The 57,671-nt window shown below is 47.6% G+C and carries 45 protein-coding genes (2 of these 45 cut by a window edge); 16 read left to right on the forward strand and 29 right to left on the reverse strand.

Going from position 1 to position 57,671, the window contains the following annotated elements:
* Window positions 1-2,426: the 3' portion of a T9SS type B sorting domain-containing protein gene (locus HZF10_RS07575; RefSeq protein ID WP_176005597.1), read on the forward strand. It extends 772 nt beyond the left edge of the window; 2,426 of the gene's 3,198 nt are visible here — the last part of the coding sequence; its start codon lies beyond the left edge, outside the window; the stop codon is at window positions 2,424-2,426.
* Here HZF10_RS07575 and HZF10_RS07580 read toward each other — a convergent pair whose 3' ends face one another.
* From HZF10_RS07580 to HZF10_RS07600, 5 genes are all read right to left on the reverse strand, one after another.
* A complete protein-coding gene (locus HZF10_RS07580) occupies window positions 2,427-3,206 on the reverse strand; it encodes an ABC transporter ATP-binding protein (RefSeq protein WP_176005598.1) in 780 nt (259 codons plus the stop codon).
* The gene (locus HZF10_RS07585) at window positions 3,203-3,952 is read right to left on the reverse strand and encodes an MlaE family ABC transporter permease (protein WP_176005599.1); all 750 of its coding nucleotides are present in this window, start codon (window positions 3,950-3,952) and stop codon (window positions 3,203-3,205) included. The genes HZF10_RS07580 and HZF10_RS07585 overlap by 4 nt, the downstream gene beginning before the upstream one ends.
* A gap of 66 nt (window positions 3,953-4,018) precedes the next feature.
* Window positions 4,019-4,225 carry a helix-turn-helix domain-containing protein gene (locus HZF10_RS07590; RefSeq protein WP_176005600.1) on the reverse strand — a complete coding sequence of 69 codons (207 nt, stop codon included), beginning with the start codon at window positions 4,223-4,225 and terminating at the stop codon, window positions 4,019-4,021.
* Between the two features lie 2 nt (window positions 4,226-4,227).
* Window positions 4,228-4,764: a DUF2975 domain-containing protein gene (locus HZF10_RS07595; protein ID WP_176005601.1), complete on the reverse strand. Its 537-nt coding sequence runs from the start codon at window positions 4,762-4,764 to the stop codon at window positions 4,228-4,230.
* 190 nt (window positions 4,765-4,954) lie between these two features.
* On the reverse strand, window positions 4,955-5,803 hold the full coding sequence (locus tag HZF10_RS07600; RefSeq protein ID WP_176005602.1) for a glycosyltransferase family 2 protein: 849 nt from the start codon (window positions 5,801-5,803) through the stop codon (window positions 4,955-4,957).
* 106 nt (window positions 5,804-5,909) lie between these two features.
* Between HZF10_RS07600 and HZF10_RS07605 the strand changes: the two genes are divergently transcribed.
* Entirely contained in the window at window positions 5,910-6,674 is a 765-nt protein-coding gene (locus HZF10_RS07605) for an alpha/beta hydrolase (RefSeq protein ID WP_217703360.1), read from the forward strand.
* 15 nt (window positions 6,675-6,689) lie between these two features.
* On the opposite strand, the gene HZF10_RS07610 is transcribed toward HZF10_RS07605, so the two are convergent.
* From HZF10_RS07610 to gcvP, 4 genes are all read right to left on the reverse strand, one after another.
* A complete protein-coding gene (locus HZF10_RS07610; RefSeq protein ID WP_176006065.1) occupies window positions 6,690-7,220 on the reverse strand; it encodes a class I SAM-dependent methyltransferase in 531 nt (176 codons plus the stop codon).
* A 105-nt stretch (window positions 7,221-7,325) separates the two neighbouring features.
* On the reverse strand, window positions 7,326-8,387 hold the full coding sequence (locus tag HZF10_RS07615; protein ID WP_176005603.1) for a 3-oxoacyl-ACP synthase III family protein: 1,062 nt from the start codon (window positions 8,385-8,387) through the stop codon (window positions 7,326-7,328).
* 130 nt (window positions 8,388-8,517) lie between these two features.
* Window positions 8,518-8,889, reverse strand: coding sequence for a group III truncated hemoglobin (locus HZF10_RS07620; RefSeq protein ID WP_176005604.1), 372 nt, complete (start codon window positions 8,887-8,889; stop codon window positions 8,518-8,520).
* A gap of 196 nt (window positions 8,890-9,085) precedes the next feature.
* Complete coding sequence (gene gcvP / locus HZF10_RS07625) at window positions 9,086-11,935, reverse strand: aminomethyl-transferring glycine dehydrogenase (RefSeq protein WP_176005605.1); 2,850 nt, start codon at window positions 11,933-11,935, stop codon at window positions 9,086-9,088.
* 112 nt (window positions 11,936-12,047) lie between these two features.
* Here gcvP and HZF10_RS07630 point away from each other — a divergent pair, with 112 nt between their 5' ends.
* The 3 genes from HZF10_RS07630 (at window position 12,048) to HZF10_RS07640 (ending at window position 13,742) form a co-directional block, all read left to right on the forward strand.
* Window positions 12,048-12,893, forward strand: coding sequence for a UbiA prenyltransferase family protein (locus HZF10_RS07630; protein ID WP_257008557.1), 846 nt, complete (start codon window positions 12,048-12,050; stop codon window positions 12,891-12,893).
* Window positions 12,890-13,312, forward strand: coding sequence for a hypothetical protein (locus HZF10_RS07635; protein ID WP_176005607.1), 423 nt, complete (start codon window positions 12,890-12,892; stop codon window positions 13,310-13,312). Before HZF10_RS07630 ends, HZF10_RS07635 begins: the two co-directional genes overlap by 4 nt.
* Window positions 13,313-13,421: 109 nt before the next feature.
* Window positions 13,422-13,742, forward strand: coding sequence for a hypothetical protein (locus HZF10_RS07640; protein ID WP_176005608.1), 321 nt, complete (start codon window positions 13,422-13,424; stop codon window positions 13,740-13,742).
* On the opposite strand, the gene HZF10_RS07645 is transcribed toward HZF10_RS07640, so the two are convergent.
* The 6 genes from HZF10_RS07645 to HZF10_RS07670 are packed head-to-tail and all read right to left on the reverse strand — an operon-like array spanning window position 13,731 to window position 17,779.
* A complete protein-coding gene (locus HZF10_RS07645) occupies window positions 13,731-14,192 on the reverse strand; it encodes an SRPBCC family protein (RefSeq protein ID WP_176005609.1) in 462 nt (153 codons plus the stop codon). The genes HZF10_RS07640 and HZF10_RS07645 overlap by 12 nt on opposite strands.
* A complete protein-coding gene (locus HZF10_RS07650; protein WP_176005610.1) occupies window positions 14,189-14,692 on the reverse strand; it encodes a hypothetical protein in 504 nt (167 codons plus the stop codon). The genes HZF10_RS07645 and HZF10_RS07650 overlap by 4 nt, the downstream gene beginning before the upstream one ends.
* 3 nt (window positions 14,693-14,695) lie before the next feature.
* A complete protein-coding gene (locus HZF10_RS07655; RefSeq protein ID WP_176005611.1) occupies window positions 14,696-15,604 on the reverse strand; it encodes a TIGR01777 family oxidoreductase in 909 nt (302 codons plus the stop codon).
* Window positions 15,605-15,608: 4 nt separating this feature from the next.
* A complete protein-coding gene (locus HZF10_RS07660; RefSeq protein ID WP_176005612.1) occupies window positions 15,609-16,430 on the reverse strand; it encodes a thiol-disulfide oxidoreductase DCC family protein in 822 nt (273 codons plus the stop codon).
* Between the two features lie 51 nt (window positions 16,431-16,481).
* Window positions 16,482-17,234, reverse strand: a complete 753-nt coding sequence (locus tag HZF10_RS07665) for a YqjF family protein (RefSeq protein ID WP_176005613.1) — start codon at window positions 17,232-17,234, stop codon at window positions 16,482-16,484.
* Window positions 17,235-17,275: 41 nt separating this feature from the next.
* Window positions 17,276-17,779, reverse strand: coding sequence for a GbsR/MarR family transcriptional regulator (locus HZF10_RS07670; RefSeq protein WP_176005614.1), 504 nt, complete (start codon window positions 17,777-17,779; stop codon window positions 17,276-17,278).
* A 142-nt stretch (window positions 17,780-17,921) separates the two neighbouring features.
* Here HZF10_RS07670 and HZF10_RS07675 point away from each other — a divergent pair, with 142 nt between their 5' ends.
* Window positions 17,922-18,275 (forward strand): YEATS-associated helix-containing protein, encoded by a 354-nt coding sequence (locus HZF10_RS07675; protein WP_176005615.1) that lies wholly within the window; start codon window positions 17,922-17,924, stop codon window positions 18,273-18,275.
* Here HZF10_RS07675 and HZF10_RS07680 read toward each other — a convergent pair.
* Window positions 18,272-19,033 (reverse strand): LuxR C-terminal-related transcriptional regulator, encoded by a 762-nt coding sequence (locus HZF10_RS07680; RefSeq protein ID WP_176005616.1) that lies wholly within the window; start codon window positions 19,031-19,033, stop codon window positions 18,272-18,274. The two genes, HZF10_RS07675 and HZF10_RS07680, sit on opposite strands and share 4 nt — an antisense overlap.
* Window positions 19,034-19,201: 168 nt before the next feature.
* Here HZF10_RS07680 and HZF10_RS07685 point away from each other — a divergent pair, with 168 nt between their 5' ends.
* Window positions 19,202-20,659, forward strand: coding sequence for a hypothetical protein (locus tag HZF10_RS07685; protein WP_176005617.1), 1,458 nt, complete (start codon window positions 19,202-19,204; stop codon window positions 20,657-20,659).
* Here HZF10_RS07685 and HZF10_RS07690 read toward each other — a convergent pair.
* From HZF10_RS07690 to HZF10_RS07715, 6 genes are all read right to left on the reverse strand, one after another.
* Window positions 20,656-22,683 (reverse strand): M3 family metallopeptidase, encoded by a 2,028-nt coding sequence (locus tag HZF10_RS07690; protein WP_176005618.1) that lies wholly within the window; start codon window positions 22,681-22,683, stop codon window positions 20,656-20,658. The two genes, HZF10_RS07685 and HZF10_RS07690, sit on opposite strands and share 4 nt — an antisense overlap.
* A gap of 171 nt (window positions 22,684-22,854) precedes the next feature.
* Window positions 22,855-23,337, reverse strand: coding sequence for a 5-(carboxyamino)imidazole ribonucleotide mutase (purE, locus tag HZF10_RS07695; RefSeq protein WP_176005619.1), 483 nt, complete (start codon window positions 23,335-23,337; stop codon window positions 22,855-22,857).
* A 109-nt stretch (window positions 23,338-23,446) separates the two neighbouring features.
* On the reverse strand, window positions 23,447-24,601 hold the full coding sequence (locus HZF10_RS07700) for a 5-(carboxyamino)imidazole ribonucleotide synthase (RefSeq protein WP_176005620.1): 1,155 nt from the start codon (window positions 24,599-24,601) through the stop codon (window positions 23,447-23,449).
* 184 nt (window positions 24,602-24,785) lie between these two features.
* Entirely contained in the window at window positions 24,786-25,166 is a 381-nt protein-coding gene (locus HZF10_RS07705; protein ID WP_176005621.1) for a hypothetical protein, read from the reverse strand.
* Between the two features lie 9 nt (window positions 25,167-25,175).
* Window positions 25,176-25,604, reverse strand: coding sequence for a hypothetical protein (locus HZF10_RS07710; protein WP_176005622.1), 429 nt, complete (start codon window positions 25,602-25,604; stop codon window positions 25,176-25,178).
* A gap of 79 nt (window positions 25,605-25,683) precedes the next feature.
* Window positions 25,684-26,907 carry a cation:dicarboxylate symporter family transporter gene (locus HZF10_RS07715; RefSeq protein ID WP_176005623.1) on the reverse strand — a complete coding sequence of 408 codons (1,224 nt, stop codon included), beginning with the start codon at window positions 26,905-26,907 and terminating at the stop codon, window positions 25,684-25,686.
* 265 nt (window positions 26,908-27,172) lie between these two features.
* Between HZF10_RS07715 and HZF10_RS07720 the strand changes: the two genes are divergently transcribed.
* The gene (locus HZF10_RS07720) at window positions 27,173-27,595 is read left to right on the forward strand and encodes a VOC family protein (protein WP_176005624.1); all 423 of its coding nucleotides are present in this window, start codon (window positions 27,173-27,175) and stop codon (window positions 27,593-27,595) included.
* Window positions 27,595-28,104: a DinB family protein gene (locus HZF10_RS07725; RefSeq protein ID WP_176005625.1), complete on the forward strand. Its 510-nt coding sequence runs from the start codon at window positions 27,595-27,597 to the stop codon at window positions 28,102-28,104. The genes HZF10_RS07720 and HZF10_RS07725 overlap by 1 nt, the downstream gene beginning before the upstream one ends.
* Here the strand turns inward: HZF10_RS07725 and HZF10_RS07730 are convergent.
* From HZF10_RS07730 to HZF10_RS07745, 4 genes are all read right to left on the reverse strand, one after another.
* Window positions 28,087-28,629, reverse strand: a complete 543-nt coding sequence (locus tag HZF10_RS07730) for a HEAT-like fold family protein (protein WP_176005626.1) — start codon at window positions 28,627-28,629, stop codon at window positions 28,087-28,089. The two genes, HZF10_RS07725 and HZF10_RS07730, sit on opposite strands and share 18 nt — an antisense overlap.
* A gap of 74 nt (window positions 28,630-28,703) precedes the next feature.
* On the reverse strand, window positions 28,704-29,222 hold the full coding sequence (locus HZF10_RS07735; RefSeq protein WP_176005627.1) for a hypothetical protein: 519 nt from the start codon (window positions 29,220-29,222) through the stop codon (window positions 28,704-28,706).
* A 105-nt stretch (window positions 29,223-29,327) separates the two neighbouring features.
* Window positions 29,328-31,409 (reverse strand): TonB-dependent receptor, encoded by a 2,082-nt coding sequence (locus HZF10_RS07740; protein WP_176005628.1) that lies wholly within the window; start codon window positions 31,407-31,409, stop codon window positions 29,328-29,330.
* On the reverse strand, window positions 31,406-32,671 hold the full coding sequence (locus HZF10_RS07745; RefSeq protein WP_176005629.1) for a PQQ-dependent sugar dehydrogenase: 1,266 nt from the start codon (window positions 32,669-32,671) through the stop codon (window positions 31,406-31,408). The genes HZF10_RS07740 and HZF10_RS07745 overlap by 4 nt, the downstream gene beginning before the upstream one ends.
* A 167-nt stretch (window positions 32,672-32,838) precedes the next feature.
* Here HZF10_RS07745 and hpt point away from each other — a divergent pair, with 167 nt between their 5' ends.
* The 7 genes from hpt (at window position 32,839) to HZF10_RS07780 (ending at window position 40,144) form a co-directional block, all read left to right on the forward strand.
* Entirely contained in the window at window positions 32,839-33,369 is a 531-nt protein-coding gene (gene hpt, locus HZF10_RS07750; RefSeq protein ID WP_176005630.1) for a hypoxanthine phosphoribosyltransferase, read from the forward strand.
* A gap of 65 nt (window positions 33,370-33,434) precedes the next feature.
* On the forward strand, window positions 33,435-34,007 hold the full coding sequence (locus tag HZF10_RS07755) for an adenylate kinase (RefSeq protein WP_176005631.1): 573 nt from the start codon (window positions 33,435-33,437) through the stop codon (window positions 34,005-34,007).
* Between the two features lie 67 nt (window positions 34,008-34,074).
* Window positions 34,075-35,352, forward strand: a complete 1,278-nt coding sequence (locus HZF10_RS07760; protein ID WP_176005632.1) for a hemolysin family protein — start codon at window positions 34,075-34,077, stop codon at window positions 35,350-35,352.
* A 58-nt stretch (window positions 35,353-35,410) separates the two neighbouring features.
* The gene (gene obgE / locus HZF10_RS07765) at window positions 35,411-36,418 is read left to right on the forward strand and encodes a GTPase ObgE (protein WP_176005633.1); all 1,008 of its coding nucleotides are present in this window, start codon (window positions 35,411-35,413) and stop codon (window positions 36,416-36,418) included.
* A gap of 108 nt (window positions 36,419-36,526) precedes the next feature.
* Window positions 36,527-37,282 (forward strand): hypothetical protein, encoded by a 756-nt coding sequence (locus HZF10_RS07770; RefSeq protein ID WP_176005634.1) that lies wholly within the window; start codon window positions 36,527-36,529, stop codon window positions 37,280-37,282.
* Window position 37,283: 1 nt separating this feature from the next.
* Window positions 37,284-37,817: a hypothetical protein gene (locus HZF10_RS07775; protein WP_176005635.1), complete on the forward strand. Its 534-nt coding sequence runs from the start codon at window positions 37,284-37,286 to the stop codon at window positions 37,815-37,817.
* 182 nt (window positions 37,818-37,999) lie between these two features.
* Complete coding sequence (locus tag HZF10_RS07780) at window positions 38,000-40,144, forward strand: S46 family peptidase (protein WP_176005636.1); 2,145 nt, start codon at window positions 38,000-38,002, stop codon at window positions 40,142-40,144.
* A 69-nt stretch (window positions 40,145-40,213) separates the two neighbouring features.
* Here the strand turns inward: HZF10_RS07780 and HZF10_RS07785 are convergent, their stop codons facing one another.
* The 3 genes from HZF10_RS07785 to HZF10_RS07795 all read right to left on the reverse strand — a co-directional run.
* Window positions 40,214-46,606 carry an alpha-2-macroglobulin family protein gene (locus HZF10_RS07785; protein WP_176005637.1) on the reverse strand — a complete coding sequence of 2,131 codons (6,393 nt, stop codon included), beginning with the start codon at window positions 46,604-46,606 and terminating at the stop codon, window positions 40,214-40,216.
* 108 nt (window positions 46,607-46,714) lie between these two features.
* Window positions 46,715-51,301, reverse strand: a complete 4,587-nt coding sequence (locus tag HZF10_RS07790) for a RemA C-terminal-like gliding motility protein (RefSeq protein WP_176005638.1) — start codon at window positions 51,299-51,301, stop codon at window positions 46,715-46,717.
* Between the two features lie 167 nt (window positions 51,302-51,468).
* Window positions 51,469-57,671: the 3' portion of a RemA C-terminal-like gliding motility protein gene (locus HZF10_RS07795; RefSeq protein ID WP_176005639.1), read on the reverse strand. Its footprint extends 1,837 nt past the window's final position; only the last 6,203 of its 8,040 coding nucleotides appear in the window; the start codon falls outside the window, past its right edge; the stop codon is at window positions 51,469-51,471.

Genomic DNA, 57,671 nt, shown 5'->3' on the forward strand with positions numbered 1-57,671 from the left:
TTACCATAACACAAAACCTGATTGTTGGTCCAAACGAAACGTATAGTTATGTGGTTAATGTGGTGGATGCCTGCGGATTCAGCTACACAGATGAGGGAAGCGTCGAAAACGATCCTCAAATTCCGATCGTGACGCCTTCTGGAGGCGATTGCGATACAACCGATTATACGCTTTACTTTGCTACGGCGGGTACTGTCATTTCGGCGCCAGATACGTATGGATTCGATTTGCCTCACGAACTTGTGATGGGTCAGCCGAATTCATTTCCGATTCCCGATTTATTGCCAGGTACTTATACGGTGTTGGCCCTCGATTTTTGTCAGCAACCACATGAAATCGAGTTTACCGTAGAAGCGGTGGAACCACCAGGACCGACGGTGAATATACAATTAGGATGCGGGGCCGGTATGGCTTCGGTTTACATCCGTGCCGACGGCGGAATCGAAACCATAGATGTGATTTCTGCTCCGGCCGCGTATCCGTACCCACTGCCACACAACCTTAATTATGCGCTCGATGCGGGCGGTGCGTTGCGATTGGCGAATCTTCCGGCGGGTGAGTATATTTTCCATATCGTGAACGACTGCGGATTCGAATGGGATTTTCCCGTGTCGTTGAGCGGTCTTGTTTTCGAGGCCGATGTAGACGTGATCCAGCATTGCGGTTCGTTCGACCTCGATTTGTCGTATGTAGACAACAGTACCGCAGGTGTCAGTTTCTGGTTGCAGAAATACAATCCGAACACCAATACTTGGGGTCATCCGCAGACAGGTAACCCGTACCCGATCAATACGCAGCCGAACTTGGGCAATTCACGGCCTTTGGGAGACGGGTTGACGCTAAACCTTTTGTACACCGGTCATTTTCGCGTGATTTCGTACCGCGTGATGTTCTCGACAATTGAATCCGAAAGGCATTGTATCAATGTTTTGAATGAATTCGATGTGCTTCTGGCGCCCATAATCGAAGACGCCTACAGCTTCTCGTGCGACAATGCCACTTTCGATGTGATCATCGATGCCACAGGAATGGCACCGCTTCAGTACAGCATTACACAAATGAACAACAGCCCGTATGTCGTGAACAACGGGACGTCGAATATTTTCACGGGATTGACACCGGGAATCTATAATTTCCAGGTGCAGGACGTTTGCGGCAATATCGCGAACCGCCTATTCGAAATCAGCGAACCTTATTCGATGCAGATCATATCTTCGGGAACGTGCGAAGGTCAACCGTTTACGCTAAGCGTACCCAATTACGAGTTTCTCGATTACACGTGGTATCTCGACAATCCGGGCAATGTCTTGTCTAATTCTGCCACGCTCGAAATTCCTGCGATTTCGGCTGCCGATTTGGGTACGTACTATGTGCACATCTTTACCGACAATCCGGAATCCTGTATCGATATTACGCTCGAATTCAATCTCGACATGATAACGCCATTGGCTCAGGCGGGAACTGACAGCAGCGAAACGTATTGCGGCAATCCGGGTACTTTGGATCTTTCGGCTTTTCTAGGCGGGAATTTCCAAACGGGAGGCGTGTGGTCAGAAAATACGGCTTCGGGTACGTTGTCGATTTCGAGTTGGGATGCTACGTCCGTGGCTTCTGGAACTTATGTTTTCGTGTACACCAAAAGTTCGGAATGCGGACCTGACGATATTTCGGTCCACAGTTTCACGATCAATCCGGCTCCCGAAAATCCGATCGCTTTCCTCGAACAGGACGTTTGCCAACAGGGCGATTTGCATTTGTTGAGTTCGACTGTTGCCGGTGCGACTTATGTTTGGACTGGCCCGAACGGTTTTACGTCTTCCGAACAAAATCCTACGATATTGAATGCGACTTCGGCCAACAATGGCACGTATACGGTTCAGGCTTTTATAGGCGATTGTCCTTCCGAAATATCGAACTTGGAAGTCATCTTAAGCGAATTACCCGATTTTACGCTTTCTGCGGAATGTAACAACAACCGCATGTTGATTACGGCTACAAGTGCTTCGGCCGAAACGTTTACTTACGCCTGGTCCGGTCCGAACGGGTATTCGTCTTCTGTAAATCCGGCCGACATTTCGGGGAACGCTCCGGGACAATATTCGCTTACCGTTACCAATCAGGCGGGTTGTAGTGCGACTTTCTCCCAAAACGTCACGGCGACTTTGTGCCAAATCCCGAAAGGTATTTCGTTTAACGAAGACGGACTCAACGACGATTTCGACCTGAGCGGATTCGGTGACAACCTAAAAGTCAAGATTTTCAACCGTTACGGAATGGTCGTTTACGAGATGAACGATTACGTGAACCAATGGCACGGCCAATGCAAGGATGGTAATATGTTGCCGAGCGCGACGTATTATTACTACATCCAAAATGCCGAAGGACAGGAAAAAACGGGTTGGGTGTATTTGATGCGAAACGAATAATTATACAGATTCGCCTTTGTCCTCGCGCAATTGCGCCTTGCGGACTTTCTTGAACAGGTTCGACGAATACACGAAATCGACGATGGCGGCATTGTCGGTCTTGAAGATTTCTTTTTTGGTGCCTTCCCAAGCCAGTACGCCTTCTTTGAGGAAAACGATTTTCTCGCCGATTTCCATCACCGAGTTCATGTCGTGCGTATTGATCACGGTCGTAATCTTATATTCGTGGGTGATTTCCTGGATCAGGTTGTCGATGACGGTTGAGGTTTTAGGATCAAGTCCCGAGTTCGGCTCATCGCAAAAAAGATACTTCGGATTGTTCACGATGGCACGTGCGATTGCGACGCGTTTTTGCATACCGCCCGAGATTTCCGATGGTTTCTTGTGGTGCGCATCCACAAGGTTCACACGCGCGATCACTTCATCTACGCGGTCCTTGATTTCGCCTTTCGATTTGCTTGAGAACATCTGCAACGGGAAACCGACGTTTTGCGCGACGGTCATGCTGTCGAACAACGCGCTTCCTTGGAAAACCATTCCGATTTCGGTACGCAGGTCGCGTTTTTCGTCTTCGGACAAATCCCAATAAGCACGTCCGTCGTATAAGATCTTTCCCGAATCGGGTTTGTGGATTCCGAGCAGACTCTTGAGCAAAACCGTCTTTCCCGAACCTGATTGCCCGATAATGAGGTTCGTCTTCCCGGTTTCGAACGTCGTAGTGATTCCCTTAAGCACGGTTGCGTCACCAAACGATTTCACGACATCTTTTACTTCTATCATTTGCTCAGCAACAATTGGGTTAATATGTAGTTCGAAAGGATGATCATCACCGAAGTCCAGACGAAAGACGTCGTACTGGCCTTACCGACTTCGAGTGCGCCGCCTTTCATGTAAAATCCGTGAAATGAAGGTATGGTCGCAAGCAGCAATGCGAAAACGAACGTCTTGATGAACGCATATGTGATATGGAACGGGATGAATTCGGTCTGGATTCCCGATATGAATTCGGCACTCGACGTAAATCCGCCGTAAACACCGGCCATCCATCCGCCCAAAATGCCGAGGAACATCGACAGCATGATCACGAACGGATAAAAAAGCAGCGCGATGATTTTCGGGAAAACCAAATAATTGAGTGAGTTCACGCCCATCACTTCAAGCGCGTCTATCTGTTCGGTCACGCGCATCGTCCCTATACTCGAGGTGATGAACGATCCGACTTTACCCGCCATGATGATTGAAATAAACGTCGGTGCGAATTCGAGAATTACCGATTGTCGCGTCGCAAATCCGATAAGATATTTCGGAATCAACGGATTCGTAAGGTTCAACGCCGTCTGGATGGCGACAACGCCTCCGACGAAAAACGAAATGAACGATACGATACCAAGCGACCCGATGATGAGGTCGTCGATCTCTTTAAGGATGAGTCCGCGCATCACGGAAGATTTCGTAGGCTTGCGAAAAACCTCCTTAACCATCAAAAAATATTTGCCGATTTGCGTAAGCCAGCGCGATAGGATCATGGGCGTGAAATAAGGGCTAAAATACGAATTAATGGGCAATTGGATGGACTCATTTCCAATTCTAATTTACTCGTCTCGAAACTCCAGGATGTCACCCGGTTGGCAATCGAGCGCCTTGCAGATGGCGTCGAGCGTGTTGAAACGTACGGCTTTGGCTTTTCCTGTCTTCAATATTGAAAGATTCGACAAGGTGATGTCCACTTTTTCGGACAGCTCGTTGAGCGACATTTTACGCTTGGCCATCATGACGTCGAGGTTTACGATAATAGCCATGGTCAGATCGTTAATTCGCTTTCTTCCTGCATCTCGACGCCTCTTTTGAAAATCAGCGCGATTACGTATAAAGTCGCGCCCATGAACACCCAAACGTCCGATCCGGCTACTCTTAAACGTTGAAGGCTAGGCACGAAAACATTTTGCTTTTGTATTGATTCCACATATTCTGCGGTGAGAAACGCGACGAAACCAATTGCAAGCGAGAAATAGGACAACGCAAAAATAAACCTGCCGAACTCTTTATTGAAAGGCGCCTTGAAGTTCAGTTTTTTCTCGGTGAAGATCTTGATGATGCGATACATCGCCAATGCCTTGAGCACAGCGGCGACCGTGGTCAGCGTGAGCAGGAAGCAGAACACCGATTTGCCCAGAGCCAGAACGCCTTCCAAATTGAAATAGTCCGCGGCCAAGGGTTGGAATCCGACCGAATAGATCATATTGAATAAAAAGCTTCCCGCCTCAAAAAGGACACCGATGAAACAGATCCAGGCCAACACGTGCAATACGTTCAGGATTTTTTTAGTACTGGTTTTCATAAACATGATTATTTGATTTACAAGACAAAGTTATTTGTTTTTATTGATAAACAATAAATAAATTTTGATTTTGGATAAAAATGTTTTGAAAAACGAATCAGCAATAAGGCAAAGCAACGTCCGCTTCTGGCTGTGATTGATTAAAAGAAGATAAAACTTTAGAAAACAAAATTTAGTTGGAGATGGAAATTCAGAAGAGCTTTTCCTTCATTTTTTTCCAACGGTAAGCGCGCACGAATTTGGCCTGTTCGTCATTGACAAGCATGGTTTTTTTCTCGCTTTTCGCCTTTAGGAAACCGTTCACGTAATCGACGAAAAGCAGCGGTTTTTTCTTGCGCATGGCCAGTTTCGCCGACGCTATGGCCGTAATCAAAAAGCCGTAGCCCAAAGTATAGAAAGCCGCGCCTTGTTTGTAACGCGCCGCTTTGTCGTAAGTCGAACCCGTCGGTTTGAGGTGTTTTACTTTGAGTTCGGGAATCGTGACGACTTTCCAACCGTAGAATTTACACAGCAATTCGTCGGCCGTATCCCAACCCATAGCCGGTTTCAAACCGCCGATTTGCTCGAAGCAGGCTTTTCTGTAGGCTTTGAAAGCACCTCGGATGTGGTCTTTATCGGTGAGGTTTTCGAGAATCCATTCACCGTTTTTTTCGATATAGGCGAATCCGCCGACCATACCGATTTTGTCGTCCGATCGGAATTTATCCAAAATCGTCTCGAAGTAATTCTCGGGAAAAATCAAATCGGCGTCGGCTTTTACGATGATGTCGAGATTTGGTTCGACCACGGCAAAACCTTTTTCGAACGCGCGGATCACTTTGCTTCCGGGTAAATGCACCGCTTCCGAAGTCGTGTTGACGAGTTGGATCCAATCGTATTTCGAGGTAAACCCGGAAACGATTTCCGCAGTAGAATCGGTAGAATTGTCATTGACGACAATCACCTGCTTTGGCAAAATGGTTTGCGAGACGAGCGAATCCAACGTCAATGCGATGAATTTCTGTTCGTTGTAAGCCGGAATTACGATGGAATAAGTCACGAGGCAAAACTATCGTTTCCTAAGGGATTGTGCAAAAACTCAAAGCATAATCATGTCATGACAATGTCTAAATCGTTACCTTTAAGGAAGTAAAAATCCAGTTAAAATGATGAGGATTAGATTTATTGCAATATTGATTGTCGGCATAGGATGTGCATTCTTCAACATCGCTTATGCTCAAAATCCTTCTGCGATAAAAAACGTAGTCCTTGTTCATGGCGCCTTTGTCGATGGCTCCGGATGGCGCGATGTGTACCAATCACTCACGCAGAAAGGTTATAAAGTTTCGGTAACCCAACATAAATTGCAGGATTTCGACGAAGATGTTGCCGAAGTGAATCGGATAATCGATCAACAGGACGGACCGTGCATTTTGGTCGGTCATAGTTATGGAGGTGTTGTGATCACTCAGGCTGGCAATAATCCGAAAGTTGTCGGGTTGGTCTATATCGCGGCTCATGCGCCCGACGATGGTGAACTTAGGGCCGACTTGGTAAAAACGTATCCGCCCGCTAGTACATCGATTATTAAAGGAAACGACGGATTGGATTATATAACTCCCGAAAAATTTCCAGCCGATTTCGCGGCCGATCTTCCCATCGATCAAGCCAGATTCATGGCCAATTCACAAGTACCGACTGCCGATAAGGTTTTTCGTGCCGCTGTGCACAATGCCGCGTGGAAAACCAAACCGAGTTGGTACATGGTTGCGAAATCAGATCGCATCATCAATCCCGACTTGGAACGGTTTTATGCAAAAAGGGCAAAAAGCGTGACGGTCGAGGCAGAAGGCGCGAGCCATTCCGTTTTTATTTCTCAAGCTCCAAAAGTCGCGGAATTGATCATATTGGCGACCAAAACAAAAAAATGATCGTTGCCGAAAGACTTATGCGTTCTTGATTTTTTCGGCGTACACGATATAATATCGGTTCGTAAAACGCCTCAACAACGGACGGATACCCAATTTCTTTACGGGATTTGTCCATTTTTGGCGGTCTATGATTTTCCAGCCGGTTTTCTCCAAAAGCCAGTCGAGCTGCCAATCTTCGAATTCGTGGTAATGCCTGTCCCAAGGATCGGTTTTGGAACGGTACGCAGGTGAAAACCACAAACGCATCGGGATGGAAATAAACAGTTTGTCCGATTTCACGTTTTGCAAAACCGTATAAGGATTGAGGAAATGCTCGAAAATCTCGAAAGCGGTCAACACGTCGTAATCGTTGTTCTTCAACGCCGATTGGTCGTTGTCAAGATCTTCTCCTGTGGTGTTGGCCACTTCGAAACCTTCTTTTTTCATGATTTTTGAAAACGGGTTTTCGACGCCGAGATCAAGGATTTTCTCGTTGCCCGAAGTATGTTTTTTAAGGAACGCCAACGTGAGGCGGAAGCGTTTGTCTGGATACGTGTTTTCGTACATGATTTGCGAGGAGATTGAAATCGCGATGCTCTTACAAACCTCAAAGGTTTTGGAAACCTTTGAGGTTTCCAAAAAGAAACCCAATTTCAAATCAAGATTAAAAAATCAATAACGGTAAACGAAAGCGTTGATGTTCATGCCTGCGCCGACCGACGCAAATATAAGCACATCGCCCTTATGAAGCTCGTGGTCGCCGTCCAAATTTCCTTTAACGAGCGAATCGTAAAGCGTGGGCACGGTCGCGACCGAACTGTTGCCGAGCTTGTGGATCGACATCGGCATGATGTCTTTTGGAGGCGTTTGCCCGTACAATTTGTAGAAACGTTGTATGATCGCCTCGTCCATTTTCTCGTTGGCTTGGTGGATCAGGACTTTTTTGACTTCCGAAATATCGATGCCGCTTTTCTCGAGACACGATTTCATCGCAAGCGGCACTTGATTCAACGCGAATTCGTAGATTTTTCTGCCGTGCATCTTGATGTAGCGCACATCCGGATCGAGGTCTTTGTTGTACGAATTCCCGAAGTATAGATAATAAGCTTCGTCGTAAGTGAAAGTCGCCGATTCGTGTGCGATCAAACCCACGTCGTCTCCTGCGGCTTCTACGATTGTTGCGCCCGCACCATCGGAATAGATCATCGAATCGCGGTCGTGGATGTCGACTACCCGCGAAAGCGTTTCGGCTCCAATCACCAAACATCTTTTTGCCATTCCCGATTTGATGAACGCATTGGCCTGAAGCACGCCTTCGACCCAACCCGGACAACCGAAAAGAATGTCGTAAGCCACGCATTTCGGGTTTTTGATGCGCAAACGGAATTTCACGCGCGTTGCCAAACTCGGCAAAATATCCGATTGGATCGCGCCCGCTTTCACGTCTCCGAAATTGTGCGCCATGATGATGTAATCGATGGTTTCACGGTCGATTTTGGCATCCTCTATTGCTTTTTCAGCAGCGAGATAAGCGATGTCGGAAGTAAGTAAATCGTCAGAGACATAGCGTCTTTCCTCGATTCCGGTAATGTCCTTGAATTTTTTGATGACGACTTCGCCTGGGTAGTGAAGTGGCGTTCCGTCTTCGTTGAGGAATTGGTGTTGGCCGAAATCGGCGTTGCGCATCGTGACTTCAGGGATATAACTTCCTGAACCGGTTATTCTGACATTCATTTAAAGGGCAATTAGGTAATATAAAGGTAACTTTTAAAACGTTTTTGAAACCTGAAATATTAGAAAACCTCTAGGAATTGTGAGATGTTCAAAAAAAGCACGTCAAAAAAGCGGATGTCGGAATTTTAGTTTAAAAACCTTGGAGCTTGATCTGCATTATCGTGGCGATGCTAAGCGCGCGTGTTTTTGCTTTTTCGGAATTTTCTCCCAAAAAATGCGCATCGACGGTATTTTGGAAAGTTGCAAGCCAAGTTTGGAAGTTTTCTGGTGAAAGCTGTACTTTTTCGTTGAGCTCGACGTGAAGTTTCATCACGTTTTTTTTGTAATCGCCGGTTTGGAAAAGCACTTGTTCCCAAAAATCGGTTATGATGGGCAAATGTTCCTGCATGTCGATTTTGGCGACGTCGATGAAAATGTGGTGCATTTCAGGATTTTGAAGTAACGAATCGTAAAACCGCGAAAGCAGGAATTCTAAATCTTTTCTATTTTGGATGTCGTTCATACGCTTAAAAAATTAGCCACGAATCACACCAATTTCCCTAATGCTAAAATATTTGTGTCATTCGTGCCATTCGTGGCCAAAACTATTTTGTGTTCGGATCATACTTAAAAAATTAGCCACGGATTTCACGAATTTCACTAATGCTAAATTTGTGTCATTCGTGCCATTCGTGGCCAAAAACTATTTTGAATTCCGATTAAGACTCCATGTAAGCCTCGATCGGCGCACAAGAACAAATCAAATTTCGGTCTCCGTAAGCATCGTCTACACGACGAACCGAAGGCCAGAATTTGTTTTCGGCGATATAAGCCAACGGATAAGCGGCTTTCTCACGGCTGTAAGGCAAATCCCAAGCGTCCGAAGTCAGCATTGCCAATGTGTGTGGCGCGTTCTTCAATACGTTGTTCTTATCGTCGATATTGGCTTCTGCAATTTCTTTGCGGATGGAAATCATCGCGTCGCAAAAACGATCCAATTCCTCAAGATTCTCCGATTCCGTAGGCTCGATCATAAGCGTTCCCGCAACCGGGAAAGAAACCGTAGGCGCGTGGAAACCGTAATCCATAAGACGTTTGGCGATATCGGTAACCTCGATTCCATTCTCTTTGAACGGACGGCATTCGATGATCATTTCGTGGGCCGCGCGGTTCATCTCGCCTGTATAAAGCGTATCGTAATGACCAGCAAGGCGCTCTTTCATGTAATTCGCGTTCAAGATCGCGTGTTCTGTAGCCGATTTCAAGCCGTCGGCACCCAGCATCGTGATGTATCCGTACGAAATCAGACACACCAAAGCCGATCCGTAAGGCGCTGCGGAAATTGCCGAAATAGCCTGGTTTCCGCCTGTCGGAATGATTGGATTCGTAGGAAGGAAAGGCACCAAATGTTCTGCGACGCAAATCGGCCCGACTCCAGGACCGCCGCCTCCGTGAGGAATCGCGAACGTCTTGTGAAGGTTCAAGTGGCAAACATCTGCACCGATTGTTGCTGGATTGGTCAATCCGACCTGGGCGTTCATGTTCGCCCCGTCCATATAAACCTGTCCGCCGTTTTCGTGTATGATTTTGGTCACTTCGATAATCGACGCTTCGTAAACGCCGTGAGTCGACGGATACGTCACCATCAAACAAGACAGATCGTCTTTGTGTTCGATCGCTTTCGCACGCAAATCCTCAACGTCGATATTTCCGTTTTCCATGGTTTTGGTCACGACAATGTGCATGCCGGCCATTGCCGCAGACGCAGGGTTCGTTCCGTGGGCCGAAGCCGGAATCAAACACACGTTTCTGTGTCCTTCGCCGTTCGCGATATGGAAAGCGCGGATCGCCATCAATCCGGCGTATTCGCCTTGAGCTCCGGAATTTGGCTGCAACGATGTTCCCGCAAATCCGGTGATCACGTTAAGTTGCTGCTCGAGTTTTTTGAGCATGGTCAGGTAGCCTTGGGCTTGTTCGATCGGGGCAAAAGGGTGGATCGAATTCCATTGCGGCATCGAAAGCGGCAACATTTCAGAAGCTGCGTTGAGTTTCATCGTACACGAACCCAACGAAATCATCGAGTGGTTCAACGCCAAATCTTTTCTCTCGAGCATTTTGATGTAACGCATCAAGGCCGTTTCCGAATGATGGCTGTTGAAAACCTCGTGCTTCAAGAATTCCGAAGTACGCGAAAGGTTCGATGGATATTGTGTGTTTTCAGACAATTCAGCAACCGTGAATGTTTCTTTTCCGACGGCTTCGGCGAAAATCGCGATGATTTGGTTGATGTCTTGAGTCGAAGTCGTCTCGTTGAATGAAATCGAGATCGTATCGGCATCGACATAAAAGAAATTCACTTCGTTTTTCTCGGCGACCGCTTTCACTTTCGCAGCGTCGGCCTTGACCAAAATCGTGTCGAAGAAATGTGAATTCGTCTGATAGACGCCCAATTTGTTCAACGCGTCGGCAGTCGTAACCGCAGAAGCGTGGACCTTGTCGGCTATGTATTCAAGGCCTTTCGGACCGTGATAAACCGCATACATTCCGGCCATGACGGCCAAAAGAACCTGAGCCGTACAAATGTTCGAAGTCGCTTTTTCGCGTTTGATGTGCTGCTCACGAGTCTGCAACGCCATACGCAACGCGCGGTTTCCGTTCACATCGACGGTAACGCCGATGATCCGGCCCGGCATCGAACGTTTGTATTCTTCTTTGGTCGCGAAGAAACCTGCGTGAGGTCCGCCGTAACCCATCGGGATTCCGAAGCGTTGGGTTGTTCCGACAACGACATCGGCGCCCATTTCGCCCGGAGACGTCAATTTTACGAGCGACAGTATATCGGCTGCGACCGCAACTTTGATGTCTTTCGATTTGGCTTGCTGGATGAATCCGGCGTAATCGAAAACTTGCCCGAATTTGCCCGGATATTGTAGGATCGCCGCGAAGAAATCGTCACCGAAAGTGAATTCCTCATGATTTCCGATAACCAATTCGATACCGATCGGCGTCGCACGGGTTTCTAAAACCGAAAGCGTTTGTGGCAAAATTTCCTCGGAAACGAAGAACTTGTTTACGTTGTTTTTCTTCTGGTCGCGTGTTCTCACATCGAACAAAAGCGCCATCGCCTCGGCCGCGGCCGTGCCTTCGTCAAGAAGAGAAGCGTTCGCGATTTCCATGCCCGAAAGTTCGATCACGGTCGTCTGGAAGTTCAAAAGCGCTTCCAATCGGCCTTGTGCGATTTCGGCCTGGTAAGGCGTATAAGCTGTGTACCATCCCGGGTTTTCGAAGATATTGCGTTGGATTACCGCAGGAACGATCGTCGGATGGTAACCCAATCCGATATAGGTCTTGAAAACCTTGTTCTTGTTGCCAAGAGCCACGATGTGGTTGTAAAATTCGTATTCGGTAAGCGCAGGCTCAAGATCGAGCGGGGCTTTAAGACGGATGTCGTCTGGAAGAGTTTCGTAAACCAGGCGTTCGATAGATTCGACACCGATGGTTTTCAACATTTTCTGTACATCATTCTCACGAGGTCCGATGTGCCTCAATGCAAAAGCGTCTGTTCTCATATAAGGGTAAAATGCGTGTTGTTTAAAGTGCGACAAAAGTACTGAATACTTGCAAAAATTAGACTCGCTTTAACGCTGATTTTTAGGAAATTTTCAACCGATTAGCTACCTTATGAACAGAGTCCGTAATTTTAGGGCAATGAATGTGTTTCGCAAATCGATCGATTTTTTGATCCACGGCAGTGTAATCGTAGCCGCTTCGGTTTTCGCTTTGGTGCAGGCCACGACGATCCGGATGGGTTTGCCGTATGATCCGGCGGTTTCGTGGTTTGCGTTTTTCGGAACCGTCGTCGGATACAATTTCGTCAAGTACGACGCCATCGCAAGAGCCGGAAAACCGAAATTGAGTCTCAAAATGAAAGCGTTCATCGCGTTGAGTTTCCTGAGTTTTCTCGCGACCGGATTTTTCTTTTTCAGATTGGAGCGATTCACGCAAATCGTATCTGTAGCCGTTTTGGGAATTACCGCTTTGTACACGCTGCCGTTTTTTCCGAACCGCAAAACCGCGCGCGATTGGGCCGGCCTCAAGATTTATTTCGTCGCTTTGAGTTGGGTTGGCGTGACCGTCGCGCTCCCGGTATTGAATTCGGGCGCGGCTTTGACCACGGATTTTTACGTGATGTGCGTACAGCGTTTCATCCTGATCGTGGTATTGTTGTTCATTTTCGAAATCATCGATTTGGCTTGGGACGATCCGCATCTCAAAACCGTCCCGCAACAAATAGGCGTGGGGCGCACCAAATGGCTCGGCGCTTTGCTCATGGTTGTTTTGCTCGCGCTCGATTTGCTCAAGACACACAACAACGAATCGATTTTCTGGTGTAATATCGCGTTCGGGCTTTCGGTCGTGGTTTGTTTGTTCTTCGCAAATGAAACAAGGGGAAAATATTACACGATGTTGTTCGTTGAAAGCCTTACGATTTGGTGGTGGCTCGCCATGGAATGGACGATACGATGAAAAAGATGCATTTCTCTTTTTTGGGTTTCAGCTTCGAACGATCGAAGTTCGTGGTGTTGCTGCTGTTTTGGATGTTCTTCATTTGCTTCATCTGGCCGTTTGTCGCGCATTCGTATTGGTTCATTTCGGTCATGATCAGTTCGGCGATATTTTTCGCGGTATTGGGCGTTTTCCAGATTTTGCGCTGGATCATGGTGTTGCTGCATTTGGCGCGCGCGTCGTTTGTGATAACCGTGATCTATTACGTGCTCACGCTTTTGTTCGCGCTTCCCGCCACATACATTTACAGCTGGTTCGTCCCGATGAGCGTGTGGTCGTTCCTCGGTCATTACGCCGTACACATACTCACGCCGCTTATGTTGATTTCGCTCGTGCTCGGATTCAGTCGCGAGGATACGGAAGAAACGTATTCCAAGTGATTTTAAGCTGGCATACCGCCATCTCTAGTGTTAAATCTGTTAAATTAAATTCTCATATTGCGATTTGATAAGATTTTTCATAATTTGAAGTACCCTAAACTACCATTTTATGAAAACGCTTTACTTTACGCAAACCGACATTTTGTTGGCCATTATCGCTACGTCCGGTGTTCTCGCCGGAATTTTGGCTTACCTGATTATCCCTTGTCTCAAGCGCGAATCGCAGCATTGCATCAAAAGTGTCTTATTCGGCATCATGTTCGCGCTGCTGTCGAATCTTACGGTACATTTCGTTTTCGGAAATGCGGTAAAAGATGTGCCTTCCGAACTGCAGCTGCTGTTTCTGTGGTGCACGACCTTTTTTCCGGCATTCCTGCTGACGCTGGCTTACGATCTCATGGCGAGACGCTATGAGAATTTAGATTTTTGAAACAGTTTCGGCTTGCTGTTTAAGGCATTGGTTGCGCACGGAAATCAAGGTGTGAAGATGTTTGCGAAGCAATAAATGATCGAATATTCGGCCCGCAATTCCGTGTGGAGTCGCGTAGACGATGACGTCGGTCATCACGGTACGTCCGTTTTCGTATTTAAAACCGTGTTCGTGCCGGAACGACTTGAATCGGCCTTCAACCATTTCATCTACGAAATGTAGAGGTTCGGTCATTTGTGAGATCACGCTTTTATGTGTGAGCAAAAAACCGAAATGCCGGGCCTGCCAAGTCACGGTTTCTCCCAATTCGAGCAGTCCCGATGTGCGTCCGGCAACGGCTTTTTCATCGGTTTGCTTTGTGGATTCCAAATGGGCATCCACACTGCGCGCCAAATCGAAAACGGTTTGGGCCGGAGCGTTTATTTCGGTGATGAAATGCAAGGTCGTCATGGTTTTTCGTCTTCTTCGTACAATCCCGTTTTCAGTCCTTTTTTGTAAATGCGGTAACCGAACCAAACGCCGTGGATGCCGACGGGAATAAAGCTGTACAGGATCACGAGCAAAGTAACCCCTAAAGTGTAGAACAAAAGGTCGTCCGCTTCGGTAAATCCGCGCATAAAATCGATCGGGAATGCCGTGAGGCCAGTCAGTAAGCAAGTGGCAGCCAATGTGATCATGGCGCAAATCGGTCCTTGAAAAATCCAGTTCCAGCTTTTTCCGATGATGCCCAACGCAAACTTCTTCCCGAAAAATTGTCCTAAAAAAATCATAAAAATTGCGGCCAAAGGGAATTTCCACACGTAGCCATGGTCGATGAGCCATTGGTAATCGTTGTCCAAATACCACCAAGTGATGACGCAAAGGTCGATAGCTAAAGCGATTCCAACGGCCAAATAGGCTTCCTGTGAACCGATTTTCTTTATTTTTTGAATGCGTTCGAAATTTTCCATGACTTATCGTGTTAGGTTGTGTAATGCTTTTTCGAGCGTGCCGTAAACGAAACGGAAACCGTTTTCCTGCAGTCGTTTCGGAATTACGTTTCTACTTTTTAATACGAGTTCGGTTTCGGTCCCGATGATTTTAGCGCCGAATTCCAGCAGTCTTTTCCCGATCGGAATACCAGCAGGAATACCCATCGCTTTTCTCAAAGTACACATGAACAAAGCATTTCGGATCGGTTCGGGAGAAACGATATTGACTACGTCGGTTAGTTTTTTCTCGATGCAGAATGCTACGGCGCGCGCAAAATCTTTTTCGTGTATCCAACTCACGAATTGGCGTCCGTTGCCTTGTTTGCCTCCAAAACCACTTAGTGTAAGGTTTTTGAGAGGTGGAAATGCGCCGCCTTTTTTGCCCAAAACAATCGAAGTGCGCAACGCGGTTTTCAACGTTTTCGGTGTTTCGACGCTAAAGAATTCGGCTTCCCAGGCCTTGGCGATATTCATTGAAAAATCGTCTCCGATTTCGCCATAGGTTTCATCCATCCGCTTGTCTAAAGAATGGCGGTAAATGGTTGCCGTAGACGAATTGAGCCAGTGTTTCGGCGGATTGGCGCAAGTTCGCACGGCCAGATTCAACACCGAAGTGCTGTCGATCCTCGAAGCCAAAATCTCATTTTTGTTCACTTCATTGTATCGACAATCGACAGATTTTCCGGCGAGGTTTATCAAAACATCGGCATTTTCGAGTTCATTTTCCCAACCCGTCATTTTTTTGGCATCCCAATTCACGTATCGGATATGGCCGTCAACGGAAGATTTGCTTCTTGTCAACACGACGATTTCTGCAAAACTGTTCTTGAAATGATCGATGAGGACTTTACCCAGAAAGCCCGTGCCCGCGGCGATGATAAGTTTTTTCATGAGATTAGAAATTGAAGAATGTGATGGCTGCCAAAAATCCGATGCGATATAAAACCCAGGTCACGCAAAGCAATTTTGATAGTTGCAGCAATTCGACGCGGCGGAAATGCTCGATGAACATAATGGTCGCCACAACAGCGAAATAATTGATCGAAACGAATTCGCCTATGAACGAAAACTCACTGATGATGAGCATCGGCGTCAAAAGCAAGCTGCCGAAAAGGGAAACGGTCACTAGGTTGCCGATGTAATCCAGAACCGTGTGAAGGTCTTTTCGGATCAGGAAAATCGCCTGGAAAAGGATTTGCCCGAAAGCGAGATTCCACTCGGTGAGGAAATTCCCTTTGCCCAAAGGCGGGAGCATATCTGTGTAGGCATAAAGTGTCGCAGACGTTGCAAACGTGGCAAAAACGATGTAAAGGATTCGGTACCTGATGTTGAAATCGGGCAAACATTGAACGTGGTTTTTCGCAGATTTCGGGTTCGGCATGATCACTTTGCGGTTGTAAGAAATGAATCGGTACAACTTGGTCAACAAGAAATGAATAGGAGCGAAGTGCCCGATTTTTTCGATAATAGGGAAAGATGCCCCGATCACGGCCAGCAGGCTGTCGATGCCGTAAATGGTTTTTTTGTTGACGTTGTCGACCAAAGCGATTTCGTTTGCGGCCCGTTTGTAATCGATGAATTCGCACGCCGTCAATTCGGAATAGGGCCTTTTTCCGTTGTCGTCTAGCATGCCGGCTTTTACGAAAGCACCGCTGTACGCGCGACAAAGCGGACAATCTTCGTCGTAAATCAAGGTTTGGATGGCAAGAGTTTTCATAATTTACATTTTAAACTTTCAGAAAAAATTGAAAGATTTAATCAAATTTTTTTAATGTATCCTGATTTTGTTCTCTACCGAAATTTCCGATCCGTCGGCAACGAAAACCGAAACAGGTTTGGCGTTTTTAAGAAAGGCGAAGTCGCTTCCGTAAATCGTTCCGAAATCTACGTCGATCACGTAACCGATGACCTCGAATTGCTGCCAGCGCGGGTGTCTGACCTCGTATTCGAATGTGGTTCTCGCGTCTTGTCTCGAATATCCGAAATAGTGTTCGGTTATGAATTCGGTTTCGGAATGAGCATCGATTTCGGCGGCGATTTTCTTGGTGTCGACAGAAAACGTGTTCCACTTGCCGTTTTTCTTCCAGCCGAATCCATATGTTTTTGAAGTTTCCGTTTCGGTAAAAACATGGCGCATCAGCAAACGCTCATATTTTTCTTTGTAAAACGTGTTGGCGACAAAGGCTATGGCAGTTCTCGGCACGATTTCCTTTACGAATACGACGCCGCGTTTCCACACGTCTCCGTCGAATCTTTTTACATAAAACCGGATGTTGACTTCCTCGAAATTCACATGTCCCGGAATCCTGACGCCAAAAACCTGGGTTTCGAGAAACAAGAAGGCGACGAGGCTTGCGTAGCATTTGCCGTTCCACAAATCCAATTCCGTTCCGGCGGGCAAATACGGTTTCAAAAGGTCGGGATTCACTTCGTAATTCGCAAAGGCCAAATGACGCCATTGTGCTTTGAGGAAGCTTTGTGGCTGTTCGTTTGTCCGTAGGAATGGAAGAAGTCGTTTCATTTTAAAGTTTCAGAAAAAATTGAAATATAAGATCAAATTTTTCAACGCATGATTTTCAAAACGAGCTGGGCGAGCCAGTTGTCTTTGTATTCGGTCGCTTTTTCAAGCATATTGTCAGCTTTGAGCACGAAATCGTAAAGCTTTCCCGTCTGTTCGGTGAAATATTTTTTTTCGGATGAACCGGCCGCGTCTATAGAAGAAACGTCCTTGAGCACTTTCAAAGCCGGTTTGATCTCGCGCTTGCTGCGTTCTCTTGCGATTTTAACGGCGAGTTCGTCAAGATCCTTTTCGGCTACGAAATATTCCTTGCGTTCGCCGGGCTTGTATTCCTTGTGCACGATTCCCCAATCCATAAGGCCTCGCAGGTTCATACTGGCGTTACCGCGAGAAATCGACAGGTCGTCCATGATGTCTTCCATCGAAAGCGAATCGGGAGAAATCATCAGCAGCGCATGGATTTGCGCCATCGTCCGGTTAATTCCCCATTGCGAGCCCAAAGCGCCCCAAGAATCGATGAATCGTCGTTTTGCCTGTTCAAGTTCCATAGGTCAAATGTATAAATTATTTTTAAACTTTCAAATATTTCTGAAACTTTATTTTTTAAGTCGAAAAATCCCTATAAATAGGTATTGTACACCACAATTAGATTGCACAAATTTGATGGAATCTCAAAAGTTACAGATTGTCATGGCGTCTCTTCTGTCAGAAAATCCTGTCTGGCCTACTTTGGTCTTCGTTCTCGCCGGAATTCTCGGCGGAATGGTCGGTTATCTGATGAACAACGCATCCGTTAAATGGAAAAGGAAAGAATTCCTCAAAAGCCTGTTTTTCGGGATTTTGGTATCGGGAGGAATTATCTCGTTGCTCGCACTGTTGTATTCCGAACTTTTCATCGTCAATAGCGAATCGTTGCTAAACCTGGTTTTGGCAGGCTGCATCTGTTTCATGTTTTCGATGGTCGCTCTGTTGTTCGCTTATCGTTTCCTGATGCGTTTATCGGCGAGGAAATCACTTGATGTGCGCGCAGACGCAGAATCTTAAATCAATCCTTCATTTATGATTTTCATCGCGAGTTCCAAAACGTTTTTGGTTCCGGTTTTCGAATGTATGTTCTTGCGATGCGTATTGACGGTGAACTTGCTGATAAAAAGTTTCCGGGCTATATCAATGCTTTGATCGCCTTTGAGCAATAAGTCGATTATCTGTTTTTCGCGTTTGGTAAAGATTTCCTTAGCCGGTTTATAGACTTTTTTTACTTCGACATTAATAAACGAAGGTTCGCCTTCGAGCCCAATGAAAGACAGTTTTGAAACATTGTTGTTCTTGAGGTGCGAAATGTCGGTATGGACGCCAAGCGTAAGCAATACGTTGTTGTCGTCGTGCTGAATTACGACCACTTGATGCAATATGCGCACACTTTTGCCACGGCTGTCGATCACGCGATAGTCATAGCTCACTTTATACTTCATGATTTTATCCAGCGGAAGCTGCCGGAAAAAATCGGTGACCGTTTCTTCGTGGTTAAGGAATATCGGTTGGTCTTCGGGGTGTATTTTCGACATGAAGAACTCAAGATCGACCTCGTCTGCCTCGTAGCCTAAAACGGACAGGATTTCTGGACTCATGAATTGGAAACGGAAGCTCGTGATGTCGAACAGCCAGTAATAATATTTCCCGACGTGAAAAATCTCGAGGATTTTCTTGTGAAGTTCAAGCTCGAATCCCAGGTCTTTCAGTGCGCCATTTTGAGTCAGGCGATTCCATACTTTTTGTGCTTCCGAGTAAAATTCCAATCCCATATCCGCATGTTTGGAATTTGAATTTATGAAATGTTTTCGATATGATATAGGTTTGATTATGAATTGTTTGTGGTTAAAATACCAATTGGAGGGTATTTTTTAACAATTCCATTCAAACTAGCTTTATCCGATTTATGAGATGTATTCTATTAACTAAAAAGATCGAAAATGAAAAGATTATTGAGATTGATATTTGTTTTGATTTTTGGCATTGTCAATCAATTGAACGCTCAGAACTGTGGTGAAATCCTAGAGAAAGGAATCTACGATTTTAGAGAGACCACATCCGATTTGGAAAGGACCGAGTCATTCGTATTTTGGTTCAGACAACAAAATTTTTCGTCTTATGAAAAGACCAGCCGTTATCTTTTGGATATTGGAATTCCGTTGGGAGATGTGCTGTTCGGATTGTACGGAAGTGCCGATAACAAACAGTTCCAGCAATTTAAATCGGACATTGAAAATTTCGAAAAGCTTGAAAAAACGCGGCAGGAGCAAATCAGCATAAAGTTAAGGGAGATAAACCCAAGCGTAGTCAAGGCATGGGAAAATTGTGTTTCGCTGCCGGGGAAGGTCCATTTTTGGATCATATCAAATTCCAAAGCAGATCCTTGCACGTTTATACTGTGCGCACAATATTTTTCCGATGGAGGGAATTTGCCTAAGATGACCTCGTTTTCCATTACGCCCAAAGAAAATATAGAATTTGAAGATGGTGGATTTGTCAATTCAAAAGGCAAACCGAAAAAAGTTGTTTTTAAAGGTGGCGTAATATCCCAAGCATTTAGGAGGAAGCAACTTGGGCCTTTGACAATAACGATCAATACGTCACGCGGGAACGGATTCCAAACGCAATTAGCCGCCATTTCACGAAATCGGGTAAACGAAACTCTGCCTGAAATCAAAATAGAAGATGGACAGATTCAGGAGAACGCCGATTTGAAAAACACTTGTGGGCAAGCGGACGTAATATTGCAGCAATGGCAAAATTTACCGTATGATCATAAAGTAGAGAGGTATTGCTCGGCATTTTATATTACGGCTAAGACAAATGTAGGGTTAAGCGATGACAAAAATTACCGATGGCATCTGGACGTATTTAACCAATGTATTGGCCGAAGTCGTCCCGGACCATCCGGACCAGGCGGGAAAGCTTGTGTAGCACCGAACTACCGCACCACTATCAATTTACCTGTAAAGCCCGACATAAAAGCATGGGGTGTCGTGCTATCGGGGACTTCCAAAGCATCAAATATTGAGCGGATCAACGAACCCATTGAAGTAATCGTATCAAATGGGCGTATAAGAAAATCGTTCAAATTCGATATTGCTTTGAATCGCGAAAAAAAAGAGCTCGTCCTAGATAGCCTGCCGCCTGGACGGTATAATCTAGAAATGACCATGCCCGAAATGTGTGCGGCCAATTCAGGCATGGTAGACGGTATAACAGACAAAAATTTCAATACGACTTTATCTGTTGAAATCTATGCTATAGACGAGAAAAAACAAATCAAACCTATGTCGAACAACATATTGCTTTCTATAGGTTTGGTAATTGCGCTGGCAGTGTTCGGATTTGTCTCACTCCGGTTTTTCAGACAAAGAAGAGGCAGGTTGCAAAATTAAAGCAATCCCGCCCTTTTCAACAAAGCATCCGGTTTCGGCTCTTTTCCGCGGAAGCGCTTGTAGAGTGTCATCGGATGTTCCGTCCCGCCTTTCGAAAGTATGTTTTCCTTGAATTTTTTGGCCACTTCGGCATTGAAAATCCCTTGTTCCTGAAAGTATTCGAAAGCATCCGCATCCAAAACTTCAGCCCATTTGTAACTGTAGTAGCCCGATGAATAACCGCCTTGGAAAATGTGCGAGAACGATGTACTCATCGCATTTTCGGCAACGTCAGGATACAACTGCGTCGAGGCGAACTGTTCGGTTTCGAATGCTTTCAGGTTGGTGATTCCCGATGGATCTTGTGCATGCCAGCCCATGTCCAAAAGCCCGAAACTCAATTGGCGCAACGTGGCCATGCCTTCCTGGAAACTCGCCGATTCCTTGATTTTCGTTATGAATTCCTGAGGAATGACTTCGCCCGTTTGGTAATGGTGCGCAAACAAGGCCAAGGCTTCGGGCTCGTAACACCAATTCTCGAAAATCTGGCTCGGCAATTCGACGAAATCCCAATATACCGAAGTGCCCGAAAGATTAGGATAAACCGTGTTGGCGAGCATTCCGTGAAGCGCGTGTCCGAACTCGTGGAAAAGCGTCGTGACCTCATTGAAGGTCAAAAGCGACGGTTTGGTTTCGGTAGGTTTCGTGAAATTGCACACGATCGAAACGTGCGGGCGTTCGTTGTTTCCACCGACGATGTATTGCGATTTGAACGACGTCATCCAAGCGCCGTTGCGTTTGCCTTTTCTCGGGAAAAAGTCGGCGTAGAAAATCGAGACCAGGTTTCCTGTCATGTCTTTGACTTCGTAAGTAACCACGTCTTGGTGGTATTTGTCGATGTCGTTGATTTCGACGAAAGTCAATCCGAACAATTTATTGGCGACCGTGAACGCACCTTGCAACACGTTTTCGAGTTTGAAATACGGTTTTAATTTTTCGTCGTCAAGGCTGAACAACTCCTGTTTCAATTTCTCGGAATAATACGCGCCGTCCCATTTTTCGAGCGTTTCGATGCCGTCTTTTTCTTTGGCGAAATTCGAAAGCTGTTTGAATTCGCGTTCTGCGGCAGGACGCGCTTTTGCCAAAAGTTCTTCTAAAAACGTCTTGACTTTCGCCGGACTTTCGGCCATTCTTTCTTCGAGCACGAAATGAGCGTGAGTCTCGTAACCCAACAATTTTGCGCGTTCAAAGCGAAGTTTGGCGATTTTGAGCACAATTTGCTGGTTGTCGAGTTCGTTGTTCCGGAAACCTTTTGATCCGAAGGCGATCGCGAGTTTCTTGCGCAGTTCACGATTGTCGGCATAGGTCATGAACGGCACATAACTTGGGTAGTCCAACGTGAAAATCCAGCCGTCTTTTTCGAGACTTTTTGCGGTTTCGGCAGCGGCTTCGATCACGCCTTCAGGCAAACCGGACAAGTCATTCAAGTCTGTGATGTGAAGTTGGAACGCATGGGTTTCGGCCAAAACATTCTCGCCGAATTCAAGGCTTAGTTTAGACAATTCCTTGTCGATCTCGCGCAATTCGTTCTTTTTGTCTTCGGGCAGATTCGCACCGTTTCGCGAAAAACTCTTGTATTTCTTGTCGAGCAAAGTCGTCTGCTCGGCGTTGAGGTTCAAACGGTCTTTTTGTTCGTAAACCGATTTGACGCGCGCGAACAATTTCTCGTTCAAACGCACGTCGTTCCCGAATTCCGAGAGCAATGGCGAAACTTCCTGCGCGATTTTCTGGATCTCGTCGTTGGTTTCGGCCGAATGTAAATTGAAGAAGATATTCGAAACGCGGTCGAGCTGGTCGCCCGAAAACGACAAAGCTTCGATCGTATTTTCGAAAGTTGGCGCTTCTGGATTTGAAGTGATGTCATCGATTTCCTTTTTGGCGGACGCGATCCCTTCTTGAAAAGCCGGAAGAAAATCTTCGTTCCTGATTTGGGAAAATGGCGCAGTATCGTGTTTGGTCGTGAATTTCGTGGTTAAGACGTTCATGATCTGAATTTGAAAATTTGAAAATTTGGAAATTTGAAAATGGAAAGTCGAGTGAACTTCAAATCCTAAGCAAGATCTGAATTTGAAAATTCAAAGATGATTTCAAACGTCTAGTCAACGGCTTAAAAAATCATTTTCAAATTTTCAAATTGCCTCATTTCCAAATTAAAATTAGGATTTTAAATCGTCCGAAGCTTTAAGAACGGCTTGTTTTAACCCTTCTTTATAATTGACGATTTTCTGGAGCACTTCTTTGTTGGCGCTTCCGATGATTTGGGCCGCAAGGATTCCTGCGTTTTTTGCTCCGTTCAACGCGACCGTCGCAACGGGAACGCCGCCTGGCATCTGCAAAATCGACAGTACCGAATCCCATCCGTCGATCGAATTGCTCGATTTTACGGGAACTCCGATTACGGGAAGAGGCGACATCGAAGCCACCATTCCCGGCAAATGTGCAGCGCCACCGGCTCCGGCGATAATGACCGAAATACCGCGATTGTGTGCGTTCTTGCTGAAATCGAACAGTTTTTCGGGTGTCCTGTGTGCCGAAACGATATCGACTTCGGTTTCGATGTTGAATTCCTTTAGTATGTTGATGGCTTCCTGCATGACCGGCATGTCGGAGATGGAGCCCATGATGATGGCGACTTTCATGTTTTTTGAATTTGAAAATTTGAAAATTTGAAAATTTGGAAATGAATTGCTTCATCTGGATTTGAGCCTAGTGAGCATTTTCAAATTTCCAAATTACCCAATTCCCAAATTAAAGGCTAATTACTTTAATCGTATTTTTGACGGTTTCCGCGATTTTGCGCGCTTCGTCCATATTTTCGTTCACGATCGTCACATGACCCATTTTTCGGAACGGACGCGTCTGTTTCTTTCCGTAAATATGAGGCGTTACGCCCGGAATATCAAGGATTTTTTCGATGTTTTCGTATTTGACGGCTCCCGAAAAACCTTCGGCTCCGACAAGGTTGACCATGATTCCCGCGACTTTGCTGTCGGTGTTTCCGAGCGGAAGATCGAGAATCGCGCGGATGTGGTTTTCGAATTGGCTCGTATAACTGGCTTCGATAGAATAATGCCCCGAATTGTGCGGACGCGGCGCGACTTCGTTGACCAAAATCTCATCGTCCTTTGTTTGGAACATTTCTACGGCGAGCAACCCGACATGGTCGAATTTCTTGGAAACTTCGAGTGCGATCGCACGTGCTTTTTGGGCGACTTCATCTGAAATCCTCGCCGGACAGATTACGTATTCGACTTGGTTCGCTTCGGGATGGAATTCCATTTCGACGACGGGATACGTAAAAATTTGCCCCGAAACGCTTCTCGCGACAATCACGGCAAGCTCGTTTTTGAACGGGATCATTTCCTCGGCAATGCATTCGGCTTCGGGCAATCCTTCGAGATCGGAAATGGTACGCACGACTTTCACTCCGTTTCCGTCATAACCGAACTCGGCGCTTTTCCACACGAAAGGATACGTGACGCCGCCGGCTTCGATGGTCGCGATCAATTCCGGGATGCTGATGAAACGCTTATAAGGCGCGGTCGGGATGTTATGCCTGCTGTAAAAGTCCTTTTGGAAGCCTTTGTTCTGGATTTGTTTGAGCGTTTTCGGAGACGGGAAAACTTTTACGCCTTCCGCTTCCAATTGCTCGAGAGCTTCAACGTTGACCATTTCGATCTCGAAGGTCAGCACGTCGACTTTTTTCCCGAATTCATAAACCGTCTTGAAATCGGTAAGGTCGCCTTGGTAGAATTTGTTGCACGCTATAGTACACGGCGCCTCGTCGCTTGGGTCTAGAACATAGGTCTGGATATCGAATTTGCGGGTTTCCGAAAGCAGCATCTTGCCCAATTGGCCGCCGCCCAAAATACCGAGTTTGAAGTCGGAAGAGAAGAAATTCATGTGTTGTTGTTTACGTCAGTCTGTAGTTGAGCGCAAAGATAACAAACTTAGGGGTAAGGACGGGCTTTGGTATTCCAGATTTCGAATGATCGCGATTCTGTTTCGGGCATAAAAAAAGGACGGTTTCGAGCCGTCCTTTGATTTTGTCTGTGGATGTCTGGTCGCCGATTGCAACTTCGTCAAATCAATTCGCAACCGAAGCCGAAACGGTTCCGGTCTCGACGCTCATGGCCGGTACGGTATCGATCACCGTGCCTATCGGGCCGTTTTTTCTGTACACTTGGAGCACATATTCCTGGTCTTCATCCGTCTGATTGTTCAATTCGACGGTAACTGCGGCGGTGAACGGTTTCACGACCCAGATTTTTTGCGTCCAATTGTCCGAAAGGTTTGATGCGCTTACCGATGCGGGTTGCCCATTAGCGCCCGTAAACGAAATCGAGGAAACCGTATTCGCTCCGGCCAAAAGGCGATATTCTACCGGAGTGCGATCGTTCCCATCCGATTGGTCGCAAGAAGCGAAACACAAAACAGCAAGCAGTACTAATATGTTTTTTGCAGTCATGCGGCAAAGTTAGTGCTTTCCGTGACCTTTACCATGGCCTTTGCCGTTTCCGTTCCCATGTCCGCCGCCTTCTTTCACCACGACTTTTTTCGGGCCTTTGTATTTCACTTTATGCACTTTGTATTTTACGTAAGGCGAACGTCCGTGATAATCGTTTATGATGATGGTGCGCGCCGGTGTCGGATGATACGTGCGATATGCCACGGGCAAAGAACGCGAACGTATCCATCTTCCGTTCGTCACATAAATATATTCGGTGGTGCGTATGTCGTAATACGAATCGATATCGGGTAGATAATAATACTCGACGCCGGCAGGCGTAGCCGGAGCCCATGCAGGAGGCGTTCCTACGGAAACATTGACGGAAACCTGCGCATCGGCCGAAGCGTAAAACGCGAAAGCCATCAGCAATGTGAACAACAATTTTGGGGTTTTCATGAGAATGTGATTTAGTTTGGGGTAAAAATCGGCAAATGCCGTGTAAAAGTCTTGTAGAATTTAACAGTTGTTTTATAGGTTAAGCAGGTTCTTCTTCGATTTCCATGAATTCGCCTTCGTTTTTGGAAATGACGATGGCCGCGACCCCATTTCCGATGAAATTCGTGATTGCGCGCGCCTCGCTCATGAATTTATCGACACCTAAAAGGAACGCCAAACCTTCGACCGGAATCTTATGGATGGCCGTAAGTGTCGAAGCCAATACGATGAAACCGCTTCCGGTTACGCCGGCCGCGCCTTTAGACGTGATCATGAGCAAACCGATCACAGTCAGGATTTCGCCAAAGGTGAGGTGCACGTCGTACAATTGGGCGAGAAAAATCACGGCCATCGACAAATAAATCGAAGTGCCGTCGAGGTTGAACGAGTAGCCCGTCGGTACGACCAATCCGACGACCGATTTGCTACAGCCCATCTTTTCAAGCTTCTCCATGAGGTTCGGCAACGCACTTTCGGACGATGAAGTACCCAACACGAGCAACAATTCGGTCTTGATGTAATTGAGGAAATCCAAAATCCTGACTTTGTAATAACGCAGGATCGTACCCAGTATGAGAAACACGAACAAGCCCATCGTGATGTACATCGTGAGCATGAGTTTACCAAGAGGCAAAAGCGTGTGCAGCCCGAATTTCCCGATCGTATATGCCATTCCGCCAAAAGCGCCCAAAGGAGCGAGATACATGACGAGTTTCAACGCGAGGAACACATATTTCGAGCACACGTACAAAACGTCTACTACCTGTTGGCGTTTGCGGTAATAATTGAGTGCGATCCCGACGATTATCGCCGCTATGAGCACTTGCAATGTGAGGTTTTCGGCAAAGAACTGCAGCCAGTCGAAATCGGTTTTTCCCGAAACGTATTTGCTCGGATCTTGTACCGATAATCCGCTGCGGTCGATCTTTCCGGGTTTGATCAGCATTGCGACGGCAACTCCGATGGCGAGTGCGAACGTCGTCACGATTTCGAAATACACGAGCGATTTGACCCCGATGCGCCCGACTTTCTTCAAATCGCCCATACCGCTTATTCCCAAAACGATCGTGAGGAAAATGATCGGCGCGATAAAAACCTTGATGATGTTTATGAACCACTTGCCGATGAATTCCATCTTAACGGCTTTCTCGGGTTCGAAATGCCCCAAAAGTATGGCGCAGATTATGGCGATGAGCACCCAAAAAGTCAGGTTGGTAAACACTTTGAACGCTAAAGATTCTTTTTTTGGAAGGGTTTCTGGCATATGCGAATTTAGGTTTTTAAAATCAGATGGCCATTGTCGCAAATTACCCTTGACATTGTCGTTTATGCACAGGGTTTAAGGAAGATTTGTGGGGTAAATTTGTTTGGATGTGCGGAGATGGTGAATGGTGAAAAGTGAATGGTGAATGGTGAAAAGTGAAAAGTGAAAAGTGAAAAGTGAAAAGTGAAAAGTGAAATGGCTCTTATTGGCAGCCTTGATTCAAATGGACAAATCAACAGATGAACAATCAACAAATAACAATAAAATGAAAGCACTGAATCCTTACCTCAATTTCCCTGGAAACACAGAAGAAGCGTTTAATTTCTACCAATCGGTTTTCGGAGGCGAATTCTCGGCGCTCGTCCGCTTCGGTGACATGAAAATGGAAGGCTGCGAAAACATGACCGACGCAGACAAAACCAAGATTATGCACATTTCGTTGCCGCTTGCCACGGGTCATATCCTCATGGCGACCGACGTCATGGGGCACGAACCGAAGCCGTTCATAGAAGGCACCAATGTCACGTTGGCGCTGCATGCCGACAATCCCGAAGAAGGCCAAAAACTATACGACGCGCTTTCCAAAAACGGAGAAGCGATGATACCGTTCGGTCCTGTAGAATGGGGCGGACAATGGGGCATGCTCACCGACGCTTACGGAATTCAATGGATGGTAGACTGCGAGTGATGGAAAACCTGCAAATACAAATACAGCCTACGTTCGACGCGATGATTTCGGCTATCCGCGGATGTGACGACGACAATTTCAACAAAATCCCGTTCGAAGGAAGCTGGACGGCGGGCCAGGTTGCCGAGCACATCAGGTTGTCGGTAAAAGGCATTCCGGAATTGTTCATGGCCAAAACAGAGAAGACCGATCGCGATCCGGAACAGAAGATTCCGATTGTCGCCGGGATTTTCCTCGATTTCGACAAGAAATTCCAGTCGCCCGATTTTATTTATCCCGAAATGAAAACCTACGAAAGAGAATCGTTCGTGGCTTTTTATTCGGATTATTGCGATAAGCTGGAAAGAACGGTTGCGCAATTGGATATGTCCGAAATATGTCTCGGATTCGAAATTCCGGGTTTAGGGCCGATGACGCGACAGGAATTGCTCGCCTTCGCGCTGTTCCATACGCAACGCCACACGCGACAGATGCGCAACATCTGCAACAGCCTAAAGTTTTCTGAGTAATTGTTTGGCCGCCGATTTGTAAGCTGCCGAATGATGTCCGAAATCTTTCGAAAGGATTTCCTTGAGTTCCGGATAAATCCAGTCGTATCGCTTGCCCAACAGATAAAGAGCGCGCATCGAATACGCTTTGGTCGCGACTTTGCTTTCGTCTATGAGCCAGTCGAAAGTAGCCGACGCGATTTTTTGGAGTTGGGCATCCGAAGCGAAATTGCCTTGTCCTTTCGCGGGAAATTCGCGTTGTGCAATAAACAGGCAAATTTTAGAAATCGACCGTCTCGAGCTTTCGTCCGTAAACGATTCGAGCGTATCACAGAATTTGTCGAGATGACCTGAAACCCAATCGATCTTGTTCTCGAGGACGAGTTCGAGATTCCAGCAGGCTTTGTGATGGTTTTTGTCAGACACGTCCATAGCCATTTTAAAAAGCGCTTCGAAAGCTTCGGGATGCGCCAATACATGGCCCGAAATCTTATCGCGGATCGGACGATGCGCAGTGCTGTTCTCGATTTCTTTTGTAAATTCCATACGCTAAAATAAAAAAGGCCAGACAAACATCTGGCCTCTTTTGGCGATTTCTATTGTAGTTCAGGTATGCGTTCTTATTTGTCGAAGACGTACTCTACAGAACCTGTCGAGTAGATTGCGCCGCCTTCTCCGTTGCGGTTCGGATATTGTCCGAAAACGTCTGTATAGCGCAATTTGTCGCCTTGCTTGGTCAATTGGACCATAATCTCGTCATCATTGGCATCCACATAAGTAGCCTCAACTACTACGGTAGAACCAGTCTGCCCTTGGATGAGCCAGGTTCCGGTGAAGGTATTCGAGGCGCAGGTAGATGTTCCCAAATCTTCGTCGACAAGCACGTAGCTTTTAACGAAAGTAAGTGTACCGTCCGAATTCAGCGTGATTTTTCCGCTGTCGTAACATCCTGACTCTTTAGTAAGGTCGGTGTTCGTGTCGCCATCCTGGTCAAAATCGATGGCCGTACCTATGTTCACCTGATCCAGTTCATACGTTCCGGCAAGCGTACCGCTGTTGCCGTCGTCATCGCTGCTACACGACGAAAATCCTAGTGCCGCTAGGGCGAAGATGCCTAGTAAAACATTGCTCTTTTTCATTGTTGTGTTAGTTTTAAATGTTAATAAAGCAAAGTTAGCAGCGACATTTGGGCCTTCGTTACATAAATTTCTTACGATATTACAAGATTACGAATGGGTGAAACATCAAAGGTTACAGTTGAGTGAAAACCCACCGAAATAATTTACGGGAAGCCCCGGATAATAATAACGAGGCGAGCCATTTGGCGGAGTCGTCGCATTCGGCAGAATCATCGAAGCGTATTTCTCATCGAAAATATTGTTGATTCCGGCATACGCTTCAAAAGACATGTTTTGCGAAAGTTGCAAGCGATATCCGATTTTCGAATTCCACAATCTGTAGGAATCGTTGTAAACCGTATTCGCGTCGTTCATCGGGATTTTGTCGACGTACCTGAAATCGATAGACCAATACAATCCTTTTTCCCAAGTCAGCAACAATCCGCCGTTGGCCGTGTTTTTGGGAACACCCGTAAGGTCGTTATCGGAATAATCGACGTCGTTGTTCACGAATTCCTCGAATTTATAACGTCCGACCGATGCGCTTACAAACGGCTGCAGCGACCAGCCTTTCGTGAATCTCCAATCATACTGGCCCGAAATCTCGATGCCGCGATGCGACGTTTTTCCGGCATTCACACCCACATATTGGTCGTCGCCTATGCGTTGGGCCACAAGTAGATCGCGGATTTCCATAGTATAGACGGCGAATTCCACATAAAGCTTTCTTTTGGAAAAGAAGAATTTGCCGCCGAACTCGAAATTATAACCGTTTTCGGGTTTGATGTTCGGGTTGACCGAGCCGTCCGGATTCAGGGTTTCTTCTACCGCAGGCATAGAAAATCCGCGGCTGGCCGAAACATAAAGCGTCTTGTCGACAAATCCCGACGGATGGAAAAGCACCGAAAGTTGTGGCGCCCAAATCCCGTCATACGCATACGATTCCGATCGTTTTTCGTCTATAGGGAAAGTGGTGTCGAGATCGAATTCGGTTTTATTGAAATTGAGTCCGCCCTGTATTTCGAAACGCTCGCTTGGCTTGAGCCGAAGTTGTGCGAACGCGTTCCAAATGGTGCGGTCTTGGTCGTTTCCGGCGATTTGCACTCCGGCGAGGCTTCCGTTGCCGTTGTTTTGCTGGTACAGGTTTTCGAGGTTTCGGCCTTCGAATCCGTCCTTGAACCATTCGGCACCGAACAGATAGGTGATTTTGTCGGAAATGATCCTGCCGTTGAATTGGGTGCGTGCGCCGTAACCCGTCGTATTCTGGCGCAAGATGTCGAACGGGCGCGGCTCGTCGCTTTTTTTATGGTTGTAGAAAACCGAGGTCGCATTGCTGAGGCTTCCGACGATTTTGGTCTCGTAAGACAAACCCGCCATCCAAGAATCGTATTGTTCGAAACCTTTCGACGCGAGCCAGGTTGCGGCGGCCGACTGTGGATCGTGTTCGAACGTATTTTTGTCGATAGAACTCGGGATGTAGGCTTTCATATACGTGTAATTCCCGAAATACGTAAGCTTCGATTTCTCGCCTCGGAACAATTCGCCGGCCAACGTCACACCTTCGCGTCTGTATTTCGAGTTTTTGCGCCAACCGTCCGATTCGAGTCGGTGATAGCTCAAATTGAGCGAACCGTTTTGGGAATCGAAACCGTAAGTGGCCGTGTTTTTCAAAAGTCCGAACGAACCTGCGGTCGAGCTTACGCGTCCCGAGTGTCCGTCCGTGCTTCTCGTTTTGGGCTGGATCAAGATCGCGCCTCCCAAACCGGAACCGTAAACGCTCGAAAGCGGCCCTTTTATGATTTCGACGCTTCGGATATTTTCCACGTCTATGTCTTCTATCGTGGTTTCCGAATCGCCCGACGTCAGCGGAATATTGCCGTAAAACGCCCTGATTTTATTAGTTCCGAAAGGCGTTCGCGCACCGATTCCGCGTATGGAGATCCGATTCGTGTTGAGGCTTCCCGATTGCATGAGCACACCCGAAATCCTGTTTAAGGAAGTGGCGATTTCCGTATTGTTGTTGCGTTTCAGATCGGCAGCCGAAATTGTGCCGATTGCGGCCGGAGCGTTCAAAAGACTGTCGCTTACGTGAAATTTCGAAATCGTGACTTCCTGTAAATGGACCGATGTGGAATCGATTTGGGCAAAAACCGAAAAATGCGCCAATAGCAGCAAAGGCGCATATTTTTTTAGAAAGGATAGAATCATTTTTTAGCCGAAATCTGCCACAACGTATTTCCGCTGTCGTCGTTGACCAAAAGCGAGCCGTCGTTCATTACGGTAACGTCTACAGGTCGTCCGTGGACGCGAGAATTGTCGCCTTGTACGAATCCGGTGAGGAAATCTTCGGGTTGTCCGGGTTTGCCGTCTTTAAAAGGCACGAAAAGCACTTTGTAACCGCTGAGTTTGGAACGGTTCCACGAGCCGTGCTGGCCTACGAACGCTCCGTTTTTGTATTTGTCGGGAAACTGGTTTCCGGTATAGAACGCGATTCCAAGCGATGCCGTATGCGAATTCACGGGAACGTCCGGAACGATGGCTTTTTTGACGAGTTCGGGCTTTTGGCCTTTGAGTCTCGGGTCTTCGATCTGTCCGAAATACGAATACGGCCATCCGTAAAATCCGCCGCGTTTTACCGATGTGATGTAATCGGGTACGAGGTCGTCGCCTAATCCGTCACGCTCGTTAACGGCTGTCCACAATTCTTTGGTGATCGGGTTCCAATCCATTCCTACAGGATTTCGGATGCCGCTCGCGAAAAGTTGTTCGTCGCTTCCGTCGGGATTGATTTCAAGGATTGCCGCACGACGCACTTCCTTGTCCATGCCGTATTCGCCTACGTTGCTCGCCGATCCGACCGAAACGTAGATTTTCGAATTGTCGGTACTTGCGATGAGGTTGCGCGTCCAGTGGTTATTGTATCCGCCGGCCGGCAAATCGAGGATTTTCTTGCCTTTGCCTTCGAGTTTGGTTTGTCCGGCTTTGTACGCATACCTATAGACGCCTTCGGTATTGGCGATGTAAAACGTATTTCCGATGACGAGCATGCCGTACGGTTGGCTCAATCCGCTGATGAACACGTTGCGGCTCTCGAATTTGCCGTCTTTGTCTTTGTCCTGGAAAATCGTGATCTGGTTCTTGCTCGTGCGCGTGCCGCTTTCCACGACAAAAATGTCTCCGTTCGGCGCGATGTATGTGTTGCGCGGATTTTCAAGTCCGTCCGCGAATTTGGTCACGGTGAAACCTTCGGGCGCTTTAGGCGTCTGGCCTTGTTCCCAACCGATCACGCGGCTGTTATTCGTGAACGATTCGGTTTGGTAAGGCGGCGGAAGCGTAAGGTCGCCAATGGCCGTTTTTACCGTATTTCCGGGTTGTTTGGCAAGTTGTGTCTTTTCTTCTTTCGAAACCTGGCCTTGGCAAGAAGCGAAAATCGCAGCCAATAATGAAAGCGTGAGCGTAGTAGTTTTCATGTGTCGTTTTTTAGAGTGAGCCGAAGTTAGCCATTAAAAATCGGGCGAAAAAAATCGATACGAATATTAAAAGATATTTAACATTGACCCAAAAGTGTCTTTTCCGTATATTTATTTTTATCAACCCGATGCATTTTCAGATATTTGCACCTTTATTCCAAACACCAGTGATACAGCTTCACGATAAAAAATTCGTGCCGTTCATTTCAGAAGAAGAAATTGATTTCGCGATTTCCGAAATGGTCAAGCACATCGAAGACGATCATCAAGAAGAAACTCCTGTCTTTATCGGAATCCTTAACGGCGCATTCATGATCGTTTCCGACATCCTCAAAAAATACAGATTTCCTTGCGAGGTAAGCTTTATGAAACTTTCTTCGTACGAAGGCACGTCGACGACCAACGAAGTCAAACAGCTCATCGGACTCAACCAGAATCTTGAAGGCCGAAGTGTCGTCATTGTCGAGGACATTGTCGATACGGGCAATACGATCGAAGAGCTCAAAGCACTTTTCAAAGCCCAGAACGTCAAGCATCTTAAGATCGCGACGCTGTTCTTCAAGCCCGAAGCGTACAAAAAGGACATCAAGATCGACTACATCGGTATCCGCATCCCGAACAAGTTCATCGTGGGTTACGGACTCGATTACGACGGCCTCGGACGCAATCTGCCATTGGTATATCAACTTGCTGAATAATCACGGTAGCGTCCATTATCTAACAGTCTATCATCTATTATCTAAATACTAACGACTAACACACAATGATCAACATCGTATTGTTCGGAAAACCCGGAGCCGGCAAAGGAACACAAGCAGAATTCTTAAAAGAGAAATACAACCTCGTACACCTTTCTACCGGAGATATTTTCCGCTTCAACATGAAAAACGGCACCGAACTCGGCAATCTCGCCAAAAGTTACATCGACAAAGGCGATTTGGTTCCCGACGAAGTGACCACGAATATGCTGATTGACGCAGTGAATGCAAATCCTGAAGCCAAAGGTTTTTTGTTCGACGGTTATCCGCGCACGATTTCGCAAGCCGAAGCCCTGGACGCGTTTTTGACTTCGAAAGGAACGGAAAACACGGCAACCATCGCACTTGAAGCCGACGATAATATTTTAGTTGCCCGACTTCTCGAAAGAGGAAAAACATCGGGTAGAGTAGACGATCAGGACGAAGACAAGATCCGCAACCGCTACCAGGAATACAACGAAAAGACCGCGCCGCTTATGGATTATTACAAAAAACAAGGCAAATTCCATGCGGTCGACGGAATCGGCGAAATTTCAGAAATCACCGAACGTCTGAGCAGCGTAATCGATAATTTGTAGGCAAAAGCCCAAAAAGGAATCTTGGATCTCGACTCGTTCGACTTTCGGCTTTCGATATTCAAAAACAATGGAACTACTCATAATATTATTCCTCATTATCCTCAACGGCGTTTTTTCGATGTCGGAAATCGCGTTGGTTTCGGCTCGCAAGAACCGACTGGAAAATGCGGCCAAAAAAGGCAATAAAGGCGCCCAAACGGCACTCGACCTGTCGAATTCACCCAATAAGTTCCTGTCGACGGTGCAGATCGGGATTACGTTGATCGGGATTTTGACGGGTATTTTCTCGGGAGACAAAGTCACGTCCGACGTAAAAGCGTTCGTCGAAGGTTTTGAAACGCTCAAACCTTACGCCGATACGCTTTCGGTTGGTATCGTGGTTGTCATCCTGACGTTTTTCTCTTTGGTGCTCGGCGAGTTGTTCCCGAAACGCATCGGCCTCAATTATCCCGAAAAAATCGCCAAGTCGATCGCCATCCCGATGAAGTGGATTTCGATCGCGACGGCGCCGTTCATTTGGTTGCTTACGGTTTCTACCGAGGCTTTGCTCAAGATTTTCATGATCAAGCCATCGGCCGACGGAAAAGTCACCGAAGAGGAAATCAAGGCCATCATCAAAGAAGGAACCGAAGGAGGCGAAGTGCAGGAAATCGAACAGGACATCATGGAGCGCGTGTTCCATATCGGTGACAGGAAAGTGAATTCGCTTATGACGCACCGCAAATCGGTGGCGTTTTTGCCACTCAATGCCAACAAAGAGCAAACGCGCGAACTGATGTTGCAGGAATTGCATTCGGTGTATCCGGTTTACGATAAGAATTACGATGATATCGTGGGCGTGGTCAATCTCAAGAGCATTTTCGCGCATTTCGAGGAAGCCGATTTCAACCTGTCGAAAATCATGACCGAAGCGCCTTTCATCATGGAACAGACCACGGCTTACAACGCTTTGGAAAACTTCAAGAAAAGTGGTGTGCATTATGCTTTCGTGGCCGATGAATACGGTGTGTTCCAAGGCATCATCACGTTGAATGACATTCTCGAGGCGCTAGTTGGCGATGCTTCCGATTTCTATAAGGAAGATTTCCAGTTGATGACGCGCGAAGATGGCAGTTGGCTCGTAGACGGGCATTATCCGCTGCACGACTTTTTGACCTATTTCGAACTCGACGACCTGGTCACCGATTACGAAGTGACGACGGTTTCGGGGCTTATCATGACCGAATTGTCGCGCATACCCAAACAAGGCGAAAAACTCCAGTGGCAGAACTTCGAACTCGAAGTGCTCGATATGGACGGCGTAAAAATAGACAAGGTTCTCGTAACCTCACTAAAGGAAAAATAATTTCTGCGGCTCGCGAGTGACTCAGGCACTCAGGCACTCAGGCACTCAGGCATACAAAATGACAGAAGGAAATTTCGTAGACTACGTCAAAATATACATCTCATCCGGCAAAGGAGGAAAAGGCTCCACGCACCTTCACCGTGAAAAGTTCATCGAAAAGGGCGGACCCGACGGTGGTGACGGCGGCCGTGGCGGACATGTGATCCTTAAAGGCAACAAAGGACTTTGGACACTTTTCCACCTCAAATTCGCCAAACACGTCAAAGCCGGACATGGCGGAGACGGAGGTTCATCGCGCTCAACAGGTCACGACGGGGAAGACAAATACATCGAAGTGCCGCTCGGAACGGTCGTTCGCGACAAAGACACCAATGAAGTGTTGTTCGAGATTACCGAAGACGGCGAGCAAAGAATCATCGCCCAAGGCGGAAAAGGAGGTCTTGGCAACTGGCATTTCCGTTCGGCAACCAACCAAACGCCGCGTTACGCGCAACCCGGAATGCCGCCAGAGGAGAAAGACATCGTGCTTGAACTCAAAGTGCTTGCCGACGTAGGTCTCGTAGGTTTCCCGAACGCCGGAAAATCGACATTGCTTTCGGTGCTCACTTCGGCCAAGCCAAAAATCGCCGATTATCCGTTTACGACGTTGAAGCCTAATTTGGGAATCGTCGCTTATCGCGATTTCCAGTCGTTCGTGATTGCAGACATTCCCGGAATCATCGAAGGCGCAGCAGAAGGCAAAGGACTCGGGCATTACTTTTTGCGCCATATCGAACGCAATTCCACACTGTTGTTCCTTGTTCCGGCCGATGCGAAAGATATCGTCGAAGAATACAAAATCCTTCTCAACGAGCTCGAAAAATACAATCCCGAAATGCTCGACAAAGAGCGTTTGCTCGTGATTTCGAAAACCGACATGCTCGACGACGAACTCAAGGCCGAGATGAAAAAAGAACTCGACAAAACGCTCAAAGGCGTACCGTTCCTGTTCATATCGTCGGTCGCGCAGCAAGGCTTGACCGAGCTCAAGGACAAGTTGTGGCAAATGCTCAATACTACCGAATAACGAAGATCGTCTTTTGACGGTTTTTTTGTGGATGAAATCGAAATGTAACTTTTAAAATTTCAGTATTTCGATAAAACGTCTATTTTTGGCGAAAACCATCCTAATCTTATGATCGTTATTTTTAACATGGCCGCTTTAGGGCAAGCCATCATTATCGGAATCGTCGTCTTGTTGATGTATTGGACCGGCCTCGGCGATTTTTTTGACCGCGTTTCCCCGTTCACGCAAAAAGTCAACAGCCTGATCGCGCTTTACTTCATTTATTGGCTCATCGCCGCGACGTATCGTTCGGGTATCAAAGGCAAACTTTTTTGGATCCCGACGTGGATTTTGGCGTTGGTCGTGCTTTGGTTCGTAGGTGTTATGGTGCACGACGGTGAAGCCATTCCCGGATTTTGGAATACGATGTTCCAGATTTTCTGTTTTGCCTATCCGATATTTTTGGGTGTGAAGATGATACGCCGCCAGGATGCCAAATTTCTCGCTCAATTCCATTACGCGCGTACAACGTTGTTGAATTTGAACAAGACCGACGACGCTTACGAAAATAACAAAGCCTCGTTCTGGGCCGGAATTTCGCACGCATTCGTTTGGCCGACTTCGAACTATCGGTACGCACATTCGATTTACGAGAAAATAAACGGCCAGCAGGTCACCAAACACGAACTCAACGAGCATTTCGCATTGTTGGCGCAAACGATAGAATCTCGTGTGACACGTCCCGAAAATACTGTGAGGATTGCCGAGGTCAGGCCGCGTTTCGAGATGGCCGTACGATCTGGGAATTATAATTTTGAAGACGGTTCCATCAAACAGATGGCGAAAATCATCGATTCTGAAAACCAAATCTGGAATAAAGGCTGATATGAAAACCTATACGATAAGCAAAGAAGGCATAAGGGCCGCGGCAAAGCGGGAAGCGTTGACCAAATTCTATATCGGAATGGGCGTTTTTGCGTTTTTCTCGTTGTTGCTGTTGGTGATCGCGCCGGGTTCGATCAAAGTCATTGCGGTCTTCCCGTTGGTTTTCGGGTTGTTGATCATGGGATTGGTGAGCGCGATTTCGATGCCTCAAATCGAAAACCGTCTGGAATCGACACTATTCCAAATCGCCGACGACCACGTGGCGAGAGGTCTTAACGATGCGACGATCAACGGAATGAATAAATTCGGGATGAAGGCGGCACAGATGCGTTACGGAGCGGCTGATTTCAACCAATTCATCTCCGTCGACAACATCCAATCGACCGTTATCGGCAAGAATGGCATCACGATCACTTCGGTTGATGAGAACGTATTTTCGGGATCGGGAAAAATCGTTATCCCAAAAGAAACCGATGATTACGAAGCGATCAAAGCGTATTTCATCGAAAATGCCAAAAAATATTACGTGCAGTAATTCTTACGATATTTTCCAATCGACGAAAGCCCAATACTATAACGATTTAGTTTGGGCTTTTGGCTTTTTTGAAATCGCATTTTGCCTTATCTTCGCGACGCTTTAAATGCGGAAAGTCTCGTGTAACATTTTGCACTTTCCTTCGACTTATTCCGCCGTTAACTAACATTAATCTATCAGAAATGAAAAAAATCATTTTGTTCTTCGCGCTCGCCCTGTCGGCTTTCCCGATGCGTGCCGACGAAGGAATGTGGTTCCTTATGTTCATCGAAAGGCTCAACCACCGCGACATGCAAAAAATGGGGTTGCAGCTTACGGCTGAGGAAATTTACAGCATCAACCACAGCAGCCTTAAAGATGCCATCGTGCAATTCAACGGAGGTTGTACGGCCGAACTCATCTCTAAGGACGGTTTGGTCTTGACCAACCACCACTGCGGTTATGACGCGATTGCTGAGCTTTCGACTCCAGAGAAAAACTATTTGCGCGACGGGTATTGGGCCGCCGACAAAAAAGGCGAGATGAAACCGAAGTCGCTTTACGTGCGTTTCTTCGTTCGTATGGACGACGTTTCGAAGCGTATCCTTGGCAAAGTCAACGACAAGATGTCCGAGGCCGATCGCAACAAAGCCATCCAACAGGAAATCGCTTTGATCGAGAAAGAAAACAGCGAGAACGGAAAATATGTGGTTTCGGTTCGTCCTTTCTTCCAAGGGAACGAATACTACTATTTCGTATACCAAGATTATAAAGACGTGCGTTTCGTTGGAACTCCGCCGGAAAGCATCGGTAAATTCGGTGGCGATACGGACAACTGGGAATGGCCGCGTCACACCGGAGATTTCTCTATGTTCCGCATCTATGGCGACAAAGACGGAAATCCGGCCGACTATTCAGAAAACAACGTGCCGATCCATCCGAAGAAATACCTTCCGATCAACCTTAACGGCGTTCAGGAAAAAGATTTCGCGATGATTTTGGGTTATCCGGGACGTACGAACCGTTGGATGCCTGCAGGCGGAATCGACCAAAACGTGAAATATGCGTATCCGGCTTGGGTTGAAGGCGCCAAAACCGGCATGGACCAAATGAAGAAGCACATGGACAAGAGCGACGACATCCGCCTCAAATATGCTTCCAAATATGCTTCTACCGCAAACTACTGGAAAAACCGCCAGGGAATGATCGATGCCCTTACCAAGCACGGCACTGCGAAAGCCAAGGCGGAACAGGAAGCGAAATTCAACACTTGGGCAAACAAGCCTGAGAACAAGGCAAAATACGGAAACGTGATCGCGACCTTGAACAACTATTATGACAAGACGAACCTTAAAGCGCGCCACGACAACTACCTGACGCAATTGCTAAGGACTTCGACGTACTCTACGGCTCCATCGGTTATCGGGAATGCGCTGATCCAGTATTATAAGGAAAACGACGCGAAGAAAGCCGAGATGTGGCCAAAAATCCAGGGGCAGATCGATACGTATTATGAAGAATTCTACGCTCCGGCAGAGAAGGACATCCTTACGGCCCAATTGAACCTGTACGCAGCAAAAGCTTCCGAATACGGACTGGCTCCGACAGTAGAAAAGCAAAAACGCCAGAACAACGGCGATTTCACGGCTTACGTGAACGACATCACCGACAAGAGTATCTATTCTTCAAAAGACAAACTCGAGGCTTTCCTCAAGAATCCTGACCCTGCAAAACTGGAAACAGATCCGCTTTACGGCTTGTCAATGGAATTGTTGGGCAAAATGCGCAACATGAACGACGAGCAAAAGCAGATGACAGACGATTTCCAGAAGGCATTCCGTCTCGAAGTCGAAGGCTTGCGCGAGTCGAAGCTGAACCCGATCCAGTATCCGGACGCGAACTCTACGCTGCGTTTGACTTACGGAAAAGTACGCTCTTTGCCTGCAGATAAGCGCAACGACGCCAAAATCAACAACTACACGACATTCGACGGAATGGTCAAGAAGTACAAGAAAGGCGATGCCGAATTCGATTTGCCGCAGCATTTGCTCGACTTGTACAAAGCCAAGGACTATGGCCGTTACGCCGACAAGAAAGGCTACATGCCGGTCAACTTCCTTACCGATAACGACATCACGGGCGGTAACTCAGGTTCACCAGTGTTGAACGGAAAAGGCGAACTTATCGGATTGGCGTTCGACGGAAACATCGAAGCTATGGCCGGAGACGTAATTTTCGACAAAGATTTGCAACGCACGATCAACGTCGATATCCGTTACGTACTTTGGGTAATCGACAAGTACGCGGGAGCGAAACACATCGTTGACGAAATGACGATCGTGAAGTAATTTGCGATTTGAAATAAAATGAAAATCCCGCTTTTACGGCGGGATTTTTTATTTGACAAATAATGACCATTACTTCACATTTACGCGGATTCCTTTGGAATGTGCCGCGAATTCAGGCGCATACATACTTTGGATCGTGCTGATTCCGTTCGAGAAATCGCCCGCATTGTTGACCCTGACGTCGTATTCCAAAATGTAAGATCCGGCTTTAAGACGGTCGAAAAAGAAATGCGTGGCCACGTCTTTCGTGCTTTTGTAAAACCACAGATTTCCTTCGGATTCATATCCCGAAAGCACATCGACAGGTTCGAAACAGGAAGCTCGCATCGATTTGAGGTGCACGTATTCCAATTCGTCTTTGGCTGTAATGACAAGACGCACACGCACTAAATCGCCAACCTTGAGTCGATCGGTTGCCGAAAGCGGTTTTACGCCGTCGCCGGTTTTTACGAACAGTTGCTGATCGATCGTCGACGGGCCTTTGGTGGCTGTTATCTTGTCGGGATTCTCGAGATATTGCCAGTACAAGCCACCGTAAGCGGGAACTTCCGATTTGTTCTCTATCGCGATTTTGCCCATCTCATTCGAGATATCTTGAGGTTTCCAATTGATTTTCACATAACCGGTAACCGCTTCTTTTTCATTTTCGGCCAGTTTTTCGCTATCGATTTTGTGATTGCCGATCCTGATAACCGACTGATCTTTTGCCTCGAGCCAATTGTTTTTGCCTAGAAGCAAAGCGTATATTGCCTCGGTAGTCGCTTTTGTCGATTCCCAATTCTGGAGCTGTTTTTTGCTCAGCAGCCAAACTTTCATCGCGTTTATCGCTTCCTCGTCCTGGTTGATTTCTGCGAACGCCTCGATAATCATCGCCTGGGTTTCGATTGGCGCCTGATACCAATACCATCCACCTTGGTTTTGGATCCAGAACATACCTTTGGTTTCATCCGAAGCCGAGGTTTCCTTAAGCGATTCAAGAATTTTCTTAGACGTTTCAATTTGCCCGAACCTGTGCAGGATGAGAGCAGCTTTCGCTTTTTCGTACAAGTCGAAGTTTTTCCATTGTGATGCTACGATGAGAACTGTACTGTCGATGCTTTTTCTCCGTTGCGCCGTTATCGGAAATTCTTTAAGGAAGAAACTTCTTGCATATAGATACTGCCGTTCCAGACGACGGTCAACCTGAATTTTTGCGCTTTTTTTATCGGTAAAATTCCAATCGAGATAGTTGGTGGCATTTCGCGCTACGGCCAGTCTATTCGTATTGGCGTGAACTTGTGGCACGAGTTTTTTGAGATGTCCGAGTCCTGCCAAAACATGACAGGTGATAAACAGGTTGTCCGGCGAATCGTCGAACCATCCGAAGGCACCATTTGCATGTTGTTTAGACTTGAGCTTCTCGTAATTGTTTTCTTCGGCAACAGCCATGCGGTCAAGGTCGAGTAATAAGGCGAACCGTTTTTTCTTTTCGTCTTCGGTCGCCAATTCTGAAAACCAAGGCGTTTCACCCAAGGCCAATACGATCTTTTTTTCGTTCTCGGGATTTGTCGGATGGCTTCTCCAAGCTTCGAGCACCGACGCGATTTTAGGATTGGACGAAATTAGATTGGCCGCTAACGTGTTGGCATAATACCGTGCGAAAGTCTGTTCGGCGCATTCGTGTTCGAATTCGATCAGGTACGGGAGCGATTGCAAGGCGGCCCAAACCGGATTTGAGATGTATTCAAGCGAAAGCTGCTTGTGTCTGAGCGATTCCGACTTGGCGTTGACGAGATTTTCCAAAACGAATTCCTTTCGTGTGTTTTCCCTTACCCAAATCGGCACGGATTCAAGGATAAGCATGTCGCTGCTCAACACAGGAATGTTGCTTTCCTCACCGTCCGAATGATTACCCGTTGTTGCCACTACGCGATAATGTAGGCCGGCAACGCCTTGAGGGACATGGATTTTCCAGTGCGCGACAATACTGTTCAAAGCGGCAACCGAGAAATTCTTAACCGATCGATCGAAGTTGGCGATCGGTTGCATCGTACCGGCATCAGAAATCTCAAGCACGACGGTTCCCGATTGGGTTTCCGGCAGCAGGTTCGATATTTTTACGGCAATGTCGATACTGTCGTTTTCGATAAGGAATCGCGGAAAATTCGGCATCACCATCAAATTCTTCTGTGTCTTTATGATTTTGGTGACCATACCCGAAATTCCCGATTTATTGTGTGCCAACAGTCGCATTTTCCAGGAAGTCAGTGCTTCTGGTCCGGTAAATTCGAAATCGAAACGGCCTTTGTCGTCAACTTTTATATCGGGATAAAAAAACGCGGTTTCAGAAAAGTTACCTCTCGCTTTTACTTCGCTCAGGCCGTTCATGGCTTTTTGGGTTATGATAGAAATCGCACCGTTCGAGCCAATATTCCCGAAAAGCGATTGGGCTTCTTTTGCCGAAAACACCGAAACACTTACAATATCTTGAGTCAACATTCCCGAAAGTTCTTTTGGCGAAATAATTTTGCCGTCCATTACGATGATTTGTTTGGTGTCGATGGCACTCTCCGATTCCAAAGCGAAACGACGGATGACGGTTTCATCCAGATACGATTCCTCGATTTTGAGCCCGCGTATGAGTTTGATAAGAGACAGTGCAGCTTCCGATTCTGAAATCTTATTGAATTCCGTCCTGACTTTTTTCTGGATGCCAAGTGCGCCTGTCACGACGACTTCGCCAAGTGAAATTCCGCCTTCCTTGAGCCTTACGTTGAGAATTTGCCCTTCGTCTACGTAATGGTTTTGGTCGGCCATTCCCACAAAGCTGAAAACGAGCTCATCTCCGGGTGAAATTGAAATGGAATAGATGCCGTCAACATCGGTCTGCACGCCTTGTTTTGTTCGCAACACCACGACATTCGCCCCTGGCAACGGGCCTGAATCGTCCGATACGATTCCTGTGATCGTAATCGTACCGTCTGTGTTCTTTTTTGGCAGTGCTCGTTTTTTGACAAGCTTTTGGCTTACTGTCGGGACATCGATAAAACTAAAGTCAAACCAATTGAGTTGGGTCATTTCGGTTTTGCCGGGCACCGACAAAAGCGTTTTTTTAAACGTGAGAGGTTTTTCGGACGACCACAAATCGTACGCTTTCCGTTTTGGGACGTCCACCCTTGATTTTTGATAATTGCCCACGAACATCCATTTGAAGTCATCGCGGTTGTCGTCTTGCGTCAATTGATCAAGTGCGGTGTCGTACATAGATGCGAGGATTTCGGCCTGCAAATCCGTATCTGTAGCCGAGAGTTTGAATGACCATTTTTCTTTTTCGGAAGGCTGCAGTCGATCGCGCATGTGTAAAGTCTCGAACTCAAGCGACGGAGAAAAAGTGTAAGGTAAAACCGGAATTTCAACGTCGAAATGATAATTCTCGAAAAAAGAATCGATATAAAACGAAATGCCTTTGCGGTAGTTCTCAGGCAAATCGATGCGCACAAGATTTTTCCCGCCAATCAAGGTCATCGATTTTTCAAAGTACACTTTCGATTCCGATACGGCAATCAGCCGAACATGCAAATCGGGGATGACAGAGCTCAATTGCAATAAGGCGAACCTATCCTTGATTACATTTTTGTTGAGAATTTTGGCGGTGAACAGCTTCGACGGGCTTTTTTCTAAAGTGTAATCAGAAAATTTGAAGTCGCAGCGAACACGCGTCTCTTTGCCGAAAGGATCGCGCGCCTTGAACGTTATTTCGTAGTCGCCTTCAGGCATTCCGGTAAAATCTACCTCGATTTGCCGTTGTTTGCCCGTATCTACTTTGATGATTTTGAGCGCGGATGTATCCGTCACGATTTGCTCGCCTTCAAGATCTTCATACGGGAATAATCGCTTCATTACCGAATCGGGAATCGAAGCAATGTCGGGTTTGGGAAATTCCCGAGGTTTCAGGTTGTGGCGCTCTTTCGATTTGAGCCGGAATTCGAGCGTTCCAGAAGTAGGTAAAAACTGATCGTCGAGGTTTCGTGAGTTAACAAAAAAGAGGGCGCTTTCCTGAATTCCCGACATCCTGTTTTTAGGACTAAGGTTGAGTTCAAGAGCCGATTCGTAAACCTGGATTTCTTTTGTAGCGGTTCGGGTTTCGCCGCTTAAATCGGTGACTTCGGCTTCAATCGTATAGGTTTCCGATTGGTCTGTGTCGTCATCTGAATCGTCTTTTTCGGTGATGAGCGAAACTTCGAAATCGCCCGAAGCGCTCACTTCTACAGTGTCCCTGATGACTGGGTCAGGTTCAGATCTGTGATTCCGATAATAGCCATATAGCCTTTTGTGTATCGAAATAGCGGCTTTGGTGTTGCCAAGGCTTCCCGAATACGATTTGACTTTTCCTTTCACGACAATGGTTTGGCCCAGTTTATAAGGCTCGGTTATCGGATTGAACGCGACCTCAAATTTGGGACGTTTGTATTCCTCGACCAAAAATCTTTTTTCGTCTTCATAGAATCGCACATGATCCCAAAACGGGTGTTCATCGGCTTCTTCGTCGTAGTCGTCCTCTTCTTCGAGGTCGTCGGGTTCGTCAATTGATATCGTGAATTCTCCGGTAAGACCGCCTTCCGGAATCGTGAATTCTCCGAAAACGGAGCCAAATTCGTTGGTTGTGGCCGTTGTAGAAAATATTGTCTTCCATTTGGGATCGTTTACGACGACATTGACTTTGATTCCATCCAAAATTTTATTGCCTTTCTCGAGCGATTCGGTCAAAATGATTTTGTAAAACGCTTTCTGTCCCGGCCGATAAATGTTACGATCCATGTAAATATTGGCAATAGCGCGTCTCTCATCGCCTTGGTATTGTCTCCAACCTCCAAATTGCATATCCTTCACGTAAAGAGAATCGACTCCCTTGGTGATAAGTATATGGTTGTCATAGGTCGTCAATCTTTCTTCACAACGCGCAAAACCGTCGGCATTCGTTTGCAATTCTGTTTTGTGCATATGAATCACGGCGTCTTTGACGGGTTTTCCCGATTTTCGATCAACGACCGTCATGACTTTTTCTGTTGCCTGAGAAGTTCCTATCAGTTGCAGGTCGGTGACCGTCAAGATTTCATAAGAATTCTCGTCAATCACGCCTCCCGGACTTTCAATCGAGACGAAATAAGTGCCCAAGTCTAATTTAGGAAGCAGGAATTCGGTGCGATATTCAAAATAATCGTCCGATTTGGGCAGCGCATACGAAACTTTTAGATCGGGTTTTTTGGTTCGCACCGTTTTGTAGTGACCAGACAAAAATTTCGGCACACTGTCGCGCATATAGATCGAAACCGGGATTCGGTGAAAAGAAACGCTTATGCTGTCGGTATTCTTATAAAGCACCGATATACGAGAGTTTTCCCCATAGTATAGCATTTGAGGAACAGAAGCCCGCAAGGCCGGAAGCAGCAAATCGTTCTTCATTTTTTGTGCCTCTTGTTTTGTGTCCGACGTGATCTTGAAAGCGAGTATGCTGTCCAGCAAAGCCATGGCTGTTTTCCTCTCGTTCGCGGCCGTGATTTTGTCTGCTTTGCGCAAATGGATTTTGGCCTTCTGGAGAAGTATGTTTGTGATCAGTAGCGAATCGGTTGCCTCTTTTTCGATTTCGGATAATTTTCGAAAATAAATCTCGTCCGAATTTCGAATCGAACTGTACACATATTGCAAACGAAGGAAACGATATTTGAGGTTTTCGTTGTCTTTTTCCAAAAGTTGGAACAGGTGCAATGCTTTTTGAAATTGCGGATACTCAAGACTCGAAAGGTCATATTTCGCAAATTCTTTCGATGAAGCCGAAATGTTGTCGAGCAATGCTTTGACGTTGTCGTCTTCAATGTAAAAGTTTTGGAATGCCACGCGACTTCCTATAAACTCCAATGCTAAGTATTCGAGCAGGTTTTCCTCGGCGAACCGTTTCTCATCGAAATAGACGAAAATGTCTTTGTATGGTTTGAGTGAAATTTTCCTCAAAGCTTCGGGATCAGAGAAAAGTAGGGCATAAGTATCCTCTATTTCACGTTCCAATTGTGCCGACGTCCATTGCTTTATGTTTTGATTCCTGTAATCGTCTAGGGGTTTGTTCCTGCCGATTTCATATTGGAATTTATTCGAAAAGCGTTCAAGCGAACGTGCGTAAATCCAAAGAAAAATAGCTTTGTTCGAATCGGAACTTTCTTCGATTTCATGCCTGATGTTTTCAAGCACGATATTTTGCGCATCGGCATCGAGCGTGAACAGGTATTTTGAGCGGAAGAAAAAGCTCTTCAGAATCTGTTCGTCGTTTTCCCGTCGTTTGGCCTTGCGATATATTTTAGAAGCGACCCGATTTGCAGACTTGACTTTTCCTTGCGTTTCGAGTCGTGAAACCTTATCCCATTTCTTTTGGTAATTTTGGGCAAAGGCAGTTCCGCAAAGTAATAAAAGGATCAGGTAAAAGCTTTTCATTGGTGGTTGGGTTTACCTTTTTAGATTAGATTTTCCTACAAAAGGTTGGGGTAAAAATAAAAAAGGTCGGGTAAATTTGCCCCGACCTGATAAAGATATATCGATTATTCAATTCGTCAACTTCCGATTCACCACAGTTCCGTCCGGAAAATAGATTTTGGCAAGATAAATACCTTCGGAATAGAAGAAATCCCATCGAAGCGGAAACTCATCCGAAATAGGTAAAAACGTGCGCAACAATTTACCTGTGATATCATAAACCACGACTTTAGAAACTGTTTTGGACGATTGGACGAGTAGTTGTTCGTCGTCAATGAAAGCCATTAATTGAAGTTGTTCAGCATCATTCACCTGCAAAGCTTCCGTCGTATATCTCAAAACGAAACGATCGTCGAATCGGCCTGTAGCCGAAGTGAAATCGTATGGGCTTTCCTTGAGGTTGTGGATGATGTCGAGCAATTTATCCTCGAGGTAAATGTTTTGGTCGGTGAACAATCCGTCTACATGATCGATGCGAATCGAAAAATCGCTTCCGCCCGTATTGTGGAAACCCAACGGTACTTGGTCATTAACGTCGAAAGGAATCGGACGTGCTTGGATGACGAGATTCTTGTCTTGCATTATAGAATAAAGTCCCGTTCCTGTATCATCGAAACGCAAACCGTCAAGGCCTCTGTCCCAATCTAATGTGGCGTTTTGGGAATATCCGACAAGGGTTTGGCAGAATACGTTCGCCGAAGCGGTAAGGTTGAGCCAAATGCGGTGTTTTTCAAGGTCGGGTTCGGGCTGTTCGTCGGCATCCAATTTGAATGTATCCATATTCGGCCTGAAGAATTGGCTGTTGTTGCCCGATACACGCATCGCATTGTTGAAAGTCGCATTGCCCGACGGAACGAGGCTTTTTACGAAAAATGATTGTCCGGCCGCTACATATCCGTTCGGAGCTGGCCCGCCAGACGAGGCCATCGTTCCGACGCCTCCTAATTTATTCCAAGAAGCGTAATCGGCTGCGCTGTAATTGATCAGGAAGTCGTAATAAAACGGATCAGGGAAACTCGCGCTCGGTGCGGTGTTGTGCGTCCAGAAATAAATCGTGCCGTCTATGGTCGTAGCATTTGCCGCATGATTGAGGAAAGAAGCCGCGCTCAAAGCCGACGGATATGGATTGCCGAGCAAGTTCCATTTGTCGTCTGTTATCGCGCCTCCCAGCGTTCCGTGGCTTACCGGCGCATTGATAGGACCGTTGTTCGGTGTTCCTGTGAAAGTTGCGGTGTACGGCACTTTGACCGAAGGACTCGTCGAATAGGTTTGGGGCGCACGAACAATGTAGCCTTTTCTAGGGTCCATGACCGTAGCCGTGCCTTCCTGTGCCCAATTTCCGGTTCCTGAACCTATGAAAGGCGTCCAGCTGTAAAATTTGTCCGGTTGTGTGGCAGGAGATAAATTGCCCAACGTGTAATTCGAAGCCATCGTCATAGGTGAATTCCAATAGGTGTAATCGTATCGGTAAACGGGTTGGGTGATGCGTTGCATCGTGACGATTCCGACGTTGGCCGTATTGTTCACCTGAATCAAACTCGCGTCGTTCATGATTTGGAATTGACCGCCTGCGTTCACGTTCAATACATCGACCAAAACCAGATTGTTGCCCGAAGTGATCTGCAGATAGCCGCCATTGAGAACCGTCATATTGTAAGCGTTTCCAGTGTAATTCGTACCCGAAATGATCGGATCGTTCGTCACATTCGGGATTACGACACAGTCGCTCGAAGTCGGAACGCCCACAGGTGTCCAATTGGCGCCATTGCTCCATGCCGTTCCCGCCGAACCGTTCCAGGTTTTGTACGGCCATGACGCGTTTCCGGTCATGTCGGCTGCGATAGCCGTACAGTTCGCATCGGTCAACGCGGTAACGGAATAAATGGCCGTCGCCGATGGAGAAACCGAAACGGTGTAAGGACTCGTCATGATTCCCGTTATCGTGGTCGGCGTGACGCCATCGGTATAAGTCAAGTTCCAAGGTGCGGTTCCTGTCAAAGCGATGCTGATGGCGGCCGTGCCCATACAGCTGTTTCCCGATCCCGAGATTACCGAAGTCGGTCGTGGCCGGATGATGAAATCTGCACTTGCTCGCACCGAAGGCGATGAAGAACAGGCCGCGTAATATGTATATGTTCCCGCCGTATTCGTATTGGCCAGTCCCGAACCTGCAACCCCAACCGGATTGAAAGGCGATCCCGTACCTATAGGCGATCCGCCCGAAGATGCCGTATACCATTCTACCGGAGCGCTCGCCGTAGAAGACAAGTAACCTCCGGTCGGGCCTGTAATCTGCCATTGATATGTATCCGTAAGCGTGATGTTCGAAAACGAGAACATCGTCGAAATCAAGGTGTATGTGACTCCCGCGTTGAGCGTGGCGCTCATTTGGCATTCAAGCGAAGAAGGCCCGCCGTCGTCGTCGCCCACGATCCATGTGCCGCTTCCGCAGACTCCGGGCGTGAACGGAAGCACGACAATGTAACCCATACCGTCATAAGCCGCATCGGGCGTCATGTTGAAGGTGTATGTCCCGGTAACGCTCACCTGAAAACTGTACATGGTATAATTGGCGGTATTGTCATCGAAAATACAAGTGGGCGAATTGTCCAGGAATATCAACGGCTGCAACGCGATAGGGTCGGTCGCAGCATTCCAAGCGCCGTTTATCGTAAGTCCGACATTGGTTAAAGCGGTACACGAAGCCGTCGCTGAAATCGTTCCCGATCCGCCTTGGCAAATGTTCGTTCCCGTTGTTGTCGGTGGGCCGGATAGGGTTTGGAAATACGCATATCCGATCCAAATGCCTTGTCCTGTCGCGCCTCCGCAATTCGAGCGCACCCAAAAATAATAGAAAGTGTTGGGTGCAAGTGCCGTAAGGTTTGCGGTGGTCACGCCTGCGCCCGTACTTCCTGTTGGAGTGCTGGCCGCAGTGGGCGCAACGGACGATGTCGACACATAATACTGATATCCGTTTGCCGGTGCAGGGCTTGCAGCCGTCCAGCTGATCGTGGCCGTTCCCGAAGTGATGGCCGAAGAGCTCAGGTTCGACGGATTTCCGGAACAAGGCAACGTGTTGACCGTGAATTTGTAATCTTCGGCTTCTCCATAAGTGATCGATCCGCAGGCCGACGGATTGGTGGCGTAAAAATCGGCACGGATACGCATGCGGTAATCGCCGGCCGCAATCGTGGGTACGGTCATCGTTCCGGTTGCCCCGGCCACGTAACCTCCGCTTGAATACATTTTTTCGCCCGCATCGTCAAAATCAAGATCGTTATTCCAATCGACCCAAATATTGAAACCGAATGTGCCTCCGGTCATGGCCGCACTAAAGTTGACGGTCGAAGCCGGATTGGCCGCAACGGTCATCGTCGGGTAGAAATCCCCATAACCGTTCGTCGACAAGCCCGAGCCGTTATTGGTAATGTTTGATGTTCCTGCGGTCGTAGAAAAATTATTGACGTAATAACCCGTTCCCGTAGAAGATGGCAAGCAATGGCCAGTGTGGAAACTCGAGCCGACCCAAGAGCTGTATTCCGTTACGGTGCAATACGACCTGACCCAAAAATAATACGTGGTATTGGCGGTAAGACCTGTAAGACTTACCGAAGTCACGCCTGCCGCGACAGTTCCTGTAGGAATCGTGCCTGCCGTAGGAGGTGTTGCGCTTGTGGTCACATAATATTGATATCCGCTTGCCGGTGCAGGAGAGGCCGCCGTCCACGATACGTTGGCCGAAGTCAATGTCGTCGTCGAGGTGATCAATGAGGGTGTTTGCGAACATGGGGGAAGCGTAGTGGCACAAATGCCGAAAGTTCCCGATTGCGCGCCGTTATACGCCCAAACCCTGATATAGACCGTTGTGCCGGGCGTCAATCCCGTTGCGGTAAGCGTCGACATATTGCCGTTGACGCTGCTGTCGTCATCGCACGAAAGCAAACTCAATGAACCACAACTTCCGGTGTAGAACGCCATGCCCGAATCGGTAATGTTCCCGGTTTGGGTGTCTACGGTTAAAATACCGTTTGCGGGTACGGTTGCCGAGAACCACACGTCTCCGCCCGAATAACTGGCACATCCGGGAGCGGGAATTCCCGAACTCGCCGTCGCGCCCGTTGTCGTGTATGAGGAATAACTGCATGAAGTCGTTACCGTCAACGGTGTAGCTGTCGAACATTCGTCGTTGCTCAAAGCCACGCTTTTTACCACGCAGATGGTTCCCGTCATGTTGTTCGAACCCAGATTGTTCGTACGCATCAAACGCAAATAATACGTGGTATTCGGATTGACCGCCGCGTTCAAGGTAGCGTCGGCCATTGCAGGAACTGTACAAGCGGTATAAGCCGCGCCGCAAGCCGTATAAATCGCAAGCCCGAGATTTCGGTTGCTCGTCCCGATAATCGACACGTTCGTCGTGGTCGCATCCGTCGTGAACTGGAACCATCCGTCGCGATGGGATGTTCCCGAACACGGTGCCGGTCCGTCGTTGTTGAACGCCGAGGTGACCGTGTAATTCGTCGTGGAGCAAGTCGTATTCACGGAAAGTGAAGGAGCTGTGCCGGCACATACATCGGCTTGGGCAAAAATCCACGTCTGAAACAGTAAAAAAAGAATACAAAGGAAATGCTTGAGGAAATCGTAATTATTTTTCATAAGCATTGACACGTTTGTGGTAGTATTCCAAATTTAATGAAATAAAATATGTTTCAGAATATATGGTTTATAAAATTCGTAATCTGTCAATAATTTTGTCCGTTGAGGTGTAAAAAAGAAAAAGGCCCTCTTTCGAAGACCTTTCCCTAAGCATATCAAACTTAAAATCAATGCGCTAATTTAATGTCGAACTCGTTATCGTCCGAAAGTTTGACTTTTGCTATATAAATGCCTTGGGCGAAATTGAAGCTGCTTTCAAACGTATTTCCTTGTGGTTCGTAAGTGGTGATTTTCTTGCCGTTCACATCAAAGATTTCGATTGAGATGATATCCAAAGAAGCCTGAGCGAACAATTTATCGTCACTTATGAACGCCACAACGCCATCCTGAAGCTCGTGATCGCCTACGCCAAGCTGTTCATTGGTGTAACGCAACACGAAGCGGTCGTTGAATGTCCCTACTGCCGAAGCGAACGAGTATGGCGCGCTTTTCAAATCGTGGATAACATTGAGCAATTTGTCCTCGAGGTACACATTTTGGGTTTCGAACAAACCGTCGAGATGGTCGACTCCTACGGTAAACGTCGCTGCAACCGTGGCTTTGTAGCCAAGAGGAACCAGATCTGAGGTTTCAAAAGGCAGCGCGCGTCCCTGTACCGTCAATCTAACATCTTCGATAGTGGAATAGAACGTGACCGCGTTGCCTGCAAAAGTTTCCCCGTCGAAATTACGGTCTCTTGCGTTGGTCGCCCCTTCGGCATATCCGACCAAAATCTGACTGAACGCCCCTTGTGTATTGGCTAGGTTTAGCCAGATGCGGTGTCTTTCTAAAGTCGGAGTCGCCGTCGTAAACGGATTCGCCTGTCTAAAGAATACATTGTTATTGCCGCGTACCCTCATATTGTTTTCAAAAACGGCATTTCCGCTGGCCAACGCTTTTACGAAGAAGCTTTGGCCCGTGGCGACAAATCCGGTAGGAGGAGTTCCTCCGTAACCTGCAGGAACAGTACTGGTTCCGCCCATTCCGGTCGTATAGGTGGCATAATCGGAAGCGGTGTAATTGCTTGTGAAATTGCCATAGAATGGATCTGCAAATGCCGTACTCGGAGGCGAATGGTGCGTCCAGAAGTACAACGTACCGTCTAGTAAATTGACATTTGTAGGATGCGCAAGGAAAAGATCCGCATCAAGTGCCGACGGATATGGGTTTCCGATCAAATTCAACTTGTCGTTCACCGAAGCTGGCGGCAAGCTTCCTATTGCGACAGGAGCCGTTAGTGATCCGTTGTTTGGCGTGCCGATAAAAGTGGCCGTGTACGGAGCCGTAATCATGGGGCTGTTCGAATAACCGTTAGGCGCGCGGACGATGTATCCTTTGTTCGGATTCATGATCGTGGCGACGCTTTCCTGTATCCAGTTTCCGTTTCCTCCGGCAACCGACGGATTCCAGCTATAAAACTTATCCGATTGCGTATTCGGCGACAAGTTGCCCAAAGTGTAGTTCGATGCCAATGTTACAGGTGAATTCCAATACGTGTAGTCGAATCGATAGACCGGCGGCGTAGTTCTTTGCATGTGCATCGTTCCTACGTTGGCTACATTGTCGATTTGGTTCAGGCTCGCGTCATCGGCAATATTGAACGCGCCTCCCGCATTCACGTTGACGAAATTGGTCACTTCGATCGTGTTGCTTCCGGTTACGGATAAGTTTCCTCCGTTAAGGATGGTCAAGTTCAATGCATATCCGACAAAGCTCACTCCCGAAATGATTGGGTCATTGGTCACGTTCGGAATGACGACGCAATTCATGTTCGTCGGTACGCCCGCAGGTGTCCAGTTGGCGGCGTTGTTCCAGTCTGTGCCCGCCGAACCGTTCCAGGTTTTTCCGTTTCCGGTCACGGTGATGCAATTGCTCGTCGCGGTACAGTTGACCGAGTTCAACGTCGATGTGACGATCACGTGGTAATAGGTCGTTTGTGCAAGTACCGGCGGATCATAAGTTGCCGATGTCGCTCCACCGATATTTGTCCAAGGACCGCCGCAACCGATGGTGTTGCTTTGCCATTGATAAGAAAGCGCTCCGTTGGCCGTAGCCGCAGTCACGATTGTAAACGCAGCCGGATTTTCGCCGGCGCATATCGTTTGGTCGCCTGCCATGACAGGAGCGGTTACGTCATTCACGAAAACGGTCAGGCTATTCGAAGTAGCGTCGCAGCTCACGGCATTCACCGTTCCGGTAACCACTCTTTGATAGTGCGTGGTTTGTGTAAGTCCCGCCGGCGGATCGTATGTCGCGGCATTTGCACTCGGAATATTTGTCCAAGGTCCGGCCGCACTCACCGTACTGCTTTGCCATTGATAGGTCAAGCCTGTTCCCGTGGCAGGAATCGTTACGGTAAAGGCCGCAGGGTCGCCTCCCGAACAAACGGTCTGGTTGGATGCAATGACGCCCGGAGTGACCGAATTCGCCGTTACGGTTATACAATTGCTCAAAGCGGTACATTGTACGCCGTTAAACGTAGAAGTAGTGATTCTTCTGTAATAAGTCGTTTGGGTGAGTCCGGCTGGCGGATCGTACGTTGCCGATGTCGCACCTGGAATGTTTGCCCAGCTTCCGCTCGGACTTGCACAACCCGAAGCCGAAGTCGTGCTTTGCCATTGATACGTCAAAACACCCGAACCTGTGGCTGGAGCGACGACTGTAAATGCGGCAGGGTTGTTTCCGCAAAGCGTCTGGTCGCTTCCGACCGTTCCTCCGTTGACTTGGTTCACCGTAATCGTTACGCAGTTGCTTGTGGCCGAACACGTCTGGATTCCGATAGTGGAAACCGCCGTTCTTCTATAATAAGTAGTCTGCGTCAAAGGTCCAGGATTATAAGCCGCCGTGTTCGACGAACCGATAAGCGTCCAAGGGCCGCTGCATCCGACGGTGCTGTATTCCCAGAAATAAGAAAGCGTGCCGGTTGCGGTTCCCGGTGCAGAAGAGGTAAACGCTGGAGGATCGTCTCCGTTGCAAATCGTCAAATCGCCCGCAATCGCTCCTGCAGTCACATTGTTGATCGTCACCTGTATCGGAGTCGTATTGGCCACCGAACAAGGCACGCCGTTGATGACCGACGTCACTTCGCGTCTGTACCATGTGGTTTGCGTCAATCCAGCAGGTGCATCGTAAGTAATTGCCGTTGCACCGGGAATCAAAGTCCAAGGACCGGTTGCAGCAACGGTGCTGCTGTACCATTGGTAAGACAAGCTGGTTCCGGTTGCAGGTATGGTTTCTGTAAATGCCGCCGGGTCGGCCGGGCTGCAAAGCGTTTGGTTGGCCGCTACCGTTCCTGGAGTTACAGGTCGTGCAACGATTATGGTAATCGTGACCGGAGTTCCCACGCAACCAGCGGTAGAACGAGGCGTGATCGTATACGTTACGTTTTGGTTGGCAGCCGATAAGTTGGTCAAAACATCAGGGAAAACGAATGATTGGCCCGGTGTAAAATTCGCCGATGTATACGGGAAAGTCACCGAACTGGTCACCAATGCATTCACGCTACGTGTCACGGTATAGTACATGTTTCCGTCGGTGATGTTTCCGCTTACGGTCACACCGGCACTTGTGGCGCTACAAATCGTCGAATTGTCCGGAGGACTTGTGATCGTCGCCACCGGACGAGGCAAAATGCTCACGTTGAATACCTGAGGCGTAATGCTACATTGGAAAGCTCCCGTAGGCGGTCCCGGATAATCGTAAATGTTAGGAACGATAGAAATAGGAGTGACAACCGTCGCATTCGTGGTGTTTTGAGCCGTGAATGAGAAGTCGGCTTCCGATGTCCTTAGCCACACCAAGAACCAGAATCTAGGGCTTGTAGTTCCCGTAGGATTCGGAGTAGGTGATGTGAGGTAGGTATTGTCGATGGTATAATTGAATCGAATGGCTGCATCGTCCGAGTGGATCGAGCTGATACTTGGCGTAAATGTCGTTCCGGGACAAATCGCTGCACCCGGTTGTCCGTTCATGTTGAACGTAAATCCGACGTTATCCACAACTTGAATCAACACAGAATTACTCGTCACGCTTCCGCAAGGATTCGTCACGACAAGCCTGTAGTAATAGTTTGGCGTCGCACCCGTGATCAAGCCCGGCGTATAACTCGCGCCCGTGCTTGCACCCGGAGCGTTCGCCCATCCGGTCAAACCGTCGAGGCTTCGTTGCCATTGATATGTATAAGTTCCCGATCCGCCGGCAACAGGAGTGGTTTGCGTAATAGCTCCCGGTGAAGCGAATTCACAAACGGTCTGGTTCTCACCAATCACAGGAGCGACCAGATTCGGATAGACCGTAACCGATGCAGTAGAAATGATCGAGCACCCGTTAGGGGCCGTGGCGATCATCGTGATTACCGTGATTTGGCTGACGGTAGTGTTGTTGACAGGAGTTCCCGTAATTATATTGCTGTTTCCGCTGTTGGCGATTCCCGTAACATTTGTAGTGTTCGATCGGGTCCAACTATATACTGTTCCCGGAACGCTGTTCGTGTTCGTGAACGTAATGGTCGCCATATTCGAACCTGTACAAACGTTCTGGGTTGCCGGAGTACGCGTCATGTTCGGTGCCGGATCCAACGTAATCTGTGCCGTGGTCGTAGCCGAAGGGCAGCCTGCAGCCGTAGCCGTTATCGTAAAGGTTACCGTGACGACGGCATTGGTCGTGTTGGTCAAAGTGCCTGCAATGCTCGTTCCGTTTCCGCTAGCTCCAAGTCCGGTTACTGTGGCGACATTATCTCGCGTCCAATTGAAAGTAGTTCCAGAAACCGCATTCGGATTTGAAATGTTAATCGTCGTGAAAGGCAATGCCGAACACAATGTTTGGGTTGCCGGGCTTGCCGATACAGTAGGCTGCGGATTCACCGTAACCGTAACCGTAATCGGGGCCGAATCGCATCCCGCGGCCGAAGTCATGATGGTGAAAGTCGTCGTCTGAGCGACATTCGTAGTATTCGTAAGCGAACCTGAAATTGTCGAACTCGATCCGCTGGCTGCAATTCCCGTGAGGTTTGCCGTATTGTCGCGCGTCCAGCTATAAGTCGTTCCGACAACCGAATTCGGGTTGGCAATATTGATGTTTGCAATCGCATTTCCGGAACAAACGGTTTGTGAAGCCGGTGTGGCCGAAACCGTTGGACGAGGATTCACGATCACATCGACTGTAAACGGCACGTTCGATGCACATCCGAATTCCGAAGTCGCTGTCAAAGAAAACGTAACGGTCTGCGGCGTGTTGGTCGTATTGGTCAATGTGCCCGAAATCGTGTCGCCGAAACCACTCCCTCCAATTCCCGTAACGTTCACCGTGTTGTTTCGCGTCCAGCTGTAATCTATGGTTCCCGAAACGCCGTTCGGATTGGTCATCACGATAGAGGTGATGGCCGTTCCCGAGCAAATGGTTTGGGTCGTAGGCGTTCCGGCCACGGTCGGCGTCGGATACACATTGAAAATCACGTTGAATGTCGAGCCGATACAAGTGCCGTTGCTGGCGGTTACCGTATAGGTAGCGGTTTGCGTAGAGCCTGTCGTATTGGTCAAATTTTGGCTGATTGTAGGCTGGTTCGTACCCGTCGTCGCACCTCCGACAACACCTGATAACACAGGCAAACCCCATGAATAGGTAGTTCCAGCAGGAATGATATTGCCGCCTCCGTTTGTCGGAGCGTAAGAGAAAGTCGTTCCACTACAGGCGGTTTGCGTCGTATTGATGATGAATGGCCTCGGATTTACCGTCACGACTACCGTAAACGCCGTTCCGACGCAATTCCCGGCAGTTCCTGATGTAGGCGTTACCGTGTACGTTGCCGTCTGCACCACATTCGTAGGGTTGATGAGCGTTTGGCTCACCGCCGCCTGTCCGCTTTGCGCGCTTCCTCCGGTAATTCCACCGGTAACTACAGGCGCAGGCCATGAATAGGTCGTGCCCGCAGGTACGATTGTAGCCGCTGTCGGGATTCCGTTAGTCGGAGTCGCGTCAAAAGCGTCTTCGCTGCAAATTGTCGTATTTTGAGCCGGGATGTAAGGTCTTTCGTTGACCACGAGCACGGCCGAAATCGAAACCGCCGGCACGACGCAACCATTCGACACAACCACGTGGTAATCGTTCGATGAGTTCGCAGGAGTCGTATTGCTTATGGAAAGCGTAGCCGAAGCCGCACCCGAGATATTTCCGCCGTTAGACAAAGGAGTCGCGCCGTTGTACCATTGATAGATAAGGTTTCCACCAGTTGCTGTCACACTGAACGAGACGTTTGCTCCCGCACATACGGTTTGTGTTGCCACAGGTTCAACGGTAATTGCAGGTCCGGAATTCACGACAAGCGCCGCCATAG

It is taken from the genome of Flavobacterium agri (assembly GCF_013401995.1).
Lineage (GTDB): Bacteria > Bacteroidota > Bacteroidia > Flavobacteriales > Flavobacteriaceae > Flavobacterium > Flavobacterium agri.

Excerpts from the sequence above, each read along its gene's own strand:
- HZF10_RS07780 (WP_176005636.1), top strand. The coding sequence starts at position 38,000 with ATGAAAAAAATCATTTTGTTCTTCGCGCTCGCCCTGTCGGCTTTCCCG.
- HZF10_RS07775 (WP_176005635.1), top strand. The coding sequence starts at position 37,284 with ATGAAAACCTATACGATAAGCAAAGAAGGCATAAGGGCCGCGGCAAAG.
- obgE (WP_176005633.1), top strand. The coding sequence starts at position 35,411 with ATGACAGAAGGAAATTTCGTAGACTACGTCAAAATATACATCTCATCC.
- HZF10_RS07770 (WP_176005634.1), top strand. The coding sequence starts at position 36,527 with ATGATCGTTATTTTTAACATGGCCGCTTTAGGGCAAGCCATCATTATC.
- HZF10_RS07745 (WP_176005629.1), bottom strand. The coding sequence starts at position 32,671 with ATGAAAACTACTACGCTCACGCTTTCATTATTGGCTGCGATTTTCGCT.
- HZF10_RS07735 (WP_176005627.1), bottom strand. The coding sequence starts at position 29,222 with ATGAAAAAGAGCAATGTTTTACTAGGCATCTTCGCCCTAGCGGCACTA.
- HZF10_RS07760 (WP_176005632.1), top strand. The coding sequence starts at position 34,075 with ATGGAACTACTCATAATATTATTCCTCATTATCCTCAACGGCGTTTTT.
- HZF10_RS07680 (WP_176005616.1), bottom strand. The coding sequence starts at position 19,033 with ATGGGATTGGAATTTTACTCGGAAGCACAAAAAGTATGGAATCGCCTG.
- HZF10_RS07710 (WP_176005622.1), bottom strand. The coding sequence starts at position 25,604 with ATGAAAACCCCAAAATTGTTGTTCACATTGCTGATGGCTTTCGCGTTT.
- HZF10_RS07645 (WP_176005609.1), bottom strand. The coding sequence starts at position 14,192 with ATGACGACCTTGCATTTCATCACCGAAATAAACGCTCCGGCCCAAACC.
- HZF10_RS07595 (WP_176005601.1), bottom strand. The coding sequence starts at position 4,764 with ATGAAAACCAGTACTAAAAAAATCCTGAACGTATTGCACGTGTTGGCC.
- HZF10_RS07660 (WP_176005612.1), bottom strand. The coding sequence starts at position 16,430 with ATGAAAACTCTTGCCATCCAAACCTTGATTTACGACGAAGATTGTCCG.
- HZF10_RS07785 (WP_176005637.1), bottom strand. The coding sequence starts at position 46,606 with ATGAAAAGCTTTTACCTGATCCTTTTATTACTTTGCGGAACTGCCTTT.
- HZF10_RS07675 (WP_176005615.1), top strand. The coding sequence starts at position 17,922 with ATGGCGTCTCTTCTGTCAGAAAATCCTGTCTGGCCTACTTTGGTCTTC.
- HZF10_RS07725 (WP_176005625.1), top strand. The coding sequence starts at position 27,595 with ATGGAAAACCTGCAAATACAAATACAGCCTACGTTCGACGCGATGATT.
- HZF10_RS07690 (WP_176005618.1), bottom strand. The coding sequence starts at position 22,683 with ATGAACGTCTTAACCACGAAATTCACGACCAAACACGATACTGCGCCA.
- HZF10_RS07700 (WP_176005620.1), bottom strand. The coding sequence starts at position 24,601 with ATGAATTTCTTCTCTTCCGACTTCAAACTCGGTATTTTGGGCGGCGGC.
- HZF10_RS07685 (WP_176005617.1), top strand. The coding sequence starts at position 19,202 with ATGAAAAGATTATTGAGATTGATATTTGTTTTGATTTTTGGCATTGTC.
- HZF10_RS07670 (WP_176005614.1), bottom strand. The coding sequence starts at position 17,779 with ATGGAACTTGAACAGGCAAAACGACGATTCATCGATTCTTGGGGCGCT.
- HZF10_RS07620 (WP_176005604.1), bottom strand. The coding sequence starts at position 8,889 with ATGAACGACATCCAAAATAGAAAAGATTTAGAATTCCTGCTTTCGCGG.
- HZF10_RS07605 (WP_217703360.1), top strand. The coding sequence starts at position 5,910 with ATGATGAGGATTAGATTTATTGCAATATTGATTGTCGGCATAGGATGT.
- HZF10_RS07585 (WP_176005599.1), bottom strand. The coding sequence starts at position 3,952 with ATGATCCTATCGCGCTGGCTTACGCAAATCGGCAAATATTTTTTGATG.
- HZF10_RS07715 (WP_176005623.1), bottom strand. The coding sequence starts at position 26,907 with ATGCCAGAAACCCTTCCAAAAAAAGAATCTTTAGCGTTCAAAGTGTTT.
- gcvP (WP_176005605.1), bottom strand. The coding sequence starts at position 11,935 with ATGAGAACAGACGCTTTTGCATTGAGGCACATCGGACCTCGTGAGAAT.
- purE (WP_176005619.1), bottom strand. The coding sequence starts at position 23,337 with ATGAAAGTCGCCATCATCATGGGCTCCATCTCCGACATGCCGGTCATG.
- HZF10_RS07790 (WP_176005638.1), bottom strand. The coding sequence starts at position 51,301 with ATGAAAAATAATTACGATTTCCTCAAGCATTTCCTTTGTATTCTTTTT.
- HZF10_RS07720 (WP_176005624.1), top strand. The coding sequence starts at position 27,173 with ATGAAAGCACTGAATCCTTACCTCAATTTCCCTGGAAACACAGAAGAA.
- HZF10_RS07630 (WP_257008557.1), top strand. The coding sequence starts at position 12,048 with ATGAACAGAGTCCGTAATTTTAGGGCAATGAATGTGTTTCGCAAATCG.
- HZF10_RS07615 (WP_176005603.1), bottom strand. The coding sequence starts at position 8,387 with ATGAATGTCAGAATAACCGGTTCAGGAAGTTATATCCCTGAAGTCACG.
- HZF10_RS07655 (WP_176005611.1), bottom strand. The coding sequence starts at position 15,604 with ATGAAAAAACTTATCATCGCCGCGGGCACGGGCTTTCTGGGTAAAGTC.
- HZF10_RS07755 (WP_176005631.1), top strand. The coding sequence starts at position 33,435 with ATGATCAACATCGTATTGTTCGGAAAACCCGGAGCCGGCAAAGGAACA.
- HZF10_RS07640 (WP_176005608.1), top strand. The coding sequence starts at position 13,422 with ATGAAAACGCTTTACTTTACGCAAACCGACATTTTGTTGGCCATTATC.
- HZF10_RS07665 (WP_176005613.1), bottom strand. The coding sequence starts at position 17,234 with ATGAAACGACTTCTTCCATTCCTACGGACAAACGAACAGCCACAAAGC.
- HZF10_RS07705 (WP_176005621.1), bottom strand. The coding sequence starts at position 25,166 with ATGACTGCAAAAAACATATTAGTACTGCTTGCTGTTTTGTGTTTCGCT.
- HZF10_RS07590 (WP_176005600.1), bottom strand. The coding sequence starts at position 4,225 with ATGGCTATTATCGTAAACCTCGACGTCATGATGGCCAAGCGTAAAATG.
- HZF10_RS07610 (WP_176006065.1), bottom strand. The coding sequence starts at position 7,220 with ATGTACGAAAACACGTATCCAGACAAACGCTTCCGCCTCACGTTGGCG.
- HZF10_RS07580 (WP_176005598.1), bottom strand. The coding sequence starts at position 3,206 with ATGATAGAAGTAAAAGATGTCGTGAAATCGTTTGGTGACGCAACCGTG.
- HZF10_RS07635 (WP_176005607.1), top strand. The coding sequence starts at position 12,890 with ATGAAAAAGATGCATTTCTCTTTTTTGGGTTTCAGCTTCGAACGATCG.
- HZF10_RS07730 (WP_176005626.1), bottom strand. The coding sequence starts at position 28,629 with ATGGAATTTACAAAAGAAATCGAGAACAGCACTGCGCATCGTCCGATC.
- HZF10_RS07740 (WP_176005628.1), bottom strand. The coding sequence starts at position 31,409 with ATGATTCTATCCTTTCTAAAAAAATATGCGCCTTTGCTGCTATTGGCG.
- HZF10_RS07650 (WP_176005610.1), bottom strand. The coding sequence starts at position 14,692 with ATGGAAAATTTCGAACGCATTCAAAAAATAAAGAAAATCGGTTCACAG.